Here is a 43,931-nt window from a genome sequence, read left to right on the forward strand (position 1 = left end):
ACCGCTGTCAACTGCCTTTTTCACCGCTGCCGATCTTTCGATCGAAGCCCCTCCGGAATGCCCTGAAACTGCTAACTCGTTGAAACTCAAGGAGTTTTCAGTTCCGACTGCGCCGGAAGTGGGGCGAATTATAGACAGATCCGCAGGGGCGTCAAGGACTTATTTCAACTTTGTTTCAGAAGGGGCGTTTTGGCTATAAGTAGCAAGCTTCAAGCTGCAAGTAAAAGCAGAGGCACCGCGCTCAACTTGTAGCTTGCAGCTTATAGCTTGAAGCTTTAGACCACCTTGGCCTCCCGCAGACGCTCGATCTCCGATGCCGCCAGGCCCAGCACTTCGCCGAGGATCTGCTCGGTATGCTCCCCCAGCAACGGCGGTGCATGCCGGTACTCCACCGGCGTCTCGGACAATCGAATCGGGCTGGCCACCTGCGGCACCTGCCCGGCAAGCGGGTGCGGCATCTCGATCGCCAGGCCCCGCGCCTTGACCTGAGGGTCGGCAAACATCTGCGCCAGGTCATTGATAGGCCCGCACGGCACACCCGCCTGCTCCAGTTGCGCGACCCACTCAGCGGTGGTCTTGAACACCGTGGCCTGGCGGATCAGTGGAATCAGCTCGGCACGATTAGCAACCCGCTGCTTATTAGTAGCAAAGCGTGGATCGTCCGCCCACTGCGGCTGGCCAGCAACCTCGGCGAACTTGCGGAACTGCCCGTCGTTGCCCACGGTGAGGATGAAATCGCCGTCAGCAGTAGGGAAGTCCTGGTAAGGCACGATGTTGGGATGGGCATTCCCCAGACGCCGAGGCGGCGTGCCGGTGGTGAGGTAGTTCATGGCCTGGTTGGCCAGGCAGGCAACCTGCACGTCCAGCAGCGCCATATCGACATGCTGGCCGCCACCATCGCGGTCACGATGGGCGAGGGCGGCCAGGATCGCCACGGTCGAGTACAGCCCGGTGAGGATGTCGGTCAATGCGACACCGACCTTTACCGGACCGGCACCTTCTTCACCCTCTGGCCGCCCGGTCAGGCTCATCAAGCCACCCAGGCCCTGGATCATGAAGTCGTAGCCGGCACGCTTGGCGTAGGGCCCGGTCTGGCCGAAGCCGGTGACCGAGCAATACACCAGGCGCGGGTTGATCGCCTTCAGGCTCTCGTAATCCAGCCCATAGGCAGCCAGCCCACCCACCTTGAAGTTCTCGATCAGCACATCCGACTTGGCTGCCAGCTCGCGCACCAGGCGCTGGCCCTCGGGCTGGGTGAAGTCGATGGTCAGCGAGCGCTTGTTGCGGTTGGCCGCCAGATAGTAGGCCGCCTCGCTGGTGTTCTCGCCGTAGGCATCCTTAAGGAAGGGCGGCCCCCAGGCGCGCGTGTCATCGCCGCTGCCCGGGCGCTCGACCTTGATCACTTCGGCGCCGAGGTCGGCGAGTATCTGCCCGGACCAGGGCCCGGCCAGCACTCGCGACAGATCCAGCACCCGCAGATGAGATAGCGCACCCATGGCTGGCTCCTTATTAATAGAAGGACTGGATGCCGGTCTGCGCGCGACCGAGGATCAGCGCGTGCACGTCGTGGGTGCCCTCATAGGTGTTGACCACCTCGAGGTTGACCAGGTGACGGGCCACACCGAACTCGTCGGAGATACCGTTGCCGCCCAGCATGTCGCGGGCCATCCGGGCGATGTCCAGGGCCTTGCCGCAAGAGTTGCGCTTCATGATCGAAGTGATTTCGACCGCAGCGGTACCTTCGTCCTTCATCCGGCCCAGGCGCAGGCAGCCTTGCAGGGCCAGGGTGATTTCGGTCTGCATGTCGGCCAGCTTCTTCTGGATCAGCTGGTTGGCTGCCAGCGGGCGACCGAACTGCTTGCGGTCCAGGGTGTATTGGCGCGCGGTGTGCCAGCAGGCCTCGGCGGCGCCCAGGGCACCCCAGGAAATGCCATAGCGCGCGGAGTTCAGACAGGTGAACGGACCTTTCAGGCCGCGCACATCCGGGAAGATGTTCTCTTCGGGCACGAACACGTTGTCCATGACGATTTCGCCGGTGATCGAAGCGCGCAGGCCGACCTTGCCGTGAATCGCCGGGGCACTCAGGCCCTGCCAGCCCTTTTCCAGGACGAAGCCGCGGATGTCGCCAGCATCATCCTTGGCCCAGACCACGAACACGTCGGCAATCGGGCTGTTGGTGATCCACATCTTGCTGCCGCTCAGGCGATAGCCGCCGTCGACCTTCTTGGCGCGGGTGATCATCGAGCCCGGATCGGAGCCGTGGTCGGGTTCGGTCAGGCCGAAGCAGCCGATCCACTCGCCGCTGGCGAGCTTGGGCAGATACTTCTGCTTCTGCGCCTCGGTACCGAATTCGTTGATCGGCACCATGACCAGGGAGGACTGCACGCTCATCATTGAGCGGTAGCCGGAATCGATACGCTCCACTTCCCGGGCAATCAGGCCGTAGCACACGTAATTCAGGCCGCTGCCGCCGTATTGCTCGGGGATGGTTGCGCCAAGCAGGCCGACTTCGCCCATCTCGCGGAAGATCGCAGGGTCGGTCTGCTCGTGACGGAACGCTTCCAGCACGCGCGGGGCCAGCTTGTCCTGGGCGAACTGATAAGCGCTATCACGCACCATGCGCTCTTCTTCAGTGAGCTGTTGGTCGAGCAACAGCGGGTCGATCCAGTTGAAGCTTGCTTTACCGGCCATGAGCGAATCCTCGAGAAATGGGACCAGAGTTGTTGTGCATTGATCCTAGGCCCGTTCAGGCGACGAGACAAACGAGGATTGCGCATGCTCTTGTGATAATTTCTCACTTCGTAATGGTCACAAAGGCCATCTTTACGCCTTATTAGTGAGGTTGATGTACATGCGGCGCAAGATCCCCAGTACCGCGGCCCTGGTCTGCTTCGAGGCAGCCGCCCGCCACGAGAGCTTTACCAAGGCTTCCCAGGAGCTATCCCTGACCCAGGGCGCCGTATGTCGGCAAATCGCCGGGCTGGAGGAGTTTCTTAATGTCGAACTGTTTCGCCGCTCCCGCCGCGGGGTGAAGCTCACCGAAGCCGGGCTTTCCTATAGCCGCCGGGTCGCCACCCAGCTCGATGCGGTGGAGCGCGACACCTTGTCGGTGATGGGCCAGCAGGGCGCCAACGTCATCGAGCTGGCAGTGGTACCAACCTTCGGCACCCAATGGCTGCTACCGCGGCTAAAGGACTTCCAGCAGCGCCACCCCGAGGTCACGGTCAACCTGACCAACCGCACCCGGCCGTTCCTGTTTGCCGATACCAGCTTTGACGCGGCGATCTACTTCGGAGACGCCGACTGGCCGGGCACCGAGTCCCATCGGCTGATGGGCGAAAATCCGGTGCCGGTGTGCAGCCCGGCGCTGCTGGCTGACAACCAGCAACTCACACCCGAGCAGATCGCCCAACTGCCACTGCTGCAGCAGACCACCCGGCCCTACGCCTGGCGCCAGTGGTTCAACAGCCTGGAAATGAGCGTCGCCCGCGACATGACCGGCCCGCGCTATGAGCTATTCTCGATGTTGGCACAGGCTGCCATGCACGAGATGGGCGTGGCGCTGATTCCACCCTTCCTGATCCAGCGCGAACTGGCAGAGGGGCGCCTGGTAGTGGCCAGTCCGCACGCGCTGTCGAGCATCAAGGCTTACTACCTGATGATCCCCGAGCGCAAGGTGGAATCCGCTTCGCTGCGGGCCTTCCGCGACTGGTTGGTAGGGGAGGCGAGCCGCTACGCTGCAGCCCATAAGGATGACAGTTATAACCTGACCCCGTAGTCAATTAAATTGAAAGCCTACAGATATAAGGAAATGTCGCATTTTCACCAACTGTTTCAGACAGCCCCGCGAAAGCCCTTAACCCTGCTGTTTATGCGGCTTTCACAGCATAAATCGCGCTTTGCGCCAGGCATTCAGCAAATTCGGCGGAAAATTTTCAATTTTTACCGTAATCTCCCTGAAGCCCGCGTTTGGCGGGCTCCAGGCCTGTTCTTGCGACATTCGGTCACAGGGTGACTTGTAGTTTGATTGCCGTCACCCTTCAAAACTGGTTGAAGCGATTCAGGAATCACCTGCAAAATGCCGCGCCCCGCCTGAATTCGGCGGGATCGTGCTGATCGGCCGCCCCAACGCACCATCCGCAGTGCGCTGGTTTACCAACAAAAGATCACGCAGGAGAAATGACGTGCACATTGGTGTTCCTCTCGAAACGCAGACGGGCGAAACACGGGTTGCTGCAACCCCGGAAACCATCAAGAAACTGATTGGCCAGGGGCATCAGGTCACCGTCCAGAGCGGCGCCGGCATCAACGCCAGCGTTCCGGACAGTGCCTATGAAGCAGCAGGCGCCACTATTGGCAGCGCTGCCGATGCGTTTGGAGCTCAGCTGGTTCTGAAAGTTGTAGCCCCTGACGATAGCGAACTGGCCCAGATCAAGAGCGGCACCGTCCTGGTGGGCATGCTCAATCCATTCAATAACGAAACCATCGCCAAGATGGCCGAGCGCGGCATTACCGCCTTTGCCCTTGAAGCCGCGCCGCGCACCTCGCGGGCACAAAGCCTCGATGTGTTGTCGTCGCAAGCCAACATTGCCGGTTACAAGGCCGTGTTGCTGGCCGCTCACCACTATCCGCGCTTCATGCCGATGCTGATGACGGCCGCCGGGACCGTCAAGGCTGCCCGCGTGCTGATCCTCGGTGCCGGTGTCGCGGGGCTGCAGGCCATCGCAACGGCCAAGCGCCTGGGTGCGGTGATCGAAGCGTCGGACGTGCGTCCGGCGGTGAAGGAGCAGATCGAATCGCTGGGCGCCAAGTTCATCGATGTCCCTTACGAGACCGATGAAGAGCGCGAGTGCGCCGAAGGTGTCGGCGGCTATGCGCGGCCCATGCCGGCCAGCTGGATGCAGCGCCAGGCCCTGGCGGTGCACGAGCGCGCCAAACAGGCCGATATCGTCATTACCACCGCACTGATCCCCGGCCGCAAGGCACCGACCTTGCTCAGCGCCGAAACCGTGGCGCAGATGAAACCTGGCTCGGTGGTCATTGACCTGGCCGCGGCCCAAGGTGGCAACTGCCCGCTGACCGTCGCTGACCAGGTGGTGGTGGAGCAGGGCGTGACCATCGTCGGCCCGACCAACCTGCCAGCCCAGGTCGGCGCTGACGCCTCGGCCCTGTATGCACGCAACCTGCTCGACTTCATGAAGCTGCTGTTCGACAAGGACGGCGCGCTGACGATCAACCTCGAAGACGACATCGTCGCCGCGTGCCTGATGTGCCGCGACGGCCAGGTCATCCGCAAGAACGGATAAGGAGCCAGACAATGGAAGACATGCTGATCTCTCACAACGTCTATAACCTGATCATCTTCGTGCTGGCGATCTATGTCGGTTACCACGTGGTCTGGAACGTCACCCCGGCGCTGCACACACCGCTGATGGCGGTCACCAACGCCATCTCCGCCATCGTCATCGTCGGCGCCATGCTGGCCGCCGCGCTGACCGTCACGCCGCTGGGCAAGACCATGGGCACCCTCGCGGTGGCCCTGGCAGCGGTCAACGTATTCGGTGGTTTCCTCGTCACCCGGCGCATGCTGGAGATGTTCAAGAAGAAAGCCCCAGGCAAGGGCGCAGCGAAGCAAGAGGGGCAGAAGTAAACATGAGCATGAACCTGGTAACACTTCTCTACCTTGTCGCCTCGGTGTGCTTCATCCAGGCGCTCAAGGGCCTGTCGCACCCGACCACGTCACGGCGCGGCAATCTGTTCGGCATGCTCGGCATGGCCCTGGCGATCATCACCACCATCGGCCTCATCTATAAGCTGGGCGCAGAGCTGGCTACCGATGGCATCGGCTACGTGATCGTCGGCCTGCTGGTCGGCGGTACCGCCGGCTCGATCATGGCCAAGCGCGTTGAAATGACCAAGATGCCCGAGCTGGTTGCCTTCATGCACAGCATGATCGGTCTGGCGGCAGTGTTCATCGCCGTTGCCGCGGTGGTCGAGCCGCAATCGCTGGGCATCGTTGCCAGCATCAGCGACCCGATCCCTAGTGGTAACCGCCTGGAGCTGTTCCTCGGCGCCGCCATTGGTGCGATCACCTTCTCAGGTTCGGTCATTGCCTTCGGCAAGCTGTCGGGCAAGTACAAGTTTCGCCTGTTCCAGGGCGCACCGGTACAGTTCAGCGGCCAGCACAAGCTGAACCTGATCCTCGGCCTTGCCACCATCGGCCTGGGCCTGATGTTTACCTTCACCGGCAGCTACAGCGCCTTTGCCCTGATGCTGATCCTGGCGTTCGTCATGGGCGTGCTGATCATCATCCCGATTGGCGGCGCCGACATGCCGGTGGTGGTGTCGATGCTCAACAGCTACTCGGGCTGGGCTGCGGCGGGTATCGGCTTCTCGCTGAACAACTCAATGCTGATCATCGCCGGCTCCCTGGTCGGTTCGTCCGGTGCGATCCTCTCGTACATCATGTGCAAGGCGATGAACCGCTCGTTCTTCAATGTGATCCTCGGCGGTTTCGGCGGCGCGGCAGAAGCGGCCGGCCCGGCTGGCGCCAAGGAAGCCCGTCCGGTGAAATCCGGTTCGGCCGATGACGCGACCTTCCTGCTCAGCAACGCCGACACCGTGATCATCGTTCCTGGCTACGGCCTGGCAGTAGCGCGCGCCCAGCACGCACTGAAAGAGCTGACCGAGAAACTGACCCACAACGGCGTGACCGTGAAGTACGCGATCCACCCGGTAGCGGGGCGCATGCCCGGGCACATGAACGTACTGCTGGCCGAAGCCGAAGTGCCGTACGACCAGGTGTTCGAGATGGACGACATCAACTCCGAGTTCGGCCAGGCCGACGTGGTCCTGGTGCTGGGCGCCAACGATGTGGTCAACCCGGCGGCGAAGAACGATCCGAAATCGCCGATTGCCGGCATGCCGATCCTCGAAGCCTTCAAGGCCAAGACCATCATCGTCAACAAGCGCTCGATGGCCAGCGGCTATGCCGGCCTGGATAACGAACTGTTCTACCTGGACAAGACCATGATGGTCTTCGGCGACGCCAAGAAGGTCATCGAAGACATGGTCAAAGCGGTCGAATAAGCCGTTCAATCCGCTGTGACAAATAGCCCCAGTGCGGTACCGGCTGGGGCTTTTTCATGCCCGGCCAGCCGACAGAAGGCTCTATTTCAGGGCTTCGCATTCGACCTTGGTCGCGGGACGAAGCCAGGCGAAAACACTAGACTGCGCATCTAGCTTTAGTAGCCCGAGATAACAATCCATGTACCGTGATCGTATCCGCTTGTCCTCCCTGCACAGCAAGGTAATGAGTGCGGCTGATGCCGCTGGCCTGATCGAGGACGGCATGACCGTCGGCATGAGCGGTTTTACCCGTGCCGGTGAAGCCAAGGCCGTGCCCCATGCACTGGCCGAACGCGCCAAGCAGTCGCCCCTGAAAATCAGCCTGATGACCGGCGCAAGCCTGGGCAACGACCTCGACAAACAGCTGACCGAGGCCGGTGTACTGGCCCGTCGCATGCCGTTCCAGGTCGACAGCACCCTGCGCAAGGCCATCAACGACGGCAAGGTCATGTTCATCGACCAACACCTGTCGGAAACCGTCGAGCAGCTGCGCAACCAGCAGCTCAAGCTGCCGGACATCGCGGTCATCGAAGCGGTCGCCATCACCGAGCAAGGCCACATCGTGCCGACCACCTCGGTGGGCAACTCGGCCAGCTTCGCGATTTTCGCCAAACAGGTGATCGTCGAGATCAACCTGGCGCACAACGCCAACCTGGAAGGTCTGCACGACATCTATATCCCGACCTACCGCCCGACCCGTACGCCGATCCCGCTGGTAAAGGTCGATGACCGCATCGGCAGCACCGCGATCCCGATCGACCCGGCCAAGATTGTCGGTATCGTCATCACCGAGCAGTCGGACTCGCCGTCCACCGTGCTGCCGCCAGACGACGAAACCCAGGGCATCGCCAACCACCTGATCAACTTCCTCAAGCAGGAAGTGGACGCCGGGCGCATGACCAACAAGCTCGGCCCGCTGCAGGCCGGCATCGGCAGCATTGCCAACGCGGTAATGTGCGGCCTGATCGATTCCCCATTCGAAGACCTGACCATGTACTCCGAAGTACTGCAGGACTCGACCTTCGACCTGATCGACGCCGGCAAGCTGAGCTTCGCCTCGGGCAGCTCGATCACCCTGTCGACCCGTCGTAACGCCGACGTGTTCGGCAACCTGGAGCGCTACAAGGACAAGCTGGTCCTGCGCCCGCAGGAAATCTCCAACCACCCTGAAGTGGTCCGCCGCCTGGGCATCATCGGTATCAACACTGCCCTTGAGTTCGACCTGTACGGCAACGTCAACTCCACTCACGTCTGCGGCACGCGGATGATGAACGGCATCGGTGGCTCGGGTGACTTCGCCCGCAACGCGCACCTGGCGATCTTCGTCACCAAGTCGATTGCCAAGGGCGGGGCGATTTCCAGCGTGGTGCCAATGGTCAGCCACGTCGACCACACCGAGCACGATGTCGACATCCTCGTCACCGAGCAGGGCCTGGCTGACCTGCGCGGCCTGGCGCCACGCGAACGTGCCCGGGTGATCATCGACAACTGCGTGCACCCGGATTACCGCGACGCGCTGAACGACTATTTCACCCGCGCCTGCGAACGCGGCGGCCACACGCCGCACATTCTGCGCGAAGCCCTGGCCTGGCACGAAAACCTGGAAGAAACCGGGCGCATGCTCGCCAGCTGACCTGCACAGTGACCCGCCGGTTGTGTGCAATGCCAACCGGCCGGGCAACTGATTTATTTATCCAGGCAAAAACTGTTCTACTGTACCGGTGATTTCACCGCCTTTTTCCGCTTCGTCATCCCTCTCTTGATCAAGAATGCACCATTTCAGTGCCGACCAGTACAGTTGCGCCTATTCTGAGTGCAACAGTCGCTTAAAACAGTTAACTGGCCCATCACAATGCAGGTGAACTGTATCTACTGTTATGGACGACAGAGGAGGATCATTGGCATCAGTTAAATCACTACCTAATGCCGCCACAAGCGGAAGGATGACATCATGGAACGTACCCTCAGTTCCGATCTGGTTTTCGAAAACACCGCCGAACAATCCAAGGCCTCGCTGCCACTGCGCCTGCTGGCCAACCTGATGCTGTGGCAACGCCGCATTGCCAGCCGCCACCAACTGGCTCGCCTGGATTCGCGTCTGCTGGCTGACGCCGGTATCAGCGAAGCACAACGCTACGAAGAGCTGAGCAAGCCGTTCTGGCGTTAATGCAGGGCTCGCCGGCCAAGGCCGGCACCTCGAATTCCCCAAAACCCGTCGCAGGTGACTGCTGACGGGTTTTGTCGTTTAAAGGCCCGGGCTAGAGCGGCTGACGCCACGACATGTACAGTTTTACATTTAAAAAATACGACCAGTACAGTTGATAAATCTTGCGATGACGTGGTCCAACCCTCAGGTTCCTATCGCGTGATACCCTTAGCGTACCCAGCTTGGTAAAAAGTAGCGCAACAAGCTGAGTGTGCGTCTGACATAAGAACCACCAAAGCCTATCCAGGAGATCGACCATGTTCCATTCACGCTTGTTTGGCGCCGCGCTGCTGCTGGCCCTGGCTTCCACTGCCAACGCCACCAGCTTTGTCGTCACCACCGATACCGTCGTTCGTGGTGTCGCCGCCTCCACTGATGCCACCTCCGACGTGTCGTCCTCCTTCCGTGACGACAAAATTGTCCAGGCCGCTCGTGACGACGCGGCCAGCTTCGTTGCCAGCCACGGTGATATCCGCGGTGCGAAACTGGAAAGCGCTTTCGCCCATATTCGCCAGCAGACCCCAACGCTGCAGGCCAGCGACGCGCAACTGGCACAGGCCATCCTGGCGCTCTGAAGTCGCTCGCTTCCGGCAGCATGTAACACCATGCAACCAAGCCGGGCCCTCTGCGCTGGTCCTCACCGGCGCATTGGGATAGCCTTTGGCGCTTGATTCAGCTGCCGTTCGAGACCCATGCGTTATCTGTCATTGCTGTTGCTCGTGTCCTGTTGGTGTGGTGCCGCCCTGGCGCTGGACCTGACCACCAACAACCTTGTCGTCAGTGGTTACGTCACCAGCAAAGTGACCTCAGTGCCCTTCGATCGCAAACTGCTGCTGGCCGCCCATGACGATGCTGCGGCCTTTGTGGCCAGCGATGGCCAGTGGCGGGGCGCTCGCCTTGAGGCGGTATTGAACCGGCTGCGTCAGGCCAACCCACAACTTCATGCCAGCGACCTTGAACTGGCGCAGGCAATTCTCGTCCAATGATTACTTCTGTTCTCCCGGAGATGCTCCATGCGTAACCCGCTGATTGCCGCCACCCTTGGCCTTCTGTTGCTGGCCGATGTAGCCCAGGCACAAACCCTGGTGGCCACCAGCAACATTATCGTTCGCGCCTTTGGCCGCTCGATCGACTTCACCTCCGACACCACCACTTCGATTCGCGATTCCAAAGTCGTGCGCGAAGCCCGTGACGATGCCGCCAGCTATGTCGCCAGCCGTGGCGAGATCCGTGGCGCGCAGCTAGAAGCGGCCTTCGACACCCTGCGCCAGCGTGTTCCAGAAGCACGCCAGGCCAGCGACCAGGTCCTGGCTGAAGCCATTCTCGCCCTGTGAAACCGCTACGTGCCTGGCTGCTGGGCTGCTTGCTGACACTGTTCGGCAGCCCGGCACTGGCCGACCTGCAGCTGGTGCTGCAGGCCGATGGCCTGAGCCCGCAACAACAGCGGGCCAGCCAGGCATTGCTGGATGAAGCCCTGCAGGCACTGCCGCCGAGCTTCAAGACCCGCCTTGACCGACGCATCCAGGTCAGCTGGAGCAGCCGCATGCCAGAGGACGCCTATGGCCAGGCGTCGCTGGTCTCCACCCTGGAGCTCAACAGCCGCCTGCTGCCAGGCCTCACCGATGGCAGCGCCGCCACGCAAAAAACCAGCCGCCCCCATGGCAGCGTACGCCAGGAACTGCTGGCCACCGTCCTGCATGAACTGACCCACATTTATGACCGCGCCCGCCTATGGCAGGGTGCGCAGCGCCGGCTGATCACCCAGTGCAGCCGGCAGCAGAACAGTCAGGGCAAAGTCGGTCTGCCCGAGCAGTGCCGTGGCCAGACCGAACGCCGCTTCACCCTCAGCGACGACCCGCGCCTGCTCGACCTGGCCGGCTGGCAGCAGTATGTAGGCCGTCGCGGCGAGCGTGAGCAGCACAACCGCCAGGTGGCGCGCAGCCCCGACAGCTATGAACTGAGCAGCCCCAAGGAATTCATTGCGGTCAACATGGAGTACTTCCTGCTTGACCCCAGTTTTGCCTGCCGGCGCCCGGCCCTGCAGGCTTACCTGAAGGGGCATTTCGACTGGGCGCCCGAGCATCCGCCATGCCCGAGCGCATTGCCATTTCTCAACGCTGGCAATGACTTTGCCAAATCGCCGCTGGGCGAGATCGACCCCGAGCGGGTCTACGCCGTGGATTACCTGCTGGCCGAAGCCAACCAGAACTGGGTCAGCCGCTGGGGCCACAGCATGTTGCGCCTGGTGATCTGCGCCCCGGGGCGCCCGCGCGGGCCGGACTGCCGCCTGGACCTGGACCAGCACCTGGTGCTGTCGTACCGGGCCTTCGTCAATGACGTGCAGCTGTCGAGCTGGGACGGTTTGACCGGCGCCTATCCGTCGCGGCTGTTCGTCTTGCCACTGGCACAGGTGATCGACGAGTACACCAAGACCGAACTGCGCAGCCTCGCCTCGATCCCGCTCAGGCTCAACCGCGACGAACTGGAAAGCCTGGTGCGCCAGGCCGCCGAGATGCACTGGAGCTACGACGGCAACTACTACTTCCTGTCCAACAACTGTGCGGTCGAAACCCTCAAGCTATTGCGCAGCGGTACCGCCAACCCACGCCTGAACGATCTGGACAGCATCGTCCCCAATGGCTTGCTCGAAGTGCTCGAAGGCCGTGGCCTGGCGGATGTCAGCGTACTCGACGACCCGCGCGAGGCCTTGCGCCTGGGTTACCGCTTCGACTCCTATCGGGACCGTTACCAGGCGATGTTCCTGGTGTTGAAGAAGCAACTGCCGATCCAGCAGAACAACGTGGAAGCCTGGCTGGAGCAGTCCGCCGAGCAACGCCAGCAGTGGTTTGCCCAGGCTGATCTGCGCACCAGCGCGGCGTTGCTGCTCCTGGAGCAAGCCAGCCTGCGCCGGCAACTATTGCTGGCCCAGGACGAGGTGAAACAACGCTATCTCACCGGGCGTGAGCTCAACGACGCCAGCGTCGGCAAGGCTAACAACACCCTGCAGCAGATCCTCGCCAACAGCGGTTTTCTCAGCCGCCCGGCAGAACTGCTGGGCAGCAGCGGTTACGGCCTGCCCCAGGCCAGCGAGCGCGAAAAGCTGCTGAGTGCAACCAGCCAGCGGCAAAAACAGCTGCAAACCCTCAGCGCCGACCTCGACAAGGAGGTCCGAGCCTTGCTCGGCCCGGCCCGTGCGGCTGAAATCAAGGCGGTCGAGGCCAACATCAAGCAGGTGGGCGAACACTTGCGTGCGCTGCACAAGGCCGGCGGCGGCCTGCAACTGCCCTGATCACAGGGTTTCGCCGTGCTCCGCAGGCAACTGTTCATCCAGATGCAGCCAGGGCAGGCGGCTGTCGATCCAGATGTGCCGGTTCGGCGGCGCCAGTTCGGGCTGGTCGAGCGTGGTGACCGTGACATCGATGCTCTGTGGGCTCAGATCAGTGGTCAGCGCCACATGGGCACCACAACGGCTACAGAAATAGCGCACGCAACTGGCCGACGAGTCGTAGCGTTGCGGCGTGCCGCTCAACCATTGGAAATCATCGCAATCCACCGTCAACCAGGTGATCAGTAAACCACCAGTGACCCGACGGCAAACCGAACAATGGCAGTGGGCAACATCCGTCAATGGACCTTGAATCCGGTAGCGCAGGGCGCCGCAATGGCAGCCGCCTTCGTACGAATCACGCATCGCTCCCTCCTGATACCTACTGGCCGATAGCCAACAATGCACCTCTCGTCGGCTTTGGGCCAGCGAAAGCTGGCTGAAAGCTTCCCGCCTTAGGATTGCCCCACTACCGGCACAAGACCGGTCAGCCAGGGCCCGGTGTGTTGCATGCGGCGCCCGGCCCAATTAACAACAACAATGGTGATACTGATGCTTTCCTACGCCCGCCTCCCAGCAGCAATCCCTCCGCTACTCCACGCGCCGCGCCCCGTGCGCTGATCCGCCCGAATCGTTCTTCCTTCGACGCGCTACGCCTGGAGTACTCCCATGCTGACCTTCCTCGGCTTTGCCATGGTCATCACCTTCATGTACCTGATCATGACCAAGCGCCTGTCGGCCTTGATCGCGCTGATCCTGATACCGATCCTGTTCGCCCTGTTCGGTGGTTTTTCCGCCAAGATCGGCCCGATGATGCTCGAAGGCATCAGCAAACTGGCGCCGACCGGGGTCATGCTGATGTTTGCGATCCTGTATTTCGCCCTGATGATCGACTCCGGCCTGTTTGACCCTGCCGTGCGCAAGATCCTCAAGCTGGTCAAGGGTGATCCGCTGAAAGTCTCGGTCGGCACCGCAGTACTGGCCCTGGTGGTGTCAATGGATGGCGATGGCGCCACCACTTACATGATCTGCGTGGCAGCCATGCTGCCGCTGTACAGCCGCCTGGGCATGAGCCCACGGATCATGGCTGGCCTGATCATCCTCGCCGGCGGCATCATGAACATGACCCCCTGGGGCGGCCCGACCGCTCGCGCCGCCAGCGCCCTGCATGTCGACCCGTCAGCGATCTTCGTACCGATGATTCCAGCCATGCTCGCCGGTGTCGTCGCCCTCCTGGCAATTGCCTATGCGTACGGCAAGCGTGAACGTGCGCGCCTGGGTGAACTGCACCTGCCGGGTGATGAAATCGATCACAGCGAAATCAGCGTTTCGCAGTTCCCGGACGCCCGCCGCCCTAAACTGCTGTGGTTCAACGGCGCCCTGACCGCGCTGCTGATGGTCTCGCTGATCATGGGCCTGCTGCCGTTGCCGGTGCTGTTCATGATCGCCTTCAGTATCGCCATGATCGTCAACTACCCGTGCCTGCAGCAGCAGAAAGACCGCATCGCCGCCCATGCCGGTAGCGTACTGGCAGTGACAGGGCTGATTTTCGCGGCGGGCATCTTCACCGGCATCCTCTCCGGCACCGGCATGGTCGATGCCATGTCCAAAAGCCTGTTGGCGGTCATCCCGGATGCGCTGGGCCCTTACCTGGCGGTCATTACCGCGATCGTGAGCATGCCGTTCACCTTCTTCATGTCCAACGACGCCTTCTACTACGGGGTATTGCCGGTGCTCTCGGAAGCAGCCAGCCATTACGGCATCTCGCCGGTGGAGATGGCCCGCGCGTCGATCGTCGGCCAGCCCGTGCATCTGCTCAGCCCGCTGGTACCCTCTACGTACCTGTTGGTGGCCCTGGCCGGCATCGAGTTCGGCGATCATCAGCGCTTCACCTTGAAGTGGGCAGTGCTGATCTGCCTGTGCATAATGCTCGCCGCGCTGCTCATGGGAATTTTCCCCCTGTTCAGTAGCCTATAAAACAACAGAATCACCTAACCGTAGCCGCGCCCCATTGCCTGGGGCGCTCTGCTTACATCGTTCGAAGGAATACACATGGAATGGCTGACCAGCCCAGAGATCTGGGTTGCCTTTTTTACTCTGACGGCGCTTGAGATCGTTCTCGGTATCGACAACATCATCATGATCTCGATCCTGGTCAGCCGCATGCCCAAGCACATGCAACAGCGCACCCGGATCTTCGGCCTGGCACTGGCCATGGTCACCCGGATCCTGCTGCTGCTGTCGATCACCTGGGTAATGCGCCTGACCGCCGATCTGTTCGTAGTGTTCGACCAGGGCATTTCCGGGCGCGACCTGATCCTGTTCTTCGGCGGCCTGTTCCTCTTGTGGAAAAGCTCTCAGGAGATCTACCACGGCCTGGAAGGTGAAGACGAAACCAGCGACGAGCCAGGCGGCGCCGGCGGCAAGTTCTTCTACACCATCATCCAGATCGCGATCATCGACATCGTCTTCTCCCTCGACTCGGTGATCACTGCCGTGGGCATGGTTTCCCACGTACCGGTGATGATCGCCGCGATTATCGTCGCCGTGCTGGTGATGATGCTGTGCGCCGGCGCCATCAGTAACTTCATCGACAAGCACCCGTCGCTGAAGATGCTCGCCCTGTCGTTCCTGATCGTGGTCGGTACCGTGCTGATCGCCGAATCCTTCGACGTACACGTACCGAAAGGCTACGTCTACTTCGCCATGGCGTTCTCGCTGGCAGTCGAAGCGATCAACATCAAGATGCGCACGGCCATGGCCAAGAAGAAGCAACAGAGCGATCCGGTGAAACTTCGCAAGGACATTCCGGGTCAGTAATCCCGGTGCTGTTGAAAAGGGCCCTGCGGGGCCCTTTTTTCATTAAGCGCCATGACAGTTTTGTTTCAAAGGCTGCCGTGGCTATGCGATGCTGGCGCCACGGCCGTTGGCCGACTACAGCTTAAGTGAGCACTGGGAAAAACCGCCTGGTAGCAGGACAGGCTCACAGCATTATCCATTTGCCCCGCTGGGGCGCATTACAGGGGGCCTTTTCAATGCTGACCCTGCTCAATCTGCTTTCCGCCGTGGCGTTGCTGATCTGGGGCACGCACATCGTGCGTACCGGTATCTTGCGGGTGTATGGCTCAAACCTGCGTCGGGTACTGAGCCAGAACATGTCCAAGCGGCCGCTGGCGTTTGTCGCCGGTATCCTGGTGACGGCAATGGTGCAAAGCAGCAACGCCACGGCGATGCTGGTGACCTCGTTCGTTGGCCAGAGCCTGATGGGCCTGACCCCGGCGCTGGCGATCATGCTCGGCGCCGATGTCGGTACGGCACTGATGGCGCGGGTGCTGACGTTTGATCTGTCGTGGCTGTCGCCGCTGCTGATATTTCTCGGGGTGATTTTCTTCCTTTCCCGCAAGCAGACCCGCGCCGGCCAACTGGGCCGCGTCGGTATCGGCCTGGGCCTGATCATCCTCGCCCTGCAGTTGATCGTCGAAGCGGCAGCGCCGATCACCCATGCCCAAGGCGTGAAAGTGCTGTTCGCCTCACTGACCGGCGATATCCTCCTCGATGCCCTGGTCGGCGCCTTGTTTGCGCTGATTTCCTACTCAAGCCTTGCCGCCGTGCTGCTCACCGCAACCCTGGCCGGCGCCGAGCTGATCAGCCTGCCGGTGGCCATCGGCCTGGTGATCGGCGCCAACATCGGCAGCGGCCTGCTGGCCTTTCTCAGCACCAGCATGCAAAACGCCGCCGGCCGCCAAGTGGCGCTGGGCAGTTTGCTGTACAAGCTGATCGGCCTGGTGCTGATCATCCCAGTGCTGCATCCGCTGGTGGCATGGATGGACAGCCTGAGCCTCAGCCCACAAGAGCTGGTGATCGGCTTTCACCTGCTCTACAACACCCTGCGCTGCCTGATCTTGTTGCCCACGGTTGCCCCGATGGGGCGCCTGTGCGGCTGGCTGCTGCCCGAGCGCGAAGAAGCCAACGGCCGAGCCCGCCCACGGCACCTGGATGCCACCGCACTGACCACGCCCAGCCTGGCCCTGGCCAACGCGGTGCGCGAAACCCTGCGCATGGGCGACCTGGTCGACAGCATGCTCGATGCCATGCTCAATGTGCTGCGCGGTACCCAGACCGCCATGACCCAGCAAATGCGCGGCCTCAACGAAGACGTCGAGGCCCTGTACAACGCCATCAAACTGTACCTGGCGCAGATGCCGCGCGAAGACCTCAGCGAGCAGGACAGCCGGCGCTGGGCCGAAATTATCGAGCTTGCAATCAACCTCAAGCTGGCCAGCGACCTGATCGAGCGCATGCTGCGCAAGGTTCAGCAGCAGAAGACCTCCCAGCGCCGGGAGTTTTCCGACGTTGGCCTGGAAGAACTCACCGGTCTGCACAGCCAGTTGCTGGCCAATCTGCGCCTGGGCCTTTCAGTGTTTCTCAGCGCCGACCCGGAAAGCGCCCGCCAGCTGCTGCGGGAAAAACGCCGCTTCCGCGCCCAGGAACGGCGCCTGGCCCACGCCCATGTCAGCCGACTGCAACGTAAAGTGGTGCAAAGTATCGAGACCAGCTCGTTGCACCTGGAACTGATCGCCGACATGAAACGATTGAACTCCTTGTTCTGCAGCAGTGCCTATGTCGTATTGGGCGGTTCCGATACCGGCGGCCTACTGCTCGACAGTGTGCCGGACGACGCCCATTCACCCTGATCGCTTGACCCCAAGAACTCCCGCAAGGAAGCTCGCCATGCGTTGCCTGATATTCATTTGCCTGCTGCTGGGCTGCGTGCCCGGCTTTGCCCTCGACCGCTCCCAGGTCGAAGGCTACCTGCTGCCCAACGGCCTGCAGGTAGTACTCAAGTCAGGTTATGAACGCAACCATGTGTCGATCCGCCTGGTGGTGGGTGTCGGCTTCGATGACTTCCCGTGCGAGCGCCAGGAGTTGCCCCACCTGCTCGAACACTTGCTGTTCAGTGGTATCGACGACCGCGGCGAGGGTGGCCTGGAAGAGCGCATGCAGGCGCTGGGCGGGGAGTGGAACGCCTACACCAGCAGCGCCGATACCACCTTCGTCATCGAAGCGCCGGCGCGCAACCAGCGCAAGGTGCTCGACCTGCTGCTAGCCATGATCAACGACACCCGGATCGATGAAAAAGCCCTGGAACTGTCCAAGCGCATCGTCGAACGCGAAGACGGTGGCCATTACTCCCACCTGCAACGCTGGCTCGACCGCCAGGACCTCGGCCACCGCGCCAGCGACCAGTTGGCGGTGGAACTGGGGCTCAAGTGCGCCGAGCGCTCCTCCATCGAGGACATGACCCTGGAGGAGGTCAACGACCTGCGCCAGCACTGGTACGCCGCCAACAACATGACCCTGATCGTCGTTGGCGGCCTCGACCGCCTGCTACCGGCCTACCTGGAGCGCACCTATGGCGAGCTGCCCGCGGTCGAGCCAGGTGAGCGGCGGGGGCTTGACGGCGTTACCCACGAAGCCGAACCCCGCCGGGAACTGACCCGCGGCTGGCTGGGCGACAGCGCACGCTTGCACTGGCTGTTCCTGGAGCCGGTGCTGGACCATGACCATGGTCAGACCTACGACCTGCTGCAGCGCTATCTGGACTGGGCGCTATATGACGAGTTGCGGCTCAGGCACGGCTTTTCCTATGGCCCGTCCAGCCAGCGCGAAAGCTTTGGTGACACCGGGTTGATGGCGCTCAATGCCGACCTGGACCGTGCCGATGTCGATGCCGCCGAGCAGGCCCTGGCCGCCATGCTTGAGCGCTTGCGCAAGGATGGCCTGGACCCGGTCACCTTCCAGCGCATCAAGCAGGCTGCCATCGACCGCGAAACCTGGGCCACGCAGGGCAATAGCGCCTTGGCTGATTATTACTGGGGGGCCCTGAACAGCTACAGCGACGGGCGCTTTACTGATCCGGGGCGGGCGTTGCGCAGGATCAGCCTCGACGATGCCAACCGGGCCCTGAAGCAGTTGCTGGCCGAACCTGGCTATGTGCGGATCGAGAAGCCGCTGCTCAGTTATGACGAGCTGTATGGATGGGTGGCGCTGGCGGTGGCGGTGTTGTTGGCCGGGGTGCTGATCTGGGGGCGGCGCCGCCGCTAGAACCGATCAGCAAGGCTTTGCCCTAGATGGGGGGGCGCCCGCAGTAACAGCACAAGGCCAGCTCAAACCAGAGTATCCTGTGCCAGTTTTTACCTGACCTTGCGAACACCTTCATGCCTCTCTACCTCCAGCGCCTGATCGAGCTGATCAAGCGCTACCCCGGGGTCATCGCCCTCGGCGGTTTCATCTCCGGTGTCGGCAGCTTCATCCTGGTCGATCGCCAGGAAAGCCTGGCCAGCTGGATTGCCATCGTCATGCTCATCAGCTGGATCTGGCTGATGATGGAGAACACCTTCACCAAGGTCTTTGCCAAGGTCTTCAAGCGCGAAATTCCCCAACCGCTGCTGCGCTACGCGACGCAGATGATCCACCAGGAAAGCCTGTTCTTCGTCTTGCCGTTCTTCTTCGTGACCACCACCTGGAACAGCGGCCAACTGGTGTTTACCGGCATCCTGGCCGCCGCCGGGCTGATCTCGATTATCGACCCGCTGTACTACAAGTGGCTGGCCCCACGGCGCTGGCTGTACCTGGCGCTGCACACCCTGACCCTGTTCGCCGCGCTGCTCACCGCGCTGCCGATCATCCTGCACCTGACCACGTCGCAAAGCTTCAAGCTGGCCCTGGGCATCGCCATGTTGCTGTCGTTCCCGAGCCTGGCCAGCAGCTTCCCGATCAGCCACTGGCGCCGAGGCCTGATGCTGGTGGTAATGACCCTGGCGGTCGGCGCCGGCGGCTGGATGCTGCGTTCCTGGGTACCGCCGGCAACGCTGTGGATGGCCGAAGTGGCGGTCAGCACCCAAGTCGAGAACCGCACCCCGGGCAACAGCCTTAAGCAGATCAACGCCAGTGAAATACGCGCTGGCCTCTACGCGTTTACCGCCATCAATGCCCCTCGCGGGCTGAACGAGCGGATCTATCATGTCTGGCAGTTCGAGGGCAAAGAGGTCGACCGCATCGCCCTGGATATCCACGGCGGGCGCAAGGAAGGCTACCGCGCCTGGACCCACAAGCAGAACTTCCCCGGCAACCCGGTGGGGCGCTGGCAGGTGCGGGTGCTGACCGAAGACGGCCAGGTCATCGGTGTGCTGCGCTTTCGGGTGGTTGACGATGGTCAAGCGCCCGCAGCCGAGTAACGCTATGCTCTGAGGCTGCGAACCGTTGGTCGGACAGCATGGAGCCTATGACTACACACGCTAGCGCCACCCTGGATACTGCAAGCAGCCCGCCACGGCTGCACATCGCCGGTGACTGGACCCTGGCCAACTACGCCAGCCTCAAGCGCAGCAGCGACAGCCTGGTGGGCCAGTACGATTCGTCCACCGAAGTCGACCTCGACCAGCTCGGCAAACTGGACACCGCCGGAGCGGCGTTGCTGGTCGAGCTGCTCGGCGCCGAGCGCCTGGCGCGGCTGACCGAAACCGCCACGCACCTGCCCGCCGCCAGCCAGGCATTGCTCAAGACCGTGTATTGCTCGGTGCAGGACTTCTGCATCCCGGAAAAACAGACCGAACGCTCGGTGCTGATTCAACTGCTCAGCCGTATCGGCCGTGCGGTCGACACCCTGTGGCAAGACACCCAGCAGATCCTCGGCTTCATCGGCCTGATCCTGCAAACCCTGTTCCTGCGCCTGTTCCAGCCTAAGCGCTGGCGGGTTACCTCGGTGGTCGCGCATATCGAACAGACCGGCCTGGACGCTGCGCCCATCGTCGCTTTGCTGACCTTCCTGGTCGGTGCGGTGGTGGCCTTTCTCGGCGCCACGGTACTGGCCAGCTTTGGTGCCAGCATCTTTACCGTCGACCTGGTGGCATTCTCGTTCCTGCGGGAGTTCGGCGTGCTGCTGACCGCGATTCTGATGGCCGGACGCACCGCCAGTGCCTTTACCGCGCAAATCGGCTCAATGAAAGCCAATGAAGAGATCGATGCCATCCGCACCCTGGGCCTCGATCCGGTGGAACTGCTGGTGGTGCCACGGGTGCTGGCGCTGCTGATCGCGCTACCGTTGCTGACCTTTGTCGCCATGCTCTGCGGCATTATCGGCGGGGCGGTGGTCTGCGCGCTGTCGCTGGGTATCTCGCCGGCGATGTTCCTGTCGCTGCTGCAAAGCGATATTGGTGTGCAGCACTTTCTGGTCGGGCTGGTCAAAGCACCGTTCTTTGCGTTCTTGATCGCCGCCATCGGTTGCCTGGAAGGCTTCAAGGTCAGCGGCAGCGCCGAATCGGTCGGCGCCCACACCACCTCCAGCGTGGTGCAGTCGATCTTCGTGGTGATCGTTCTGGATGCCGTGGCGGCGCTGTTCTTCATGGAGATGGGCTGGTGAACGAAGCCAACAGCAACGCCCGCAAGGCGGTGATCGAAGCCCGTGGCATCTGCAACCGCTTCGGCACCCAGAGCGTGCACGAGCAACTCGACCTGGACCTGTACCGCGGCGAGATCCTCGCCGTGGTAGGCGGCTCGGGCAGCGGCAAGTCGGTGTTGCTGCGCAGCATCGTCGGCCTGCGCCGGCCCAATGAAGGCCAGGTGCAGGTGTTCGGCCAGGACCTGAGCAGCGCCAGCGACGAGCAGCGTTCGCGGGTCGAGCGGCGGTTCGGCGTGCTGTTCCAGAAGGGCGCATTGTTCTCCTCGCTGACCGTCACCGAGAACGTCGCCTTGCCGCTGATCGAGCACGCGGGCCTTAGCCGCGCCGATGCCGAGCACCTGGCCGGGGTCAAGCTGGCCCTGGCCGGATTGCCGATTTCCGCAGCAGATAAATACCCCTCATCGCTGTCCGGCGGGATGATCAAGCGCGCGGCATTGGCCCGGGCGCTGGCCCTGGACCCGGACATCCTGTTTCTCGACGAACCCACTGCCGGCCTCGATCCGATTGGCGCGGCGGCCTTCGACCAGCTCATCCTGACCCTGCGCGACGCCCTGGGCCTGAGCGTGTTCCTGATTACCCACGACCTGGACACCCTCTACACCATCACCGACCGCGTCGCCGTGCTGTCGCAAAAGAAGGTGCTGGTGGCCGGGCCCATTGCCCAGGTCGAAGACACCGACGACGCCTGGATTCACGACTACTTTCATGGCCCGCGTGGCCGCGCGGCGTACCAGGCCGCTACAGCGCCCAAGGAGCTCTGAGATGGAAACCCGTGCACATCATGTCCTGATCGGCCTGGTCACCGTGCTGGTGGTGGCGGGCGCCATGCTGTTCGGCCTGTGGCTGACCAAATCCAGCGTCGACAGCACCTTCAAGGACTACGAAGTGGTATTCAACGAAGCCGTTTCCGGGTTGTCCCGGGGCAGTTCGGTGCAGTACAGCGGCATCAAGGTCGGCGACGTCACCAGCCTGCGCCTTGACCCCAATGATCCGCGCCGGGTACTGGCCCAGGTGCGCCTGAGCGCCGATACCCCCATCAAGGAGGACACTCAGGCCAAACTGACCCTCACCGGCATCACCGGCACCTCGTTCATCCAGCTCAGCGGTGGTACGCCGCAAAGCCCGGAGCTCAAGGGCAAGGATGGCAAGCTGCCCGTGATCATCGCCTCGCCGTCGCCGATTGCCCGCTTGCTGGATGACGGCAGCGACCTGATGACCAACATCAACGCCCTGGTGCACAACGCCAACGCATTGTTCTCCCAGGACAACGTCGCCCGCCTGAGCAACACCCTGAACAACCTCGAACAGACCACCGGGGCTTTCAACGACCAGCGGGGCGACATTCGCGAGGCCATCCAGCAACTGGCCCAGGTCGGCAAGCAGGCCGGGGCCATGCTCGAGCAGACCAGCGAACTGATGCACAACGCCAACGGCCTGCTCAGCAACCAGGGCAAGCAGATGTTCGGCAGCGCAGAGCAAGCCATGCAGTCGCTGGCGCAAAGCACCGCGACCATCAACAGCCTGCTCAATGACAACCGCGAAGCCATCGACGGCGGTGCCCAGGGTTTCAATCAACTGGCGCCGGCAATCCGCGAGCTGCGCGATACCCTGACTTCGCTCAAGGCCATCTCTCAACGCCTGGAAGCCAACCCCAGCGGCTACCTGCTGGGCCGTGACAAAAACAAGGAGTTCGAGCCATGATCCGTACCTGCCGCTACCTTGCCCTGGCCACCGCGCTGAGCCTGAGCAGTGCCTGCTCGATCCTGCCCCAGGCCGAGCCTGCCGACGTCTACCGTCTGCCTTCGGCGCAAAGCACCCGGACTGTGACGCAAAGCGCGCTGTGGTCGCTGCGGGTGAACAAGCCGATCGCCAGCGAAGCCTTGAACAGCCCACGTATCGCCGTAGTGCCGCAAGGCAACCAGATCAGCAGCTACAAGGGCGCACGCTGGAGCGACCCGGCGCCAACCCTGCTGCGCAACCGCATGCTCGATGCCTTCCAGCGGGATGGCCGGGTACAGCGCCTCAGTGCCGACGACAGCAACCTGCAAAGCGACTATGAAATTGCTGGCGAGCTGCAGGCGTTCCAGAGCGAGTACAGCACCGACGGCCTGGTCGTGGTGGTCCGCTATGACGCCCGCCTGGTGCAGGGCCGCAGCCAGCGCATCCTCGCCAGCCGGCGCTTTGAGGTACGCCAGCCGCTAAGCGACAAACAGGTTTCAGCGGTGGTCAACGGCTTTGGCACGGCCAGTGACCAGTTGATGAAACAACTGGTCGATTGGACGGTGAGCCAGGCTAGCCAGCTTCAGGCGAAGAACCAGTAGCAGACGAAGATTGCCGAGACCACCCCGGCCAGCTCCGCCAACAGGGCGCAGCCCACCGCATGGCGGGCGCGCTGGATACCGACGGCGCCGAAGTACACCGCCAGCACGTAGAAGGTGGTTTCGGTACTGCCCTGGATGGTTGCCGCCACCAGGGCCGGGAAACTGTCCACGCCGTGGGTCTGCATGGTTTCAATCAGCATCGCCCGCGCTGCGCTGCCGGAGAACGGTTTGACCAGCGCCGTCGGCAGGCCTTCGACGAAGCGGGTATCCCAGCCCAGCCACTCGACCGCATGGCGGATGCCATCCAGGGCCAGCTCCAGGGCCCCTGAGGCGCGTAGCACGCCGACCGCGCAAAGCATGGCAACCAGATAGGGCAACAGGCTCTTGGCGACGTCAAAGCCCTCCTTGGCGCCTTCTACGAAGGTTTCATAGACCTTCACCCGCTTCAGCGCGCCGATCACCAGGAAGACGATGATCAGGCCGAACAGGGTCAGGTTGCCGAGAATCGACGACAGGCCCGCCAGCGCAGTGGCCGACAGGGTGCCGAGAAACGCCATGAAACCGCCCAACAGCAAAGCGCCGGGAATCAGGTAAGCCAGCACCACCGGGTCCCACAGGCGCAGGCGCTGCATCACAGCTACCGACAGCAGGCCGACCAGGGTCGAGCCACTGGTGGCGAGCAGGATCGGCAGGAACACCAGGGTTGGGTCCATCGCCCCTTGCTGGGCGCGGTACATGAAAATGGTCACCGGCAGCAGGGTCAGCGACGAGGCATTGAGCACCAGGAAGAGGATTTGCGCGTTGCTGGCGGTAGTCGAGCTGGGGTTGAGCTCCTGTAGCGCACGCATGGCCTTGAGGCCGATAGGCGTGGCGGCATTGTCCAGGCCCAGGCCATTGGCGGCGAAGTTGAGGGTGATCAGGCCCAGGGCCGGGTGGCCGGGCGGGACTTCCGGCATCAACCGGGCGAACAGCGGGCCGAGAACCTTGGCCAGCCATTCGACGATGCCGGCCTTTTCGGCAATCTTCAAAAAGCCCAGCCACAGGGTCAGGGTGCCGAACAGCAGGACCATGACCTCGACCGAGAGCTTGGCCATGGCGAAGATGCTTTCGACCATTGCCGCGAAGATCCCGGCGTTACCGCCCACCAGCCATTGCACCAGCGCCGAGACGGCAGCGACAATGAAAAATCCAAGCCAAAGGCCGTTGAGCATCCGTTGTTCCCCCCAAAGATGGCGCAAATGATAACGGGCCGGGTTGGCTTCGCGCCATAAACCTTGATGTTTGTAACGCCCTCATCGCGGGTCAAGCCCGCTCCCGCACTGTAGGAGCGGGCTTGACCTGCGATTGGGCCAACAAAAAAGCCCCGACCAGGTCGGGGCTTTTCGTGCAGCCAGGTTGGCGCTTACTTGCTGGCAGGCTTGCCAGCCGGTACGGCTTCCTTGCTGCGCCAGTGCGGCAGCGAGTTCCAGTAGCGCTGACCCTTGGCGTCGTCGTACATGCCTTCCCAACGCGCGATAACCAGGACCGCCAGGGCGTTGCCGATCACGTTCAGGGCGGTACGGGCCATGTCCATGATACGGTCGACACCGGCGATGAAGGCCAGGCCTTCCAGCGGGATGCCAACGCTGCCCAGGGTGGCCAGCAAGACCACGAAGGACACGCCCGGGACACCCGCGATGCCTTTGGAGGTGACCATCAGGGTCAGCACCAGCAGCAACTGCTGGCTCAGCGACAGGTCGATACCGTACAGCTGGGCGATGAAGATTGCCGCGATGCTCTGGTACAGGGTCGAACCGTCAAGGTTGAACGAGTAGCCGGTCGGTACCACGAAGCTGCAGATGGCTTTCGGCGCACCGTAGGCTTCCATCTTCTCGATCACGCGCGGCAGCACGGTCTCGGAGCTGGCGGTGGAGTAGGCCAGGACCAGTTCGTCCTTGAAGATACGCATCAGCTTGATCACCGAGAAGCCGAACAGGCGGGCAACCAGGCCGAGGACCATGAAGGCGAAGAAGGCGATGGCGAAGTACACCAGCAGCACCAGCTTGGCCAGCGGCAGCAGCGAGGCGAAGCCGAAGTTGGCGACGGTCACGGCGATCAGCGCGAACACACCGATTGGCGCGTAGTTCATGATCATGTGAGTGACCTTGAACATGGCTTCGGAGACGCCCTGGAAAGTTTTCACCAGCGGGTCGCGGATCTCTGCCTGCTGGCTCGACAGGCCAAGGCCGAACAGCACCGAGAAGAAAATGATCGGCAGCATCTCACCGCGCATCAGCGCTGCAAAGATGTTCGACGGGATCAGGTTGAGGATGGTCTCGATGAACGCATGCTCATGCTGGACTTCGGCCGCCGTAGCCTGGTACTTGGAGATATCGACGGTACCCAGGGTGCTCATGTCGATGCCGGCGCCCGGGTGGAACAGGTTGGCCAGCACCAGACCGACGACGATGGCGATAGTGGTCACCACCTCGAAATAGATAATGGTCTTGAGGCCGATACTGCCGAGTTTTTTCGCGTCGCCAACCCCGGCGATCCCCACGATCAGCGACGAAATCACGATCGGGATGACGATCATCTTGATCAGGCGAATGAAGATGTCACCCGCAGGTTGCAAGACGTTGCTGATCCACCATGCCTTTTCTGCACTGAAATGGTTCAGTAAAGCGCCGATTGCAATCCCCAGTACCAGACCGATGAGGATCTGCCAGGCGAGGCTTAGCTTTGCCTTCTTCATGTCGTTACCTTTTCTTCAGGTGGAAACGGCCACCAGACGGATAACCGCGACCCAGAGCCATTGCCAGCGATCCGCATCGTTTTTGTTATCTGCCGATGACATCGTAAAAGGTCACCGCAAGCGAGCGTAATAACGCTCAGGCCAGCGAAAAAAGGCGCAACTATTCCGACGTGGGGGGGCTCCGTCTAATGCCGTAAACGACTACCCCATGCCGAATCGGCATGAGGTTTATCGGCCAAAACGTACGTCACAATGGGTCATTCGTCGGCCGTTCGGAATTCCGACGATGGCCAAAGCGCCATAATCCGGCCGATATAGAGGTATCCACCTGCGGGTCAAACGCCCTTGTTCGACAATCCGAATGCGTGAAATTGCTGCGACTTTGGTAGGGCGCAGGGGTGAAAAAATATCGATGTACGGTCGGGCAAAAATATGCGTCGACAGCTTCGGTAGGAAAAACGAATTTGTTGCGAGGGAAAGGCGCTTGCCTCAAAGAGTGCTACGGAAGTCCGGTCGGACACCTCTGCCTGAAGGCAGTTGTCCGACCCGCAACTTCCGTTACCGCTTCACCTGACCCGGCCCTCATCGGAGGTACTCCCTGTACCCCTAGGCCCCTCCGATCCTGAAACAATCAGAGCAGCCCGGCCCCCTGGTCATACACCTGCCTTCCTCGGGCGGTGCAGCATAGAAGCCTGAAATGGAAAAAGGTTCAGCCTCTATATATGTACCAAGGTGTGAGCAGCGCCTCAGTACCTGTTCGGATCACGCTTGAGTTGCTCCTTGAGCAGGGCTTGCCTGCCTTCGTCCCAACTGAAGGCAACGATCAGGCGTTGGTTCAGGCACTTCTGCCCGGACTCGCACAACGACCCGCCCCGTGGAACTGTCCCTTGGCAGCGGACGCCAAGAATCTGGTTGGCCCGAACCTGGCCGCCATTGCCGCTGCGCTGCCACCCATCATCAGAACGGCAACCAGGGCTCTGCCTAGCGTTGTGCTCATACTCAGCCCCTACCGCGGCGACCAAAGAAGAAGGACACCACGAACAGCACCAGGAAGATAATGAACAGAATCTTCGCGATGCCAGTAGCGGCGCCGGCGATACCACCGAAGCCCAGCACGGCAGCGACAATGGCGATAATCAGGAAGGTAATGGCCCAACTCAACATGGTGATTCTCCTTGCTGTTTTTCGAAGAAGTCCTTGGGCGTTCGCTCAGAACACCCAGCGATCTCGTGGGGCAGCGGTGTCAACAACGGCTGCAGTGGTCCCTGGCGAAGACAGTGCGACCCGGGCCTGCAGCGGCGCAACCGAGCGTTGCGCCTGAACCTGCGCCACCATTGCCGCCTGGGCAGCGAGCTGCTCGGCACTGCGCGCGGTTTCCCAGCTGTTATAGAACTGCCCGGCAATCAGGGTCAGCAGCAACGCCAGGCTGAAGAACAGGCTCTGGCGCAGTTGAAGCGAAGAAACCTGCATTAGGGTGGCGGGGTAGCGGTTCATGCCGTGCTCCTCCTGCTGCGTTTATTGCTGACTTTGATGTAGTCATTGCAGCCTGCATGCCAGCCCTTGAAACGATTTTTTATCTTTAAAAATCAGATAGTTAAATAAAATTATCGATATCAACCGAAACGTATCCTGCACGATCGGGCTCAAGCGTTCGTGCGTTTTGCATGATCAGCCCTGCACCTTGTCGTTGATTCAGGCGTCACTGTGCGGCGGATTGGCAACCAGAGCGCCTTGGCTTCGGCGCTGCAGCCCAACGGCAGCAGCAGGACGCCCGCCACAGCGCCTTCCCGGCAAGCAATCGGTGATTTTTCAGTGGGTTAGATAACTGCTGGGCGAGGCACTACCATGCAGGTAACGGAATGAATCAGAATGAACCATGCAACTTGCCCGATTTTTCCGACACTAACCTAGATCATTCTTAAAGGAGCGTAGGAAATGGAGCCAGCTCAGGAGCATCAAGGCCGTATTCTGCTGGTCGACGATGAGTCCGCCATCCTGCGAACCTTCCGTTACTGTCTTGAAGATGAAGGCTACAGCGTTGCCACTGCCAACAGTGCGGCGCAGGCCGAAACCCTGCTGCAACGGCAAGTCTTCGATCTGTGTTTCCTCGACCTGCGCCTGGGCGAAGACAATGGTCTGGATGTACTGGCGCAAATGCGTATTCAAGCGCCATGGATGCGCGTGGTGATCGTCACTGCGCATTCGGCGGTCGACACTGCCGTTGACGCAATCCGGGCCGGCGCCGCCGATTACCTGGTCAAGCCCTGCAGCCCGGACCAGCTGCGTCTGGCCACCGCCAAGCAACTGGAGGTACGCCAGCTGTCGGCGCGTCTTGAAGCGCTGGAAGGTGAAGTACGCAAACCCAAGGACGGCCTCGACTCGCACAGCCCGGCCATGATGGTGGTGCTGGAAACCGCCCGCCAGGTTGCCAGCACCGACGCCAACATCCTCATTCTCGGTGAATCCGGTACCGGTAAAGGCGAGCTGGCCCGCGCCATTCACGGCTGGAGCAGGCGCGCACGCAAGGCCTGCGTCACCATCAACTGCCCGTCGCTGACCACCGAGCTGATGGAAAGCGAGTTGTTCGGCCACAGCCGCGGCGCCTTTACCGGCGCCAGCGAAAGCACCCTGGGCCGGGTCAACCAGGCCGACGGCGGTACCTTGTTCCTCGACGAAATCGGCGATTTCCCGCTGCCCCTGCAACCCAAACTGCTGCGTTTTATCCAGGACAAGGAATACGAACGCGTCGGCGATCCAGTCACCCGCCGCGCCGATGTGCGAATCCTGGCCGCAACCAACCTCAACCTCGAGGATATGGTCCGCGAAGGACGCTTCCGTGAAGACCTGCTGTACCGTCTGAATGTCATCACCCTGCACCTGCCACCGCTTCGCGAACGCAGCGAAGACATCCTCACCCTGGCCGATCGCTTCCTCGCCCGCTTCGTCAAGGAGTACTCGCGCCCGGCACGGGCGTTCAGCGACGACGCCCGCGCCGCGCTGCTCAACTACCGCTGGCCAGGCAATATTCGTGAACTGCGCAACGTGGTCGAACGAGCCAGCATCATCTGTGCCCAGGAGCGCGTCGAGATCAGCCACCTGGGCATGGCCGAACAGCCGGCCAGCAACGCCCCGCGCATTGGCGCGGCGCTGAGCCTGGATGAACTGGAACGTGCCCATATCGGCGCGGTGCTGGCCACCAGCGAAACCCTCGACCAGGCCGCCAAGACCCTGGGTATTGATGCCTCGACCCTGTACCGCAAGCGCAAGCAGTACAACTTATGAAACTGGCGATGAAACTGCGCACGCGGCTTTTCCTCAGCATTTCGGCGCTGATCACCGTTGCGCTGTTAGGCGTGCTGCTGGGCCTGGCCAGCGTGCTGCAGATGGCCAACGCGCAACAGGCGCTGGTGCGGGAGAACGCGCTGACCCTCGACCTGGGCCTGAAACTGCGGCAAAACCTGGGTGAACAACTGTCCCTGCTGCTTGACGATACCCTGGACAAACCGGCTCTCGAAGCGTTGCAACACCAGTTCCAGCAATTGCTGGAGGAGGGCGTCAACCATGACGATGACAGCCCTGGCGATCAGGGCTTTGCCAAGGCCAGCATCGATTATCAAGCGTTCCTGCAGGCCTATCGCAGTAGCAGTTCACCGTCGCAAAGCCTTGGCGCAGGCCAGCCGCTGGGGCAGGCCTTCAATCTGTTGCGGGCCGACCTGGTCGAATCGCACCGACGTGCGTTGCAGCACATTAGCGAAAGCGAACAGCAAGCCCATGACCGCGCCCTGTTGATTGGTGGCTTGTTGGGCCTGGTGGGCCTGGCAGTATTGATTCTCGGTTTTGTCACCGCGCATGGCATCGCCCGCCGGGTCGGCCAGCCGATCGAAGCGCTGGCCAAGGCTGCCGACCAGATTGGCCAGGGTAACTTCGACGTCACCTTGCCGGTGTCCCACGCCTTGGAATTGAACCAGCTGACCCGCCGCTTTGGCCTGATGGCCGAAGCCCTGCGCAAACATCAAGCGACCAACATCGACGAAGTGTTGGCCGGCCAACAGCGCCTGCAAGCGGTGCTCGACAGCATTGACGACGGCTTGCTGATCATCGATCGCCAAGGCCATCTGGAGCACCTTAACCCGGTCGCCCAGCGCCAGTTGGGCTGGGAAGACGCCCGTCTGGGCACCGGCCTTGGCGATGCCCTGCAACGCCCCGAGCTAGACGAGCAACTGCGTCTGGTACTGCGCGGCGGCACCCTGGACCGGGTGCCTGACGACCTCAGCCTGGAAATAGATGAAGAAGCCCGGCTGCTCTCCTACAGCCTGACACCGGTATACCACCCACAAGGGCAAATCCTCGGCGCGGTGATGGTGCTGCACGATGTCACCGAACAACGGGCGTTCGAACGGGTGCGCAGCGAGTTCGTGCTGCGCGCCTCCCATGAACTGCGCACGCCCGTGACCGGCATGCATATGGCCTTCGGCCTGCTGCGTGAACGCCTGAGCGTTGCCCCCGGTTCGCGGGAAGCTGACCTGTGCGAAACCATCAGTGAAGAAATGCAGCGCCTGAACCAGCTGATCAATGACCTGCTGAACTTCTCCCGTTACCAGAGTGGCCTGCAAAAGCTTGAACTGGCCCCCTGTGCGATCGACGAGCTCCTCAATCGTGCGTGTCAGCGCTTCGCGGCCGTAGCAAATGACAAACAGATCGAGCTACAGGTCGAGCTCACCACCCCCTTGCCGCATATCCAGGTTGATCCCGCACAACTGGACCGGGTCCTGGACAACCTGCTCGACAATGCTGTGCGCCATACGTCGACTGGCGGCCGCATCCGCTTGCACGCACGTCGCCACGCCGAGCGGGTGATCATCAGCATCGAAGACAACGGTGAAGGCATTGCCTATGGCCAGCAGGGCAGGATCTTCGAACCTTTCGTCCAGGTCGGACGCAAAAAGGGCGGGGCCGGCCTTGGGCTGGCGCTGTGCAAGGAAATCATCCAGTTGCATGGCGGACGCATGGGCGTGTATTCACGGCCCGGTCAGGGCACGCAGTTCTATATGGCCTTGCCGGTCTGAAGCAACCGCGGCTCAAGCCTCATCGTCGATGCGACGTGGCCCGAGGCGGCGGCCACGGGTGATCAGCTCGATGAACTGCCGGGCATTGAGCGGATGGGCAAACAGCCACCCCTGGCCGTAATTGACCCCTTCACTGTTAAGCAACAGCGCCTGGTCTTCATACTCGATGCCCTCGGCAATGACCCGCAACTGCAGAGCGTGGGCCATGCGGATGATGTGCGGTGCCACCCCACTGCTGGCCGCGTCATGGCCCAGGGCGTCGATAAAGGCCTTGTCGATTTTCAGACAATCGACCGGCAGGGTTTGCAGGTAAGCCAGGCTGCAATAGCCGGTGCCGAAATCATCGATCAACACCTGATGGCCTACAGCGCGCAAAGCTTGCAGGTTATCGCGGGCCACCACCACATCGATCAGCCCGCGCTCGGTGACCTCAAAGGCTATCTGGCTGGCCGCCACATGATGCAGGGCCAGCAAGCGCGCCGCCACCCGGCCGATTCTCGGCACCATGACATCGCACGCGGCAAGGTTCACCGAGATGTACAGCTGGCGATTGGCGCGCAGCAGTTGGCCCAGTTGCTCCAGCACCCGCTGCAGGACGAAATCGGTGATCTGGCGGATCTGCCCGGTGTTCTCCGCCAGCGGGATGAACAGGTCCGGGCTGGTCAGCGTGCCATCCGAACGACGCCAGCGCACCAGGGCTTCGGCACCGACACAGCGGCGGCTGGTGAGCTCGAAAATTGGCTGGTAGAGCACCTGCAGCTCACCACGACGCAGCGCCCCCTGAAGCTCCACACTCATCGAGCTACGCTGTCGAATCAGTTGTAACACCAACCAGCCAATGCACCAGGCCAATACCAGACTGCCCGGGAACAGCAGCCAGAGAATCCCGCTCATCTTCAGCGGCATGCTGGCCCGTGGCGCGATCAGCACCAGTTGATAATCCGGTGACTTGGTCGGCATGCGGTAAATCAGCCGATCAGGCAGCTCCAGCAGCGAACCACTGGAGGTGGGCGGCCAATCGGCAGACGGCGGCCAGACCTGCGGCGGGCCAAGTACCGGTATCGCTCGCGTGCCGTTGTCGAGCACCACCAACAGGCTGCCTTCCGGCGGCAGGTCAACCACGTCGGTTATGTGCCCGCGGGAAGTGGCCACCAGGAACTTGCCACGGCCAAGCATCAGCGCCGCCAGGTTGTCATCGGGTTCGGTGGTTGTGTTGAGCCAGTAGCTGTAGGTCGGCCCCTGGATATCGGCAGGACGCAGTGGATTGATGGTGCGCTCGCCAACACGATTGGAGCAGGCGACATTGCCATCGACGTAAGCGGCCTCATAGACGAAACGATATCGGAAGGCGACCTGCTGCAAGGCCGCCAGCATGCGGGCATCGCAACCTCGCAACGGTTGCAACTGCAGCTGGTCGACGCCTTCGCGCAGCTGGCCGAAGATCTGCTCCAGGCGCGCGAGAAAGCGCTCGCCCTTGGCGTTCATCTGCTCGATTTCGCTTTGCTGCAGCTGATGCATGGTCACGCCCACACTGGCCATGAGCAGCAGGATCGCGCTGGCCGTAGCCGCGAGTGTGGCCAGTAACCAGGGACGATAGAGCAGGTGGCGCAACACGGAGAGGGCAGCAGACATCAAGAATTATCCAGTTGAATACCAAGAGGTATAGCAACTGCCAATCAAGTCAGCCTGCCCGTTGGGCAGTGGGTGTCAACGACGGCCGTTGAGCACCTGCAACATGGCGGCCGTCTGGGCATCCGGCACGCCATCGAATCGCTGCGGGCGAAAGCGCATCTGAAAGGCCGCCAGCACATGTTTGGTGCTGACATCGTACTCGCCAGTCTGCTCGATGGCATAGCCAAAGCGCTTCAACTGCTGCTGGTACCAGGTGATGCTCGGCGGGTTGATGCTGAAGTATGCCTGCTGCTGAGCCACAGCTTGTGCGTTCGGCCAGACCCCAAGACCTGCATCCGCCAGGCGCTTCCAGGGGAACATCGGGCCGGGGTCGAGTTTGCGCAGCGGCGCGATATCACTGTGGCCGATGATGTAGCGGGGCTTGATGTTGTTGCGCTTGACGATGTCCTTGAGCAGGACGATCAGCGCCTGCACCTGCGCCTCGGTATACGGGTGCCAGATCCGGCCGGTTGGCGTATCGGTAAAGCCCGGGTTGACGATCTCGATGCCGATGGAGGTGGAGTTGAGCCAGGTGCGGCCATCCCACTGACTGTCGCCGGCATGCCAGGCGCGGCGGCTCTCGTCGACCAGTTGATAGACGGTCGCCGGTGAGTCGCCGATCAGGTAATGGCTGCTGACCTCGCCATGGGTCAGCAATTTCAGCGAACGCTCGAGCGAAGCGTTGGTGTAGTGCAGGACGACGAACTGGATACGTTCATCCTGGTTGACCGAAGTATGGCTGCGATCGATTCGCAAGCCGGTGGCGCAACCTGCCAGCGTCAGCAGCAGGAGGGCAGTGAAAAACGCTTTCATGGAGAGGGCACTGTGGTGAGAAATTGCAAAGCGTAAGCTTAACGTATCCTCGCTATTGCCACTCAGCCCTGTTCAACACGATTTCGACCAAGATGTTTCGCCCGGTACAGCGCCTCGTCCGCGCGCTTGAGCACCACCTCGCTACGCTCACCGCTGCGAAATGCACTGATGCCAATGGACAGGGTAATGGTCACCCGCTCGCCCTTGAAGTGGAAAGGGCAGGCCTCGATGGCCGCGCGCAGGGTTTCCGCCAACTGGCAGCCAGCAGGCATGGCCGTCTGCGGGATCAGCAGAACAAACTCCTCACCACCGAAGCGGGCGATGAAATCACGACTGCGCAGGCGTTTGCGCAGTACGCTGGCGACTATCTTCAGCACTTTATCGCCTGCCAGGTGGCCGTAACTGTCATTGATACGCTTGAAGTGGTCGAGATCGAGAATCGCCATCAATAGATGGCCGCCGTTCTCCTGCCATTCCAGCACTTCCTGATCGACCCGCTCTGACCAGGCCGCACGGTTGGGCAAGCCGGTGAGGGGGTCGATGAGGGCTTTCTGGCGCTGCTCCTCAAGGTGCTCGCGGTAGCCCAGGGCTTCCTGCTCCATGCTTGCCACCCGCTCGGCCAAGCCTTGCAGGCGGTTGGCCATGTCCTGTTCGCGCTGGTCACGCTGCTGCTGGTGCTCGTCCATGGTGCCGAGCAAGCCTTCAAGGCGGTTTTCCAGAATGTGCTTGAGACTGCCCAGGTCGGCAGCGCCCTGCACACTGCTTTGCAAACCGTCGACCTGCTCACGCAACTGGCTGTCGAGGTCGCGCGCCGCCGAGGTGTTGTCGGCATGGCCTTCGCTGGCTTCGTGCAGGTGGCTCTGGAACGACTCCAGACGCTCATTGAGTTGCTGCAGGTAGACTTCGAACTCGTGCTGGCCGCTGTCGTTGATTGCCAGCATCAGCACGGCCAGGTCATCCAGCACCGGCAGCAGTTCATACCAGTTCAGGCCGTGCTCCAGGCGTTCGCGCATGGACTGCGCCTGGGCCTTGTGGCGTTCGGGCAGGGTCAGGTCGTCGAGCAAGCCGAGCAGGGTATCTTCAATATGGTCGGCGACTGAGCTGTAGGTGGGCTCGGTGCCATCGGGCAGGGCGTAGTGGGCGTGCTCATCGTCCAGAGGCCCGGCTTCAACAGGCTCGGCTTCTGGCCGGTCGGCCTGCGGCTCGTCGGGGCTGTGTTCGAGTAACGCCAGGACATCCTGCTCAGAGTCCAGAGCATCGGGCTCGACCGGCGCTGCTGGCTCGGCTGCAGTTGCAGGCGCTGTTGGCAGCTCTGCAACCGGCTCAGGCTCGGGTGCAGGTGCAGGTGCAGGTGCAGGTGCAAGCTGCGGTGCTTCGATAACGTCAGCCTCGACCCTTGCAGGCTCGATCGTCTCGGGCCCAATCGCTCGAGCCGTCGGCAAGGGCTGAAGCTCATCGACGTCGGCGAGTTCATGCGCGGCCGTCTCGACAACAGCGTGCAGCATGGGCGCAGGCTGCTCTCTGGCCTCAGCTACAACCGCTGCTGTCCCTGTGAGCGCCGGCTGCATGGCTTCTGCTTCTGCTTCCCGACCACCGAACAGACGCTGCAACAAACCAGGCCGCTGCGCCTCTTCAGGCCGCTCCATTGCCGACAGCGCCTGGCCCTGCAGTCCGCTCAACTCGCCCAGCAGCAGGGGCATTTCCCGGGAATGGCTGGCGCGGGCCTCGACCTGCTTGGCAAATTTTTTCAGCGGACGGCTGACTTCGCTGGGCAACGGCAGGGTCTGCAACTGGCTGACCAACGCGTTGAGGGCGGTGGTGACCTGGACGACACGGGTTGCCCGGCGCTGCTCGGAATCGAGCACGGCCTTTTCCAGGCGTGGAATCAGACCGGCAAGTGCGGCGTCCATGTTGTCGGTGCGGATCACCTCGCGCATTTCCTTCATGCACAAGTCCACCGCCCGGTCGCTGCCTTCAGCGGCCAGGGTGCTGCGCACAAGACCACGGCGCAACAGGTCGAGACGAGCCTCCCAACGGCGCTCCAGCTTCTCTTGCTGCTCGATACTCTTGAGGTATTTTTCTTTCCAGCGCTGGGCTTCGTCGGTCATGCCTGGGTCCGCAGAGGGTAATGGCAATTAGCTCAAAGCGGGCAGCGTATCCACAGCAAGGGCATCAGGCAAACGAATCTCAACTGCGACCGGAAGATGATCGGAAATAGGCTGGGCCAGAACCTCGACCCGCTCCAGGGTCAGGCTCGGGCTGAGCAGAATATGATCAAGGCAGCGCTGCGGTCGCCAACTGGGGAAGGTGGCTTGAACCTGGGGTGCAATCAGGCCCAGATCGCGTAGCGGCGAATGTTCGAGCAGGTCGCGGGCATGGGTGTTCATGTCCCCCATCAGCACCTGGTGGCGATAGCCGCCAATCAGTTCGCGAATGTAGGCAAGCTGCCGGGCGCGGGTCTTGGAACCCAATGCCAGGTGCATCATCACCACGACCAGTGCGTCTTCACCTTCGCCGAAGCGCACCAGGATCGCCCCGCGGCCAGCCGGGCCGGGCAACGGGTGATCTTCGAGCAGGTGCGGCTTCAGGCGGCTGAGCACGCCATTACTGTGCTGGGCCAGGCGCCCGAGGTTGCGGTTGAGCTGCTGATACCAGTAAGGGAAGGCGCCAAGCTGAGCCAGATGCTCGACCTGGTTGATGTAGCCCGAACGCAAGCTGCCGCCATCGGCCTCCTGCAGGGCGACCAGGTCGAAGTCGGCGAGCAGGTCGCCGATCCTCTGCAGGTTGCCGGCCCGTCCGGTGTGCGGCAGCAGGTGCTGCCAGCCACGGGTCAGGTAATGGCGGTAACGCTCGGTGCTGATGCCAACCTGGATATTGAAACTGAGCAGCCGCAGCCGGCCGTCATCTGGCAGGCTGTTGGCCTGCAGGTGATGTTCGTTGACCTGCGGATCATGCAGGCCAACGCCACGCTCGGTTCTCCAGCGGCGCATGGCTGGCGCCGCTTACTTAGCGGCGCGCTCCTTGGCGATCAGGTAGTCAGCAACGTTCAACACCCCTTGCGGCCCCTTGGCGGTGCCAAGGTCGAAGCGGTACTTGCCGTTGACGACCATGCTCGGTACGCCAGTGATCTCGTACTTCTTGGCCAGTTCGCGCGCCTGGTTGACCTGGCCCTTGATGGCGAAGGAGTTGAAGGTGGAGAGGAACTTGTCCTTGTCGACGCCTTGGGTCGCAAGGAAGTCGGCCATTTCTTCCGGCTTGGTCAGGCGCTTGCGCTGAACCTGAATGGCTTCGAACACTGCGGCATGAACCTTGTGCTCAACACCCATGGCCTCGAGCGTCAGGAACATCTGGCCGTGGGCATCCCAAGGGCCGCCGAACATGGCCGGTACGCGCTTGAAGTTGACGTCCTTCGGCAGTTTTTCGACCCATGGATTGACCACCGGCTCGAAGCTATAGCAGTGCGGGCAGCCGTACCAGAACAGCTCGACCACTTCGATCTTGCCAGGTACCGACACCGGAACCGGGTTGCTCAGCTCGGTATACTGGTCAGAGGCTACCGGTTCGGCGGCCTGGGCCGTCATGCCGAAGAGGCTGGCAGTGACCAGCGCGGCGCCGAGAATCAGATTACGCATGCTTTACTCCTGAGCAGTCTATTGAATCGCCTTGACGCGACCGGTCATAGGACAGGTCGAGGCAGGCCCGAGTTCGTTAGTGTAACGGCAGCGGGCACAAAAAAGGGCAGCCGAAGCCACCCTTTTCATCTTTGCGCCGCAGTATTAACCCAGCGTTAAAGCGCGGATCAATGCAGACCCTGGATGTAGCTGGACAGCGCTTCGATGTCCTTGTTGCTCAACTTGGCAGCGATGGTGCGCATGGTGGTGGCGTCGCCATCGTTGGTACGGTTGCCTTCGCGGAAGTCGGTCAGCTGTTTGGCCACGTAGGTGGAGTGCTGGCCACCCAGGTGCGGGAAGCCGGCCAGGGCAATGCCAGCGCCATTAGGCGAGTGGCAACCGGTGCAGGCCGGCAGGCCTTTTTCGACGTCACCGCCGTTGAACAGCGCGCGGCCACGTTCGACCAGCTTCGGATCAGCGGCGCCGACGCTGCCTTTCTGACTGGAGAAGTAGGTGGCGATATCCGCCAGGTCCTGGTCGCTGAAAGCGGCCAGCATGCCGGTCATCTCCAGCACGGTGCGCTTGCCCGACTTGATGTCGTGCAATTGTTTTTCCAGGTACTTCTCACCCTGGCCTGCAAGTTTCGGGAAGTTCGGCGCCAGGCTATTGCCGTCCGGATTGTGACAAGCGCCACATACAGCAGTTTTGGCCTGACCAGCAGCGGCATCCCCTTTGATAGGCTCTGCGGCATTGGCTGCACCGGTGATGCCCAAGGTCAACAGCAGACTCACGAGTAGTTTGTTCATCAGCTAATCCAACTACGGCTAAGGGTGAAAGAGTTATGTATCGGGACTCCGGCTCATCCACTGGATGACTGCCTGGTAGTCCTCGGCACTGCAGTCCATGCACAATCCACGCATTGGCATAGCCTTGAAACCCTGGGTGACATGCACCACCAGCATCTCCATACCCTTCGCCAGTCTTGGCTCCCAAGCCGCACGATCACCCGCTTTCGGTGCCTGTGGCAGCTGCCCGGCATGACAAGCCGCACACGTGCGGTTGTACAACGCCTCGGGATCCTGTGTAGCCTGAGCGCTGAATAACGGTATCAAGACACCGACAACAAGCAGCCATTTCGTCATGCGAACGACCTTTCAGGGTTGGGGGCTGCACTGCGTTCTAATGCGCAAGCTTGAATCCGATGCCCCCGTGCACATCCTCCTACGCTGGGATAATGCGCACACAAAATCTGGGGCATTATATACTCCCGTTACTGAAACGGAAACGACACCGCTTGCCGAGCCCGTCTCTGGCAACGCCCATACCGGATATCCCATGCAAGTCAAAAACCCCATCCTCGGCCTCTGCCAACAGGCCAAATTCGCCATCAGTGCTGCCAAGGTCGACCAGTGTCCGCCCGATCAGGGCTATGAAGTAGCCTTTGCCGGCCGCTCCAACGCTGGCAAGTCCAGCGCCCTGAACACCCTGACCCACGCCAGCCTGGCGCGGACCTCGAAAACCCCGGGGCGCACCCAGCTGTTGAACTTCTTCAGTCTGGACGATGAACGGCGTTTGGTCGACTTGCCAGGCTACGGTTATGCCAAGGTACCCATCCCGCTCAAGCAGCACTGGCAGCGCCACCTGGAGGCCTACCTGGGCAGCCGCGAGGCCTTGAAGGGCTTGATCCTGATGATGGACGTGCGCCATCCGATGACCGACTTCGACATGATGATGCTCGACTGGTCGCGCGCCTCGGGCATGCCGATGCACATCCTGCTGACCAAGGCCGACAAGCTGACCTTCGGCGCAGCCAAGAACACCTTGCTCAAAGTGCAGGCGGAAATTCGCAAAGGGTGGGGCGACAGCGTCTCGATCCAACTGTTCTCGGCACCCAAGCGCCAGGGCCTGGAAGAGGCCTACGGGGTGCTCGCACGCTGGATGGAACTGCCGGACAAGCCTGCGGAATAAGGGCCGCCCGGTAAACGCCGGGCAAAAAAAACCCCGGACTTCGTATGGGGAGGGGGAAGTTCGGGGTTCAAGTTCCGGACCGCTAGGGCGGGGTCCAGAGATCTGCCAACACTTAACACAACATAGGAGCATCGAAGGGCTTCACCAGCCATTCAGATACTCTGAGTCGCCGTTCACCGGTTTAGTTCCGGGCGTTTAAAAACTATTTGCGATAGATGGGAAATTTCCGGCAATAGCAGCATCAGGCCGCCAAAAAGCCGCGACGATATGCCGCAGCTTTTCCCCGAATTTCAGCGCATTTTTAGTGCGCTTCGTCCCAATTTGCCCCCACTCCGACCTCAACCAGCAGCGGAACATCCAACTGGGCAGCGCCGCTCATGTGTGGACGAATTTGCTCACGCACCTGCTCGACCAGGTCTTCGCGCACCTCCAGCACCAGTTCGTCGTGTACCTGGAGGATCACCCGGGCATCCAGGCCCGAAGCAGTCAGCCAGTTGTCCACAGCGACCATGGCGCGCTTGATGATATCGGCGGCAGTGCCCTGCATCGGCGCGTTGATTGCAGTGCGCTCGGCGCCTTTGCGCAGGGCCGGGTTCTTGGCGTTGATCTCCGGCAGGTACAAGCGCCGGCCAAACAGGGTCTCGACATAGCCTTGCTCGGCAGCCTGGGCGCGGGTGCGTTCCATGTAGGCCAGTACGCCTGGGTAGCGGGCGAAGTAACGATCGATGTAGGCCTGGGACTGTTTGCGGTCGACGCCGATCTGCTTGGCCAGGCCAAAGGCGCTCATGCCGTAGATCAGGCCGAAGTTGATGGCCTTGGCGCTACGCCGCTGGTCGGTAGTGACCTGTTCCAGCTCAACGCCGAACACTTCGGCAGCGGTGGCGCGGTGCACGTCCAGGTCGTTGCGAAAGGCGTGCAGCAGGCCTTCGTCCTGGGCCAGGTGGGCCATGATCCGCAGCTCGATCTGCGAATAGTCCGCCGCCAGCAGTTTGTAGCCCGGTGCGGCGACAAAGGCCTGACGGATGCGCCGGCCTTCGGCGGTGCGGATCGGAATGTTCTGCAGGTTCGGGTCGCTGGACGACAGGCGTCCGGTCGCCGCCACCGCCTGATGGTAGGAGGTGTGGATCCGCCCGGTGCGCGGGTTGATCTGTTCCGGCAGGCGATCGGTGTAGGTGCTCTTGAGCTTGCTCAGGGAGCGGTACTGCATCAGCACCTTGGGCAGCGGGAAGTCCATGTCGGCCAGTTCCGCCAGCACCGCTTCGGCGGTGGAAGCCTGGCCCTTGGCGGTCTTGTTGAGCACAGGCATGCCCAGCTTGTCGTAGAGGATCACGCCCAACTGCTTGGGCGAACCGAGGTTGAACTCCTCACCGGCGATCTCGAATGCCTGGCGCTCCAGCTCGAGCATCTTCTCGCCCAGCTCCACGCTCTGCACGCCCAGCAGTTTGGCATCGACCAGCGCGCCCTGGCGCTCGATCTTGGCCAGCACCGGCACCAGCGGCATTTCGATGTCGCTGAGCACCGCTTGCAGGCTCGGAATCAGCGCAAGCTTCTGCTGCAGGGTCTGGTGCAGGCGCAGGGTGACGTCGGCGTCTTCGGCGGCATAAGGGCCGGCCTGCTCCAGGGTGATCTGGTCGAAGGTCAGCTGCTTGGCACCTTTGCCGGCGATGTCGGTAAAGCCGATGGTGGTGTGGTTCAGGTACTTGAGCGCCAGGCTGTCCATGTCATGACGGGTGGCAGTGGAGTCGAGCACGTAGGACTCGAGCATGGTGTCGTAGGCCACGCCCTGCATCTGGATGCCGTTGGCAAAGTCCCCACCGATGGCGCAGTTGGCCAGGATGTTCATGTCATACTTGGCGTTCTGCGCCACCTTGACCTTGGCCGGGTCTTCCAGCAACGGCTTGAGCGCCAGCAACACGCTGTCGCGATCGAGCTGCTCGGGCACCCCCATGTAGGAATGGGTCAGCGGCACGTAAGCGCCTTCATGGGCCTGAACGGCGAACGACACACCCACCAGTTGCGCCTGCTGGGCATCGAGGCCAGTGGTTTCGGTGTCGAACGCGAACAGCGGTGCCTGGCGCAGCTTCTCCAGCCAGGCATCGAATCGGGCCTGGTCGAGGATGGTTTCGTACTGGGCCTCGACCACTTCCTGCGGCGCTTGGACCGCGACGTCCTGGCCAGCGCGCTTGGCATCGCGCTGAACTTCGTCGATCCAGCTCTTGAATTCCATTTCGGTGTACAGCGCCAGCAGCGCGTCACGGTCCGGCTCGCCGCAGACCAGCGCTTCGACTTCAACGTCCAGCGGCACGTCGATCTTGATGGTGGCCAGCTCATAGGACAGAAACGCCGCGTCACGGTGCTCTTCAAGCTTCGCCGGCAGGGTCTTGGCGCCGCGAATGGCCAGCGCCGGAACCTTGTCGAGGTTCTGGTACAGGTCGCTCAGGCCCCCGCCGATTCCGGTCAGCAGGCCCACCGCAGTCTTTTCGCCCACCCCCGGCACGCCCGGGATGTTGTCGACCTTGTCGCCCATCAGGGCAAGGAAATCGATGATGTGTTCAGGACCGACGCCGAATTTCTCGTGTACGCCAGCCACGTCGAGCACGCTACCGGTCATGGTGTTGACCAGCGTAATGTGGCCGTCGACCAACTGCGCCATGTCCTTGTCGCCCGTGGAGATGATCACCGGACGCCCGGCGGCGGCGCTGCTGCGGGCCAGAGTGCCGATAACGTCGTCGGCTTCCACGCCTTCGACACACAGCAGCGGGTAGCCCAGGGCACGCACGCTGGCGTGCAGCGGCTCGATCTGCACCCGCAGGTCGTCGGGCATGCTCGGCCGGTTGGCCTTGTACTCGGCGAACATTTCGTCGCGAAAGGTGCCGCCCTTGGCGTCGAAGACCACCGCGAACAGGCTGTCCGGATACTGCTTGCGCAGGCTCTTGAGCATGTTCAGCACGCCCTTGACCGCGCCGGTCGGCAGGCCCTTGGAGGTAGTCAGTGGTGGCAGCGCGTGAAAGGCGCGGTACAGGTACGAGGAACCGTCCACCAGGACGAGGGGAGCTTGGCTCATGAGCAGAATCAACCTTTTCGACGGGCCCGGCGCTAGAATGTCCGGAACATTGACGACAAAGGGACAAGGTTATCATGCGTACACTAAATCGCCTGTTGCTGCTCAGCCTGTTGGCAGTCACTCCGGTCGTCACAATGGCAGCGGATGACGCGCCGTCGGCTGATCCGGATGTAACCATTCGCACGGAAGGCGACAAAACCATCCAGGAATACCGGCAAAATGGCTTCCTGTATGCAATCAAGGTGACCCCGAAAAACGGCAAACCTTACTTCCTGGTACGCGCTGATGGCTCGGAGGGCAATTTCATCCGCTCCGACCAACCGGACATGCTGATCCCGTCGTGGAAAATCTTCGAGTGGTAGGCCGTACCCTTTACATCAACCTGGCACTTCCCTGCTGAAGTGCCCGTATGGGCAATTTTTGATCATGTCAGTCTTCACCCCCCTGACCCGGCCTGAGCTGGAAACCTTTCTGGCACCGTACGGCCTGGGCCGCCTGCGGGACTTCCAGGGCATTGCCGCCGGTACCGAGAACAGCAACTTCTTTGTCAGCCTGGAACAGGGGGAGTACGTGCTGACGCTGGTCGAACGCGGGCCGATCCAGGACCTGCCGTTCTTCATCGAGCTCCTCGATGTGCTGCATGAGGCCGACCTGCCGGTGCCCTACGCCTTGCGTGGCAACGACGGCGTGGCCCTGCGCGAGCTGGCCGGCAAGCCTGCGCTGCTGCAGCCACGGCTGCCGGGCAAGCACATCAAGACCGCCAACAACCAGCACTGCGTGCAAGTGGGTGAGCTGCTCGGGCACCTGCACCTGGCCACCCGCGACAGAGTGCTGGAGCGCAAGACCGACCGCGGCCTGGACTGGATGCTGGAAACCGGTGCCGAGCTGATGCCGCGCCTGAATGCCGAACAACGCCAGTTGCTGCAGGCGTGCCTGGACGAAATCGTCGAGCACAAGGCGCAGATCATGGCCCTGCCACGGGCCAACCTGCACGCGGACCTGTTCCGCGACAATGTGCTGTTCGAAGGCACCCACCTGACCGGCCTGATCGACTTCTACAACGCCTGCTCGGGGCCGATGCTCTACGACCTGGCGATCACCCTGAACGACTGGTGCTGCGATGACGCCGGGATCATCGACGGCCCGCGGGCACGGGCGCTGCTGGGGGCTTATGCGGCGCTGCGGCCGTTCACCGCGGCGGAGGCACACCTGTGGCCGGTGATGCTGCGCATTGCTTGCGTGCGCTTCTGGTTGTCGCGCTTGATTGCCGCTGAATCATTTGCCGGGATGGACGTACTGATTCACGACCCGGCTGACTTCGAAGTGCGCCTGGCGGCACGCCAGCAGGTGGAGATTGCATTGCCGTTTGCGATTTGAAGCATCGCGGGGCAAGCCCGCTCCTACAATAGGTTGGAGCGGGTTTACCCCGCGATCAGGGCGTCACAACTTCTCCAGACACCCCGCCAGATCATTGCCCAGCGTCTCCAGCAACTGCTCATACCCCCGGGCACTGGCCGGCGCCGTCCCGCCCAATGCATCCAGCTCCGCCAGCGTCACCGGCAG

Annotated in this window: 40 protein-coding genes and 1 pseudogene; 25 read left to right on the plus strand and 16 right to left on the minus strand. The window is 61.9% G+C overall.

The genetic code is table 11. The features are described from left to right. Positions 1-199 (plus strand): hypothetical protein (locus UW3_RS29460; protein ID WP_237716745.1); only part of this gene is annotated, 199 nt, incomplete at its 5' end. A gap of 76 nt (positions 200-275) precedes the next feature. Here UW3_RS29460 and UW3_RS0111425 read toward each other — a convergent pair. Together UW3_RS0111425 and UW3_RS0111430 are read right to left on the minus strand one after the other, a co-directional pair. Next, positions 276-1,496 carry a CaiB/BaiF CoA transferase family protein gene (locus UW3_RS0111425; protein ID WP_010222580.1) on the minus strand — a complete coding sequence of 407 codons (1,221 nt, stop codon included), beginning with the start codon at positions 1,494-1,496 and terminating at the stop codon, positions 276-278. A gap of 13 nt (positions 1,497-1,509) precedes the next feature. Continuing rightward, positions 1,510-2,691 (minus strand): acyl-CoA dehydrogenase, encoded by a 1,182-nt coding sequence (locus tag UW3_RS0111430; RefSeq protein WP_010222582.1) that lies wholly within the window; start codon positions 2,689-2,691, stop codon positions 1,510-1,512. 160 nt (positions 2,692-2,851) lie between these two features. On the opposite strand from UW3_RS0111430, the gene UW3_RS26880 reads away from it, so the two are divergent. The 10 genes from UW3_RS26880 (at position 2,852) to UW3_RS0111480 (ending at position 12,623) form a co-directional block, all read left to right on the plus strand. Then, entirely contained in the window at positions 2,852-3,778 is a 927-nt protein-coding gene (locus tag UW3_RS26880) for a LysR family transcriptional regulator (RefSeq protein ID WP_010222583.1), read from the plus strand. Positions 3,779-4,184: 406 nt separating this feature from the next. Then, positions 4,185-5,306 (plus strand): Re/Si-specific NAD(P)(+) transhydrogenase subunit alpha, encoded by a 1,122-nt coding sequence (locus UW3_RS0111440; RefSeq protein WP_010222584.1) that lies wholly within the window; start codon positions 4,185-4,187, stop codon positions 5,304-5,306. Between the two features lie 11 nt (positions 5,307-5,317). Then, entirely contained in the window at positions 5,318-5,650 is a 333-nt protein-coding gene (locus UW3_RS0111445) for an NAD(P) transhydrogenase subunit alpha part 2 (RefSeq protein ID WP_010222585.1), read from the plus strand. 2 nt (positions 5,651-5,652) lie between these two features. Continuing rightward, positions 5,653-7,089, plus strand: coding sequence for an NAD(P)(+) transhydrogenase (Re/Si-specific) subunit beta (locus UW3_RS0111450; RefSeq protein ID WP_010222587.1), 1,437 nt, complete (start codon positions 5,653-5,655; stop codon positions 7,087-7,089). A 178-nt stretch (positions 7,090-7,267) separates the two neighbouring features. After that, positions 7,268-8,761: an acetyl-CoA hydrolase/transferase family protein gene (locus tag UW3_RS0111455; RefSeq protein ID WP_010222588.1), complete on the plus strand. Its 1,494-nt coding sequence runs from the start codon at positions 7,268-7,270 to the stop codon at positions 8,759-8,761. Positions 8,762-9,079: 318 nt separating this feature from the next. Then, positions 9,080-9,295 carry a DUF1127 domain-containing protein gene (locus UW3_RS0111460; protein ID WP_010222590.1) on the plus strand — a complete coding sequence of 72 codons (216 nt, stop codon included), beginning with the start codon at positions 9,080-9,082 and terminating at the stop codon, positions 9,293-9,295. A gap of 296 nt (positions 9,296-9,591) precedes the next feature. Next, the gene (locus tag UW3_RS0111465) at positions 9,592-9,909 is read left to right on the plus strand and encodes a DUF2388 domain-containing protein (protein ID WP_010222591.1); all 318 of its coding nucleotides are present in this window, start codon (positions 9,592-9,594) and stop codon (positions 9,907-9,909) included. Positions 9,910-10,026: 117 nt separating this feature from the next. Beyond that, positions 10,027-10,320, plus strand: coding sequence for a DUF2388 domain-containing protein (locus UW3_RS0111470; protein WP_010222592.1), 294 nt, complete (start codon positions 10,027-10,029; stop codon positions 10,318-10,320). Between the two features lie 27 nt (positions 10,321-10,347). Beyond that, positions 10,348-10,668 (plus strand): DUF2388 domain-containing protein, encoded by a 321-nt coding sequence (locus UW3_RS0111475; protein ID WP_010222593.1) that lies wholly within the window; start codon positions 10,348-10,350, stop codon positions 10,666-10,668. Beyond that, on the plus strand, positions 10,665-12,623 hold the full coding sequence (locus UW3_RS0111480) for a DUF7844 domain-containing protein (RefSeq protein WP_010222594.1): 1,959 nt from the start codon (positions 10,665-10,667) through the stop codon (positions 12,621-12,623). The genes UW3_RS0111475 and UW3_RS0111480 overlap by 4 nt, the downstream gene beginning before the upstream one ends. On the opposite strand, the gene UW3_RS0111485 is transcribed toward UW3_RS0111480, so the two are convergent. After that, a complete protein-coding gene (locus UW3_RS0111485; RefSeq protein WP_010222595.1) occupies positions 12,624-13,025 on the minus strand; it encodes a GFA family protein in 402 nt (133 codons plus the stop codon). A gap of 303 nt (positions 13,026-13,328) precedes the next feature. On the opposite strand from UW3_RS0111485, the gene UW3_RS0111490 reads away from it, so the two are divergent. The 9 genes from UW3_RS0111490 to UW3_RS0111530 all read left to right on the plus strand — a co-directional run bounded on the left by UW3_RS0111490 (position 13,329) and on the right by UW3_RS0111530 (position 23,441). Continuing rightward, entirely contained in the window at positions 13,329-14,636 is a 1,308-nt protein-coding gene (locus tag UW3_RS0111490; RefSeq protein ID WP_010222596.1) for a CitMHS family transporter, read from the plus strand. Positions 14,637-14,711: 75 nt separating this feature from the next. Beyond that, positions 14,712-15,479, plus strand: a complete 768-nt coding sequence (locus UW3_RS0111495; RefSeq protein WP_010222597.1) for a TerC family protein — start codon at positions 14,712-14,714, stop codon at positions 15,477-15,479. A 215-nt stretch (positions 15,480-15,694) separates the two neighbouring features. After that, the gene (locus UW3_RS0111500) at positions 15,695-17,353 is read left to right on the plus strand and encodes a Na/Pi cotransporter family protein (RefSeq protein WP_010222598.1); all 1,659 of its coding nucleotides are present in this window, start codon (positions 15,695-15,697) and stop codon (positions 17,351-17,353) included. A 37-nt stretch (positions 17,354-17,390) separates the two neighbouring features. Next, positions 17,391-18,764 (plus strand): M16 family metallopeptidase, encoded by a 1,374-nt coding sequence (locus UW3_RS0111505; protein WP_010222600.1) that lies wholly within the window; start codon positions 17,391-17,393, stop codon positions 18,762-18,764. 113 nt (positions 18,765-18,877) lie between these two features. Further along, entirely contained in the window at positions 18,878-19,897 is a 1,020-nt protein-coding gene (locus tag UW3_RS0111510; protein ID WP_010222601.1) for a DUF5924 family protein, read from the plus strand. A gap of 38 nt (positions 19,898-19,935) precedes the next feature. Beyond that, entirely contained in the window at positions 19,936-21,081 is a 1,146-nt protein-coding gene (locus UW3_RS0111515) for an ABC transporter permease (protein ID WP_026001286.1), read from the plus strand. A 29-nt stretch (positions 21,082-21,110) separates the two neighbouring features. After that, positions 21,111-21,881 (plus strand): ABC transporter ATP-binding protein, encoded by a 771-nt coding sequence (locus tag UW3_RS0111520; protein WP_374045291.1) that lies wholly within the window; start codon positions 21,111-21,113, stop codon positions 21,879-21,881. A 1-nt stretch (position 21,882) separates the two neighbouring features. Next, on the plus strand, positions 21,883-22,821 hold the full coding sequence (locus UW3_RS0111525; RefSeq protein ID WP_010222605.1) for an MlaD family protein: 939 nt from the start codon (positions 21,883-21,885) through the stop codon (positions 22,819-22,821). Then, positions 22,818-23,441 (plus strand): ABC-type transport auxiliary lipoprotein family protein, encoded by a 624-nt coding sequence (locus tag UW3_RS0111530; protein WP_010222606.1) that lies wholly within the window; start codon positions 22,818-22,820, stop codon positions 23,439-23,441. The genes UW3_RS0111525 and UW3_RS0111530 overlap by 4 nt, the downstream gene beginning before the upstream one ends. On the opposite strand, the gene UW3_RS0111535 is transcribed toward UW3_RS0111530, so the two are convergent. The 4 genes from UW3_RS0111535 to UW3_RS0111550 form a co-directional block, all read right to left on the minus strand. Further along, on the minus strand, positions 23,423-24,652 hold the full coding sequence (locus UW3_RS0111535; protein ID WP_010222607.1) for a nucleoside recognition domain-containing protein: 1,230 nt from the start codon (positions 24,650-24,652) through the stop codon (positions 23,423-23,425). The genes UW3_RS0111530 and UW3_RS0111535 overlap by 19 nt on opposite strands. 191 nt (positions 24,653-24,843) lie before the next feature. Further along, the gene (gltP, locus tag UW3_RS0111540) at positions 24,844-26,175 is read right to left on the minus strand and encodes a glutamate/aspartate:proton symporter GltP (protein WP_010222608.1); all 1,332 of its coding nucleotides are present in this window, start codon (positions 26,173-26,175) and stop codon (positions 24,844-24,846) included. A gap of 999 nt (positions 26,176-27,174) precedes the next feature. Then, entirely contained in the window at positions 27,175-27,339 is a 165-nt protein-coding gene (locus UW3_RS28185; RefSeq protein WP_010222609.1) for a DUF1328 domain-containing protein, read from the minus strand. A 45-nt stretch (positions 27,340-27,384) separates the two neighbouring features. Beyond that, positions 27,385-27,669 (minus strand): hypothetical protein, encoded by a 285-nt coding sequence (locus UW3_RS0111550; RefSeq protein WP_010222610.1) that lies wholly within the window; start codon positions 27,667-27,669, stop codon positions 27,385-27,387. 441 nt (positions 27,670-28,110) lie between these two features. On the opposite strand from UW3_RS0111550, the gene algB reads away from it, so the two are divergent. Together algB and UW3_RS0111560 are read left to right on the plus strand one after the other, a co-directional pair. Next, on the plus strand, positions 28,111-29,457 hold the full coding sequence (algB, locus tag UW3_RS0111555) for a sigma-54-dependent response regulator transcription factor AlgB (protein WP_010222611.1): 1,347 nt from the start codon (positions 28,111-28,113) through the stop codon (positions 29,455-29,457). Positions 29,458-29,465: 8 nt separating this feature from the next. Then, positions 29,466-31,241 carry a KinB sensor domain-containing domain gene (locus UW3_RS0111560; RefSeq protein ID WP_085989517.1) on the plus strand — a complete coding sequence of 592 codons (1,776 nt, stop codon included), beginning with the start codon at positions 29,466-29,468 and terminating at the stop codon, positions 31,239-31,241. A gap of 12 nt (positions 31,242-31,253) precedes the next feature. Here the strand turns inward: UW3_RS0111560 and UW3_RS0111565 are convergent, their stop codons facing one another. The 7 genes from UW3_RS0111565 to UW3_RS0111595 form a co-directional block, all read right to left on the minus strand. Further along, positions 31,254-32,873, minus strand: a complete 1,620-nt coding sequence (locus tag UW3_RS0111565; protein WP_010222613.1) for an EAL domain-containing protein — start codon at positions 32,871-32,873, stop codon at positions 31,254-31,256. Between the two features lie 75 nt (positions 32,874-32,948). Continuing rightward, positions 32,949-33,725, minus strand: coding sequence for an N-acetylmuramoyl-L-alanine amidase (locus UW3_RS0111570; protein WP_010222614.1), 777 nt, complete (start codon positions 33,723-33,725; stop codon positions 32,949-32,951). Between the two features lie 62 nt (positions 33,726-33,787). Next, on the minus strand, positions 33,788-35,833 hold the full coding sequence (locus tag UW3_RS0111575; protein WP_010222615.1) for a GGDEF domain-containing protein: 2,046 nt from the start codon (positions 35,831-35,833) through the stop codon (positions 33,788-33,790). Between the two features lie 27 nt (positions 35,834-35,860). Then, a complete protein-coding gene (locus tag UW3_RS0111580) occupies positions 35,861-36,715 on the minus strand; it encodes an endonuclease/exonuclease/phosphatase family protein (protein WP_010222616.1) in 855 nt (284 codons plus the stop codon). A 12-nt stretch (positions 36,716-36,727) separates the two neighbouring features. After that, positions 36,728-37,357 (minus strand): thiol:disulfide interchange protein DsbA, encoded by a 630-nt coding sequence (gene dsbA / locus UW3_RS0111585; protein WP_010222617.1) that lies wholly within the window; start codon positions 37,355-37,357, stop codon positions 36,728-36,730. A gap of 167 nt (positions 37,358-37,524) precedes the next feature. After that, positions 37,525-38,142: a c-type cytochrome gene (locus UW3_RS0111590; RefSeq protein WP_010222618.1), complete on the minus strand. Its 618-nt coding sequence runs from the start codon at positions 38,140-38,142 to the stop codon at positions 37,525-37,527. 33 nt (positions 38,143-38,175) lie between these two features. Further along, the gene (locus tag UW3_RS0111595; RefSeq protein ID WP_010222619.1) at positions 38,176-38,478 is read right to left on the minus strand and encodes a c-type cytochrome; all 303 of its coding nucleotides are present in this window, start codon (positions 38,476-38,478) and stop codon (positions 38,176-38,178) included. Positions 38,479-38,671: 193 nt separating this feature from the next. Here UW3_RS0111595 and yihA point away from each other — a divergent pair, with 193 nt between their 5' ends. Continuing rightward, positions 38,672-39,304 carry a ribosome biogenesis GTP-binding protein YihA/YsxC gene (gene yihA / locus UW3_RS0111600; RefSeq protein ID WP_010222620.1) on the plus strand — a complete coding sequence of 211 codons (633 nt, stop codon included), beginning with the start codon at positions 38,672-38,674 and terminating at the stop codon, positions 39,302-39,304. A 301-nt stretch (positions 39,305-39,605) separates the two neighbouring features. Here the strand turns inward: yihA and polA are convergent, their stop codons facing one another. Then, the gene (gene polA / locus UW3_RS0111605; RefSeq protein WP_010222621.1) at positions 39,606-42,368 is read right to left on the minus strand and encodes a DNA polymerase I; all 2,763 of its coding nucleotides are present in this window, start codon (positions 42,366-42,368) and stop codon (positions 39,606-39,608) included. 74 nt (positions 42,369-42,442) lie between these two features. On the opposite strand from polA, the gene UW3_RS0111610 reads away from it, so the two are divergent. Then, complete coding sequence (locus UW3_RS0111610) at positions 42,443-42,730, plus strand: DUF2782 domain-containing protein (protein ID WP_010222622.1); 288 nt, start codon at positions 42,443-42,445, stop codon at positions 42,728-42,730. Between the two features lie 64 nt (positions 42,731-42,794). Continuing rightward, positions 42,795-43,745, plus strand: coding sequence for a homoserine kinase (locus UW3_RS0111615; protein ID WP_010222623.1), 951 nt, complete (start codon positions 42,795-42,797; stop codon positions 43,743-43,745). 63 nt (positions 43,746-43,808) lie between these two features. Here the strand turns inward: UW3_RS0111615 and UW3_RS29465 are convergent. Continuing rightward, positions 43,809-43,931: pseudogene (locus UW3_RS29465) on the minus strand (zinc ABC transporter substrate-binding protein); the annotation flags it as partial.

The organism is Pseudomonas donghuensis, assembly GCF_000259195.1.
In the GTDB taxonomy this organism is placed as follows: Bacteria; Pseudomonadota; Gammaproteobacteria; order Pseudomonadales; family Pseudomonadaceae; genus Aquipseudomonas; species Aquipseudomonas donghuensis.

What these genes read in the sequence shown, in the direction of transcription:
- UW3_RS0111475 (WP_010222593.1), top strand. Translation starts at nt 10,348, where the DNA reads ATGCGTAACCCGCTGATTGCCGCCACCCTTGGCCTTCTGTTGCTGGCC.
- UW3_RS0111470 (WP_010222592.1), top strand. Translation starts at nt 10,027, where the DNA reads ATGCGTTATCTGTCATTGCTGTTGCTCGTGTCCTGTTGGTGTGGTGCC.
- UW3_RS0111460 (WP_010222590.1), top strand. Translation starts at nt 9,080, where the DNA reads ATGGAACGTACCCTCAGTTCCGATCTGGTTTTCGAAAACACCGCCGAA.
- UW3_RS0111570 (WP_010222614.1), bottom strand. Translation starts at nt 33,725, where the DNA reads ATGAAAGCGTTTTTCACTGCCCTCCTGCTGCTGACGCTGGCAGGTTGC.
- UW3_RS0111500 (WP_010222598.1), top strand. Translation starts at nt 15,695, where the DNA reads ATGCTGACCCTGCTCAATCTGCTTTCCGCCGTGGCGTTGCTGATCTGG.
- yihA (WP_010222620.1), top strand. Translation starts at nt 38,672, where the DNA reads ATGCAAGTCAAAAACCCCATCCTCGGCCTCTGCCAACAGGCCAAATTC.
- UW3_RS0111425 (WP_010222580.1), bottom strand. Translation starts at nt 1,496, where the DNA reads ATGGGTGCGCTATCTCATCTGCGGGTGCTGGATCTGTCGCGAGTGCTG.
- UW3_RS0111530 (WP_010222606.1), top strand. Translation starts at nt 22,818, where the DNA reads ATGATCCGTACCTGCCGCTACCTTGCCCTGGCCACCGCGCTGAGCCTG.
- UW3_RS0111595 (WP_010222619.1), bottom strand. Translation starts at nt 38,478, where the DNA reads ATGACGAAATGGCTGCTTGTTGTCGGTGTCTTGATACCGTTATTCAGC.
- UW3_RS0111560 (WP_085989517.1), top strand. Translation starts at nt 29,466, where the DNA reads ATGAAACTGCGCACGCGGCTTTTCCTCAGCATTTCGGCGCTGATCACC.
- polA (WP_010222621.1), bottom strand. Translation starts at nt 42,368, where the DNA reads ATGAGCCAAGCTCCCCTCGTCCTGGTGGACGGTTCCTCGTACCTGTAC.
- UW3_RS0111590 (WP_010222618.1), bottom strand. Translation starts at nt 38,142, where the DNA reads ATGAACAAACTACTCGTGAGTCTGCTGTTGACCTTGGGCATCACCGGT.
- UW3_RS0111610 (WP_010222622.1), top strand. Translation starts at nt 42,443, where the DNA reads ATGCGTACACTAAATCGCCTGTTGCTGCTCAGCCTGTTGGCAGTCACT.
- UW3_RS0111455 (WP_010222588.1), top strand. Translation starts at nt 7,268, where the DNA reads ATGTACCGTGATCGTATCCGCTTGTCCTCCCTGCACAGCAAGGTAATG.
- gltP (WP_010222608.1), bottom strand. Translation starts at nt 26,175, where the DNA reads ATGAAGAAGGCAAAGCTAAGCCTCGCCTGGCAGATCCTCATCGGTCTG.
- UW3_RS0111550 (WP_010222610.1), bottom strand. Translation starts at nt 27,669, where the DNA reads ATGAACCGCTACCCCGCCACCCTAATGCAGGTTTCTTCGCTTCAACTG.
- UW3_RS0111615 (WP_010222623.1), top strand. Translation starts at nt 42,795, where the DNA reads ATGTCAGTCTTCACCCCCCTGACCCGGCCTGAGCTGGAAACCTTTCTG.
- UW3_RS0111485 (WP_010222595.1), bottom strand. Translation starts at nt 13,025, where the DNA reads ATGCGTGATTCGTACGAAGGCGGCTGCCATTGCGGCGCCCTGCGCTAC.
- UW3_RS0111580 (WP_010222616.1), bottom strand. Translation starts at nt 36,715, where the DNA reads ATGCGCCGCTGGAGAACCGAGCGTGGCGTTGGCCTGCATGATCCGCAG.
- UW3_RS0111535 (WP_010222607.1), bottom strand. Translation starts at nt 24,652, where the DNA reads ATGCTCAACGGCCTTTGGCTTGGATTTTTCATTGTCGCTGCCGTCTCG.
- UW3_RS0111565 (WP_010222613.1), bottom strand. Translation starts at nt 32,873, where the DNA reads ATGTCTGCTGCCCTCTCCGTGTTGCGCCACCTGCTCTATCGTCCCTGG.
- UW3_RS0111450 (WP_010222587.1), top strand. Translation starts at nt 5,653, where the DNA reads ATGAGCATGAACCTGGTAACACTTCTCTACCTTGTCGCCTCGGTGTGC.
- UW3_RS0111445 (WP_010222585.1), top strand. Translation starts at nt 5,318, where the DNA reads ATGGAAGACATGCTGATCTCTCACAACGTCTATAACCTGATCATCTTC.
- UW3_RS0111430 (WP_010222582.1), bottom strand. Translation starts at nt 2,691, where the DNA reads ATGGCCGGTAAAGCAAGCTTCAACTGGATCGACCCGCTGTTGCTCGAC.
- dsbA (WP_010222617.1), bottom strand. Translation starts at nt 37,357, where the DNA reads ATGCGTAATCTGATTCTCGGCGCCGCGCTGGTCACTGCCAGCCTCTTC.
- UW3_RS0111525 (WP_010222605.1), top strand. Translation starts at nt 21,883, where the DNA reads ATGGAAACCCGTGCACATCATGTCCTGATCGGCCTGGTCACCGTGCTG.
- UW3_RS0111575 (WP_010222615.1), bottom strand. Translation starts at nt 35,833, where the DNA reads ATGACCGACGAAGCCCAGCGCTGGAAAGAAAAATACCTCAAGAGTATC.
- UW3_RS0111490 (WP_010222596.1), top strand. Translation starts at nt 13,329, where the DNA reads ATGCTGACCTTCCTCGGCTTTGCCATGGTCATCACCTTCATGTACCTG.
- UW3_RS0111465 (WP_010222591.1), top strand. Translation starts at nt 9,592, where the DNA reads ATGTTCCATTCACGCTTGTTTGGCGCCGCGCTGCTGCTGGCCCTGGCT.
- UW3_RS0111505 (WP_010222600.1), top strand. Translation starts at nt 17,391, where the DNA reads ATGCGTTGCCTGATATTCATTTGCCTGCTGCTGGGCTGCGTGCCCGGC.
- UW3_RS28185 (WP_010222609.1), bottom strand. Translation starts at nt 27,339, where the DNA reads ATGTTGAGTTGGGCCATTACCTTCCTGATTATCGCCATTGTCGCTGCC.
- UW3_RS26880 (WP_010222583.1), top strand. Translation starts at nt 2,852, where the DNA reads ATGCGGCGCAAGATCCCCAGTACCGCGGCCCTGGTCTGCTTCGAGGCA.
- UW3_RS0111495 (WP_010222597.1), top strand. Translation starts at nt 14,712, where the DNA reads ATGGAATGGCTGACCAGCCCAGAGATCTGGGTTGCCTTTTTTACTCTG.
- UW3_RS0111515 (WP_026001286.1), top strand. Translation starts at nt 19,936, where the DNA reads ATGGAGCCTATGACTACACACGCTAGCGCCACCCTGGATACTGCAAGC.
- UW3_RS0111510 (WP_010222601.1), top strand. Translation starts at nt 18,878, where the DNA reads ATGCCTCTCTACCTCCAGCGCCTGATCGAGCTGATCAAGCGCTACCCC.
- algB (WP_010222611.1), top strand. Translation starts at nt 28,111, where the DNA reads ATGGAGCCAGCTCAGGAGCATCAAGGCCGTATTCTGCTGGTCGACGAT.